The 57095-nt window shown below is 59.4% G+C and carries 53 protein-coding genes and 4 tRNA genes (1 of these 57 running past the window's edge); 32 read left to right on the forward strand and 25 right to left on the reverse strand.

All coding sequences use genetic code 11. The annotated features are described in order from the left end of the window. Positions 1-137: 137 nt before the first annotated feature. The 6 genes from msrQ to BK667_RS02140 all read right to left on the reverse strand — a co-directional run bounded on the left by msrQ (position 138) and on the right by BK667_RS02140 (position 6120). Complete coding sequence (msrQ, locus tag BK667_RS02115) at positions 138-758, reverse strand: protein-methionine-sulfoxide reductase heme-binding subunit MsrQ (protein ID WP_123596675.1); 621 nt, start codon at positions 756-758, stop codon at positions 138-140. Beyond that, positions 758-1771, reverse strand: a complete 1014-nt coding sequence (msrP, locus tag BK667_RS02120; protein WP_123514650.1) for a protein-methionine-sulfoxide reductase catalytic subunit MsrP — start codon at positions 1769-1771, stop codon at positions 758-760. The genes msrQ and msrP overlap by 1 nt, the downstream gene beginning before the upstream one ends. Positions 1772-1834: 63 nt before the next feature. Then, a complete protein-coding gene (gene pssA / locus BK667_RS02125; RefSeq protein WP_054055323.1) occupies positions 1835-2692 on the reverse strand; it encodes a CDP-diacylglycerol--serine O-phosphatidyltransferase in 858 nt (285 codons plus the stop codon). 144 nt (positions 2693-2836) lie between these two features. Beyond that, the gene (ilvC, locus tag BK667_RS02130) at positions 2837-3853 is read right to left on the reverse strand and encodes a ketol-acid reductoisomerase (protein WP_123404988.1); all 1017 of its coding nucleotides are present in this window, start codon (positions 3851-3853) and stop codon (positions 2837-2839) included. 48 nt (positions 3854-3901) lie between these two features. Beyond that, entirely contained in the window at positions 3902-4393 is a 492-nt protein-coding gene (ilvN, locus tag BK667_RS02135) for an acetolactate synthase small subunit (protein WP_003176102.1), read from the reverse strand. 2 nt (positions 4394-4395) lie between these two features. After that, complete coding sequence (locus BK667_RS02140; RefSeq protein WP_123596819.1) at positions 4396-6120, reverse strand: acetolactate synthase 3 large subunit; 1725 nt, start codon at positions 6118-6120, stop codon at positions 4396-4398. Between the two features lie 401 nt (positions 6121-6521). Here BK667_RS02140 and BK667_RS02145 point away from each other — a divergent pair, with 401 nt between their 5' ends. Further along, positions 6522-6944, forward strand: a complete 423-nt coding sequence (locus BK667_RS02145; RefSeq protein ID WP_123596676.1) for a DUF4124 domain-containing protein — start codon at positions 6522-6524, stop codon at positions 6942-6944. Positions 6945-7052: 108 nt separating this feature from the next. Here the strand turns inward: BK667_RS02145 and BK667_RS02150 are convergent, their stop codons facing one another. Genes BK667_RS02150 through mrcB form a run of 3 tightly spaced genes read right to left on the reverse strand, consistent with a single transcriptional unit; the run spans position 7053 to position 10466 of the window. Then, complete coding sequence (locus tag BK667_RS02150; RefSeq protein ID WP_123596677.1) at positions 7053-7388, reverse strand: YqcC family protein; 336 nt, start codon at positions 7386-7388, stop codon at positions 7053-7055. Then, positions 7388-8125, reverse strand: a complete 738-nt coding sequence (locus BK667_RS02155; RefSeq protein WP_123514643.1) for a tetratricopeptide repeat protein — start codon at positions 8123-8125, stop codon at positions 7388-7390. Before BK667_RS02155 ends, BK667_RS02150 begins: the two co-directional genes overlap by 1 nt. Positions 8126-8141: 16 nt before the next feature. Next, positions 8142-10466 (reverse strand): penicillin-binding protein 1B, encoded by a 2325-nt coding sequence (mrcB, locus tag BK667_RS02160; protein WP_123596678.1) that lies wholly within the window; start codon positions 10464-10466, stop codon positions 8142-8144. Between the two features lie 118 nt (positions 10467-10584). Between mrcB and BK667_RS02165 the strand changes: the two genes are divergently transcribed. The 4 genes from BK667_RS02165 (at position 10585) to BK667_RS02180 (ending at position 13952) form a co-directional block, all read left to right on the forward strand. Continuing rightward, positions 10585-12141, forward strand: a complete 1557-nt coding sequence (locus BK667_RS02165; protein WP_123514639.1) for a bifunctional aminoglycoside phosphotransferase/ATP-binding protein — start codon at positions 10585-10587, stop codon at positions 12139-12141. Between the two features lie 91 nt (positions 12142-12232). Then, positions 12233-12577: a pentapeptide repeat-containing protein gene (locus tag BK667_RS02170; RefSeq protein WP_123514637.1), complete on the forward strand. Its 345-nt coding sequence runs from the start codon at positions 12233-12235 to the stop codon at positions 12575-12577. 286 nt (positions 12578-12863) lie between these two features. Continuing rightward, on the forward strand, positions 12864-13136 hold the full coding sequence (locus BK667_RS02175) for a TfoX/Sxy family protein (protein ID WP_007971093.1): 273 nt from the start codon (positions 12864-12866) through the stop codon (positions 13134-13136). Between the two features lie 15 nt (positions 13137-13151). Further along, positions 13152-13952, forward strand: a complete 801-nt coding sequence (locus tag BK667_RS02180; protein WP_123514635.1) for a Crp/Fnr family transcriptional regulator — start codon at positions 13152-13154, stop codon at positions 13950-13952. Positions 13953-14178: 226 nt separating this feature from the next. On the opposite strand, the gene BK667_RS02185 is transcribed toward BK667_RS02180, so the two are convergent. The 4 genes from BK667_RS02185 to BK667_RS02200 are packed head-to-tail and all read right to left on the reverse strand — an operon-like array spanning position 14179 to position 17725. Further along, the gene (locus BK667_RS02185; RefSeq protein WP_123596679.1) at positions 14179-15030 is read right to left on the reverse strand and encodes a ChaN family lipoprotein; all 852 of its coding nucleotides are present in this window, start codon (positions 15028-15030) and stop codon (positions 14179-14181) included. Between the two features lie 21 nt (positions 15031-15051). Then, positions 15052-15819 (reverse strand): heme ABC transporter ATP-binding protein, encoded by a 768-nt coding sequence (locus BK667_RS02190; protein WP_123596680.1) that lies wholly within the window; start codon positions 15817-15819, stop codon positions 15052-15054. Then, a complete protein-coding gene (locus BK667_RS02195; RefSeq protein WP_123514628.1) occupies positions 15819-16856 on the reverse strand; it encodes a FecCD family ABC transporter permease in 1038 nt (345 codons plus the stop codon). Before BK667_RS02195 ends, BK667_RS02190 begins: the two co-directional genes overlap by 1 nt. Beyond that, positions 16853-17725, reverse strand: coding sequence for a heme/hemin ABC transporter substrate-binding protein (locus tag BK667_RS02200; RefSeq protein WP_123596681.1), 873 nt, complete (start codon positions 17723-17725; stop codon positions 16853-16855). Before BK667_RS02200 ends, BK667_RS02195 begins: the two co-directional genes overlap by 4 nt. 163 nt (positions 17726-17888) lie before the next feature. Here BK667_RS02200 and BK667_RS02205 point away from each other — a divergent pair, with 163 nt between their 5' ends. Next, a complete protein-coding gene (locus BK667_RS02205; protein WP_123596682.1) occupies positions 17889-18206 on the forward strand; it encodes a Rieske (2Fe-2S) protein in 318 nt (105 codons plus the stop codon). Here the strand turns inward: BK667_RS02205 and sfsA are convergent. Next, the gene (gene sfsA, locus BK667_RS02210) at positions 18203-18916 is read right to left on the reverse strand and encodes a DNA/RNA nuclease SfsA (protein ID WP_123596683.1); all 714 of its coding nucleotides are present in this window, start codon (positions 18914-18916) and stop codon (positions 18203-18205) included. The two genes, BK667_RS02205 and sfsA, sit on opposite strands and share 4 nt — an antisense overlap. Further along, positions 18916-20088 (reverse strand): pyridoxal phosphate-dependent aminotransferase, encoded by a 1173-nt coding sequence (locus BK667_RS02215; protein WP_123596684.1) that lies wholly within the window; start codon positions 20086-20088, stop codon positions 18916-18918. The genes sfsA and BK667_RS02215 overlap by 1 nt, the downstream gene beginning before the upstream one ends. 332 nt (positions 20089-20420) lie before the next feature. Between BK667_RS02215 and dksA the strand changes: the two genes are divergently transcribed. From dksA to BK667_RS02305, 16 genes are all read left to right on the forward strand, one after another. Then, complete coding sequence (gene dksA, locus BK667_RS02220) at positions 20421-20861, forward strand: RNA polymerase-binding protein DksA (protein WP_007902025.1); 441 nt, start codon at positions 20421-20423, stop codon at positions 20859-20861. A 201-nt stretch (positions 20862-21062) separates the two neighbouring features. Then, entirely contained in the window at positions 21063-21950 is an 888-nt protein-coding gene (gene gluQRS / locus BK667_RS02225) for a tRNA glutamyl-Q(34) synthetase GluQRS (protein WP_123596685.1), read from the forward strand. 75 nt (positions 21951-22025) lie between these two features. Next, positions 22026-22202 (forward strand): hypothetical protein, encoded by a 177-nt coding sequence (locus tag BK667_RS02230; RefSeq protein ID WP_003176118.1) that lies wholly within the window; start codon positions 22026-22028, stop codon positions 22200-22202. Beyond that, positions 22186-25140 carry a sensor histidine kinase gene (locus tag BK667_RS02235; RefSeq protein ID WP_185058163.1) on the forward strand — a complete coding sequence of 985 codons (2955 nt, stop codon included), beginning with the start codon at positions 22186-22188 and terminating at the stop codon, positions 25138-25140. Before BK667_RS02230 ends, BK667_RS02235 begins: the two co-directional genes overlap by 17 nt. A gap of 22 nt (positions 25141-25162) precedes the next feature. After that, complete coding sequence (locus tag BK667_RS02240) at positions 25163-26599, forward strand: sigma-54-dependent transcriptional regulator (protein WP_123596686.1); 1437 nt, start codon at positions 25163-25165, stop codon at positions 26597-26599. Between the two features lie 739 nt (positions 26600-27338). Next, positions 27339-28739, forward strand: coding sequence for a polynucleotide adenylyltransferase PcnB (locus tag BK667_RS02245; protein ID WP_123596687.1), 1401 nt, complete (start codon positions 27339-27341; stop codon positions 28737-28739). Between the two features lie 3 nt (positions 28740-28742). After that, positions 28743-29228 (forward strand): 2-amino-4-hydroxy-6-hydroxymethyldihydropteridine diphosphokinase, encoded by a 486-nt coding sequence (gene folK / locus BK667_RS02250; protein ID WP_123596688.1) that lies wholly within the window; start codon positions 28743-28745, stop codon positions 29226-29228. Between the two features lie 378 nt (positions 29229-29606). Beyond that, complete coding sequence (gene panB, locus BK667_RS02260) at positions 29607-30407, forward strand: 3-methyl-2-oxobutanoate hydroxymethyltransferase (RefSeq protein ID WP_123514608.1); 801 nt, start codon at positions 29607-29609, stop codon at positions 30405-30407. Beyond that, positions 30404-31261 carry a pantoate--beta-alanine ligase gene (panC, locus tag BK667_RS02265; RefSeq protein WP_123596689.1) on the forward strand — a complete coding sequence of 286 codons (858 nt, stop codon included), beginning with the start codon at positions 30404-30406 and terminating at the stop codon, positions 31259-31261. The genes panB and panC overlap by 4 nt, the downstream gene beginning before the upstream one ends. Before the next feature lie 194 nt (positions 31262-31455). Further along, complete coding sequence (gene panD, locus BK667_RS02270) at positions 31456-31836, forward strand: aspartate 1-decarboxylase (protein WP_123596690.1); 381 nt, start codon at positions 31456-31458, stop codon at positions 31834-31836. Between the two features lie 229 nt (positions 31837-32065). Further along, positions 32066-33730, forward strand: coding sequence for a glucose-6-phosphate isomerase (gene pgi, locus BK667_RS02275; protein WP_123596691.1), 1665 nt, complete (start codon positions 32066-32068; stop codon positions 33728-33730). A gap of 327 nt (positions 33731-34057) precedes the next feature. Then, entirely contained in the window at positions 34058-35995 is a 1938-nt protein-coding gene (gene acs / locus BK667_RS02285; RefSeq protein WP_123596693.1) for an acetate--CoA ligase, read from the forward strand. Between the two features lie 65 nt (positions 35996-36060). Continuing rightward, positions 36061-36933 (forward strand): oxygenase MpaB family protein, encoded by an 873-nt coding sequence (locus tag BK667_RS02290; protein ID WP_123596694.1) that lies wholly within the window; start codon positions 36061-36063, stop codon positions 36931-36933. Positions 36934-37018: 85 nt separating this feature from the next. Beyond that, a complete protein-coding gene (locus BK667_RS02295; RefSeq protein ID WP_123596695.1) occupies positions 37019-38035 on the forward strand; it encodes a class I SAM-dependent rRNA methyltransferase in 1017 nt (338 codons plus the stop codon). A gap of 116 nt (positions 38036-38151) precedes the next feature. Continuing rightward, positions 38152-41094, forward strand: a complete 2943-nt coding sequence (locus tag BK667_RS02300; protein WP_123596696.1) for a DUF748 domain-containing protein — start codon at positions 38152-38154, stop codon at positions 41092-41094. Beyond that, positions 41094-41390 (forward strand): DUF2845 domain-containing protein, encoded by a 297-nt coding sequence (locus BK667_RS02305; RefSeq protein ID WP_123596697.1) that lies wholly within the window; start codon positions 41094-41096, stop codon positions 41388-41390. Before BK667_RS02300 ends, BK667_RS02305 begins: the two co-directional genes overlap by 1 nt. 265 nt (positions 41391-41655) lie before the next feature. Here BK667_RS02305 and BK667_RS02310 read toward each other — a convergent pair whose 3' ends face one another. After that, on the reverse strand, positions 41656-42006 hold the full coding sequence (locus BK667_RS02310) for a BON domain-containing protein (protein WP_123596698.1): 351 nt from the start codon (positions 42004-42006) through the stop codon (positions 41656-41658). A gap of 307 nt (positions 42007-42313) precedes the next feature. Beyond that, positions 42314-42730, reverse strand: coding sequence for a pilin (locus BK667_RS02315; RefSeq protein ID WP_123514586.1), 417 nt, complete (start codon positions 42728-42730; stop codon positions 42314-42316). 225 nt (positions 42731-42955) lie between these two features. Here BK667_RS02315 and pilB point away from each other — a divergent pair, with 225 nt between their 5' ends. From pilB to yacG, 5 genes are read left to right on the forward strand one after another with little or no spacing between them, the layout of a single operon-like run. Next, positions 42956-44656 carry a type IV-A pilus assembly ATPase PilB gene (pilB, locus tag BK667_RS02320; RefSeq protein ID WP_123596699.1) on the forward strand — a complete coding sequence of 567 codons (1701 nt, stop codon included), beginning with the start codon at positions 42956-42958 and terminating at the stop codon, positions 44654-44656. Between the two features lie 2 nt (positions 44657-44658). Then, positions 44659-45876, forward strand: coding sequence for a type II secretion system F family protein (locus BK667_RS02325; protein WP_123514582.1), 1218 nt, complete (start codon positions 44659-44661; stop codon positions 45874-45876). A 1-nt stretch (position 45877) separates the two neighbouring features. Continuing rightward, positions 45878-46750, forward strand: coding sequence for a prepilin peptidase (locus tag BK667_RS02330; RefSeq protein WP_123596700.1), 873 nt, complete (start codon positions 45878-45880; stop codon positions 46748-46750). Beyond that, complete coding sequence (coaE, locus tag BK667_RS02335; protein ID WP_123514578.1) at positions 46747-47370, forward strand: dephospho-CoA kinase; 624 nt, start codon at positions 46747-46749, stop codon at positions 47368-47370. The genes BK667_RS02330 and coaE overlap by 4 nt, the downstream gene beginning before the upstream one ends. Beyond that, positions 47367-47567: a DNA gyrase inhibitor YacG gene (gene yacG / locus BK667_RS02340; RefSeq protein ID WP_123404924.1), complete on the forward strand. Its 201-nt coding sequence runs from the start codon at positions 47367-47369 to the stop codon at positions 47565-47567. The genes coaE and yacG overlap by 4 nt, the downstream gene beginning before the upstream one ends. A 9-nt stretch (positions 47568-47576) precedes the next feature. Here yacG and BK667_RS02345 read toward each other — a convergent pair whose 3' ends face one another. Both BK667_RS02345 and BK667_RS02350 read right to left on the reverse strand, forming a co-directional pair. After that, positions 47577-47792 (reverse strand): hypothetical protein, encoded by a 216-nt coding sequence (locus tag BK667_RS02345; protein ID WP_123514576.1) that lies wholly within the window; start codon positions 47790-47792, stop codon positions 47577-47579. A 63-nt stretch (positions 47793-47855) separates the two neighbouring features. Continuing rightward, positions 47856-48545 carry an energy-coupling factor ABC transporter permease gene (locus BK667_RS02350; RefSeq protein WP_123514574.1) on the reverse strand — a complete coding sequence of 230 codons (690 nt, stop codon included), beginning with the start codon at positions 48543-48545 and terminating at the stop codon, positions 47856-47858. A 134-nt stretch (positions 48546-48679) separates the two neighbouring features. On the opposite strand from BK667_RS02350, the gene BK667_RS02355 reads away from it, so the two are divergent. From BK667_RS02355 to BK667_RS02375, 5 genes are all read left to right on the forward strand, one after another. Continuing rightward, complete coding sequence (locus BK667_RS02355) at positions 48680-49306, forward strand: DUF1780 domain-containing protein (protein ID WP_008154887.1); 627 nt, start codon at positions 48680-48682, stop codon at positions 49304-49306. Further along, positions 49303-49830 (forward strand): MOSC domain-containing protein, encoded by a 528-nt coding sequence (locus BK667_RS02360; protein WP_123514572.1) that lies wholly within the window; start codon positions 49303-49305, stop codon positions 49828-49830. The genes BK667_RS02355 and BK667_RS02360 overlap by 4 nt, the downstream gene beginning before the upstream one ends. Positions 49831-49884: 54 nt before the next feature. Continuing rightward, the gene (locus BK667_RS02365; RefSeq protein ID WP_054051322.1) at positions 49885-50058 is read left to right on the forward strand and encodes a DUF3094 family protein; all 174 of its coding nucleotides are present in this window, start codon (positions 49885-49887) and stop codon (positions 50056-50058) included. Positions 50059-50118: 60 nt separating this feature from the next. After that, positions 50119-51417, forward strand: a complete 1299-nt coding sequence (locus BK667_RS02370) for an NAD(P)/FAD-dependent oxidoreductase (RefSeq protein WP_123514570.1) — start codon at positions 50119-50121, stop codon at positions 51415-51417. A 311-nt stretch (positions 51418-51728) separates the two neighbouring features. After that, positions 51729-52127, forward strand: coding sequence for an HvfA family oxazolone/thioamide-modified RiPP metallophore (locus BK667_RS02375; RefSeq protein ID WP_123514568.1), 399 nt, complete (start codon positions 51729-51731; stop codon positions 52125-52127). 63 nt (positions 52128-52190) lie between these two features. Here the strand turns inward: BK667_RS02375 and BK667_RS02380 are convergent, their stop codons facing one another. From BK667_RS02380 to clpB, 6 genes are all read right to left on the reverse strand, one after another. Further along, complete coding sequence (locus BK667_RS02380) at positions 52191-53816, reverse strand: methyl-accepting chemotaxis protein (protein WP_123596701.1); 1626 nt, start codon at positions 53814-53816, stop codon at positions 52191-52193. 154 nt (positions 53817-53970) lie between these two features. Beyond that, positions 53971-54047, reverse strand: a tRNA-Pro gene (locus BK667_RS02385). A gap of 99 nt (positions 54048-54146) precedes the next feature. Continuing rightward, positions 54147-54222 (reverse strand) — tRNA-Lys (locus tag BK667_RS02390). Between the two features lie 5 nt (positions 54223-54227). Beyond that, a tRNA-Pro gene (locus tag BK667_RS02395) sits at positions 54228-54304 on the reverse strand. Positions 54305-54313: 9 nt separating this feature from the next. Continuing rightward, positions 54314-54389 (reverse strand) — tRNA-Asn (locus BK667_RS02400). A 298-nt stretch (positions 54390-54687) separates the two neighbouring features. Next, positions 54688-57095: the 3' portion of an ATP-dependent chaperone ClpB gene (clpB, locus tag BK667_RS02405; protein ID WP_123404908.1), read on the reverse strand. Its footprint extends 157 nt past the window's final position; only the last 2408 of its 2565 coding nucleotides appear in the window; the start codon falls outside the window, past its right edge — the gene reads right to left on this strand; the stop codon is at positions 54688-54690.

A 57095-nucleotide genomic window follows, 5' to 3' on the forward strand; every position in this document is an offset into this window, starting at 1 on the left:
CCTTTTGCGCTTCGATGACCTGAAGCAACTCACTGCCGAAACCTGCGTAACTCCTTGTTTACCAAGGAGTTTTCCGTTTCGACTGCGCCGGAAGTGGGGCGAATTATAGACTTCCAGAATCTGCCGTCAACCCTTAATTACGCCTTTCTTGCAGAAGCTGTCTTTTTAGCCGTCAAACGTGGAATTCGGCGCGCTACAGGCGGTAGACGCAGCACTAATAGCAACGCACCAATAGAAGCATAAACAGCCCACTCCTTAAGATCCGCGCGAACGATCCACAACATATGCAGCAAACCCAGCCCGAGAACGCCATAGACCAGTCGATGCAGTTTCTTCCAACGAGAACCTAAACGCCGCTGACTGTAGCGATTAGATGTCACGGCCAACACCAGCAGACAGAGAAACCCCAGCGTCCCGACAATAATGTAAGGCCGCTTACGCAACTCGACACCCAGCTGCGACCAATCAAAACCAAGAATGAACGCCGCATACCCACTCAAATGCAGGACGACATAGGCAAAGCACCACAACCCCAACTGCCGCCGGACAGCAATCCACCCCGCCCACCCGGTCAGCTTCTGCAAGGGCGTCATACTTAATGTAATCAACAGAAGGATCAGCGTGCCCAGCCCCAAACGATCAACCAGGACTTTGCCCGGATCAGGCCCGAGCACATCCGCCCAAGCTTGATACAACCAAAGAAGCGGCCAGACCGCGATAGCTATAAAGACAAAAACCCGCCAAACCGCAAAACGCATCAGTAGTTCTTCCGCAAATCGAGCCCTGTATATAGAGAGGCCACTTCATCCGAGTACCCGTTGAACATCTGCGTGTCCCGCACATTGGGCTTAAACAGACCACTCGGCAAACGTCGCTCCCGCGCCTGGGTCCAACGGGGGTGATCGACCGTAGGATTCACGTTCGCATAGAAACCGTACTCATCCGACGCAATGCTCTGCCAAGTCGTCTTCGGTTGCTCGCTGACCAGGCTGATGCGCACAATGGATTTGACGCTCTTGAAGCCGTACTTCCACGGCACCACCAAACGCAGTGGCGCACCGTTCTGATTCGGCAGCTCACGCCCATACATACCCACAGCAAGAATCGCCAACGGGTTCATCGCCTCATCCAGACGCAGCCCTTCTACATAAGGCCAGTCGATCAAGGCAAAACCGGAGCGCTGTCCGGGCATGACCTTGGGATCTTCCAGGGTTTCGAAACGAATGTACTTGGCCTTGGACGTTGGCTCGACTTCCTTGAGCAATGCCGAGATAGGAAAACCGATCCAGGGAATCACCATCGACCACGCCTCCACACAGCGAAGGCGATAGATCCGCTCCTCCAGCTGGAAAGGTTTCATGAAGTCTTCCAGCGCGTACCTACCCGGCTTGCCCACCTCCCCATCCACCACCACACTCCATGGCTCGGTCTTCAGCGCGCCGGCATTCGCCGCCGGATCACCTTTATCCGTACCGAACTCATAGAAGTTGTTGTAGTGGGTCGCATCCTTGAACGGGGTGATCGCCTCATCCTTGACATTCACCGCCCCCCACTTGGTAGAAGGCAGCTTGTCGACAAACCAGGACGGCGCCTTGCCAGGCTCGACATCGGCATAACGCGCCGCCTCATCAGCACTGGCCCAACGGGGAAGGCTGCTCACGGCCAAGCCGGCCACGGCAGCACCGAGCACATTGCGACGAGATAGATAGAAGGATTCAGGCGTAACGTCCGACTCATGGCAGTCGGACGCTTTGGGGACTTTGATCAGCATGGCTACTCCGCAGCATTGGAGGACAGATGCACCAACAGACTGCGGAGTATGAGGGAAATTACATCACTCGGCGTTTTTGTGCCGACGAAGACGTAACAGATATTGAACCGGACCAGACGCCGCATACCCGAGGAACACCAGCAGCAAAATGCGCGGCGGATCACTGAAGACCACGGCAAACACCAACACCACGGCAAGGATCGCCACGAAAGGCACGCGCCCTTTCAAGTCCAGCTCCTTGAAGCTGTTGTACTTGATGTTGCTGACCATCAGCATGCCGGCAGCCGCAACCATCAAGGCCACCAGGAACGACATCTTGGAACCCTGGATGCCGTAGTCACTGAATGCCCAGACAATCCCCGCCACCACACCGGCGGCAGCCGGACTGGCCAGACCAATAAAGTAGCGCTTGTCCGCGGTACCGACCTGAGTGTTGAACCGAGCCAGACGCAACGCCGCGCCCGCCACATAGATGAAGGCAACCATCCAGCCAACCTTGCCCATGTCACCCAAGGCCCAGCCGAAGGCCAGCAACGCCGGCGCAACACCGAAGGCGACCATGTCCGATAGCGAGTCGTACTCGGCACCGAAGGCGCTCTGGGTATTGGTCATGCGCGCAACCCGGCCATCCAGACCGTCGAGCACCATGGCGACGAAAATCGCGATGGCGGCGAATGCGAAATACTTGCTCGCATTCACCGAGTCACCGGCGCTCAACGCAGCCTGGGCACTCATCGAATTGATGATGGAATAGAACCCTGCGAACAGGTTCGCGGTGGTGAAAAGATTCGGCAGAAGATAGATACCACGATGCCGGACTTTACGACCTTCAGCGTCATGCCCTTCCTCGATGTGCTCATCGATGGGCAACAGACTTTCGGCGTCAGGAGCCTGGTTTGGCTCTTCGGGACGTTCGCTCATGGACATTACCTTGCAACAGGGTGGAAGTTTTCGACAGGTGTCTGGGACGACGGTTCGGCCGCAAACGATGCAGCTTTATACCAGAACCGGCGATCCAAACGAAAAAACGCGGCCTAGGCCGCGTTTTCCGTACAAGTGTGCGACTTAGTTTTTGGCTTTGTCGACGATCTTGTTGGCACCGATCCACGGCATCATGGAGCGCAGTTGCTCGCCGATGATTTCGATACCGTGAGCGGCGTTGTTACGACGCTTGGCGGTCATCGAAGGATAGCCGGTCGCGCCTTCGCTGATGAACATCTTGGCGTATTCGCCGTCCTGAATACGTTTCAGGGCGTTGCGCATGGCCTGACGGGACTCGGCGTTGATCACTTCCGGACCGGTCACGTACTCGCCGTATTCAGCATTGTTGGAGATCGAGTAGTTCATGTTGGCGATACCGCCTTCGTACATGAGGTCAACGATCAGTTTCAGTTCGTGCAGGCATTCGAAGTAGGCCATTTCCGGCGCGTAGCCAGCTTCAACCAGGGTTTCGAAACCGGCTTTGACCAATTCAACGGTACCGCCGCACAGTACGGCTTGTTCGCCGAACAGGTCGGTTTCGGTCTCGTCCTTGAAAGTGGTTTCGATGATGCCGGTACGACCGCCACCAACGCCAGCAGCGTAGGACAGTGCAACGTTTTTGGCGTTGCCCGACGCATCCTGGTAGATCGCGATCAGGTCAGGGATACCGCCGCCTTTGACGAACTCGGAACGCACGGTGTGGCCCGGTGCTTTCGGCGCGATCATGATCACGTCGAGGTCGGAACGCGGAACAACCTGGTTGTAGTGAATCGCGAAGCCGTGGGAGAAGGCCAGGGTGGCGCCTTTCTTGATGTTCGGCTCGATTTCGTTCTTGTACAAAGCAGACTGGAACTCGTCCGGGGTCAGGATCATGACCAGGTCGGCAGCCGCAACAGCGGAAGCAACGTCAGTCACTTTCAGGCCGTGGGCTTCAGCCTTGGCAACAGTGGCCGAACCTTTACGCAGACCGACAGTAACGTCAACGCCGGAATCTTTCAGGTTGCACGCTTGAGCGTGGCCCTGGGAACCGTAACCGATGATGGCAACTTTCTTGCCCTGGATGATCGACAGGTCGCAGTCTTTTTCGTAATAAACTTTCATGAAATTCCCCTATATATCCAGGCCGTTCAGGCCATTCGCTAATTTGGTTTAGATGCTGAGTACTTTGTCGCCGCGAGCAATACCGGTTACGCCGCTACGGACGGTTTCCAGGATCGACGCGGTGCCGATGGACTGAATGAAGCTGTCGAGCTTGTCGCTGGTACCGGTCAATTGAACGGTATACACGCTGGCGCTGACATCCACGATCTGCCCACGGTAAATATCGGTAGTGCGCTTGATCTCGGCACGCTGGGCGCCGGTGGCCTTGACCTTGACCAGCATCAGTTCGCGCTCGATGTGAGCACTCTCCGACAGGTCGACCAATTTGACCACTTCGATCAACTTGTTCAGGTTCTTGGTGATCTGCTCGATCACTTCGTCATGACCAACGGTGGTCAACGTCAGGCGCGACAGGGTCGGGTCTTCGGTCGGGGCCACGGTCAGGCTTTCGATGTTGTAGTTGCGCTGCGAGAACAGGCCGACTACACGAGACAGAGCGCCGGGTTCGTTTTCCAGAAGCAAGGAAATAATGTGCCGCATGATTAAGTACGCTCCGTCTTGCTCAGCCACATATCGCGCATGGAGCCGTCTTTGATCTGCATCGGATAGACGTGCTCGCTGGTGTCGACCGAAACATCGATGATCACCAGACGATCCTTCATGGCGAACGCCTCTTCCATCTTCGTCTTCAAATCTTTCGATTCGGTGATGCGCACGCCGACGTGACCATAGGCCTCCGCCAACTTGACGAAATCAGGCAACGATTCCATGTAGGAATGCGAGTGACGGCTGCCGTAGCTCATGTCTTGCCACTGGCGAACCATCCCCAGAACACCGTTGTTCAGGATGACGATTTTGACCGGCAAGCCATATTGCAGACAGGTGGACAGTTCCTGGATGTTCATCTGGATGCTGCCTTCGCCTGTCACGCAGACGACGTCGGCATCCGGGAAGCTCAACTTGATGCCCATGGCCGCCGGGAAACCGAAGCCCATGGTGCCCAGGCCACCGGAGTTGATCCAGCGGTTCGGCTTGTTGAACCTGTAGTACTGCGCCGCGAACATCTGGTGCTGACCCACGTCGGAGGCAACATAGGCATCGCCTTTGGTCACTTCGCACAGGGTCTCGATCACGGTCTGCGGCTTGATGACGCTGCCGTCGCCCTTGTCATACGGGAACAGACCACGATCGCCACGCCACTCATCCACTTGCTTCCACCAACTGGCCACGGACTCTTTGTTCGGGGTCTCGCCGATTTCCTTGAGGATCGCGACCATTTCGGTCAGGACGCTCTCGACCGGACCGACGATAGGCACGTCGGCCTTGATGGTCTTGGAAATCGAAGCCGGGTCGATGTCGATGTGAATGATCTTGGCATTCGGGCAGAACTTCGCCGGGCCGTTGATCACGCGGTCATCGAAACGCGCACCGACTGCCAGGATCACGTCGGCATGGTGCATCGCCAGGTTGGCGGTGTAGCTGCCGTGCATGCCAAGCATGCCGATGAACTGACGGTCGGTGCCAGGGTAGGCACCCAGGCCCATCAGGGTATTGGTCACTGGCAGGTTGAGCATCTTCGCCAATTCGGTCAGCGGCGCGGAGCCACCACCGAGGATCACGCCACCGCCTGCGTACATCACCGGACGCTTGGCCGCCAGGAGCATTTCTGCTGCCTTGCGAATTTGCCCGGAGTGACCGCGAACGGCCGGGCTGTAGGAACGCAGCTTGGCTTTTTTCGGGAAGATGTATTCGAACTTCTCGGCCGGGTTGGTCATGTCTTTCGGGATATCGACCACGACCGGACCAGGACGACCGGATTGCGCCAGGTAGAACGCTTTCTTCATGACTTCCGGGATTTCCGAAGCGTGCTTGATCATGAAGCTGTGCTTCACGATCGGCCGGGAGATACCGATCATGTCGGTTTCCTGGAACGCGTCGGTGCCTACCATGGTGCTAGGCACCTGGCCGGAAATGACCACCATTGGAATGGAGTCCATATAGGCGGTGGCGATACCGGTGATGGCGTTTGTTGCGCCAGGACCGGAAGTCACCAGTACCACGCCGGCTTTACCGGTGGCACGGGCATAGCCGTCAGCCATATGGGTAGCCGCTTGTTCGTGACGAACCAGAATGTGGGTCACTTCCGGTTCTTTGAACAGGGCATCGTAGACATGAAGAAGAGCACCACCCGGGTACCCGTAGATATATTTGACGCCTTCGTCACGCAAAAAGCGGACGAGCATCTCACCGCCAGATAAAAGCTCCACGTTGTTCACCTCTAAAACGCCAGAATACCGTCCACACAAAAAAGGACGGGTCTTAATAGGTTTACTTCTCGGCAGAGCATGAGCGACGGTGGTCGCCGACTACGTCAGCACTGACTGAGCAAGTATTGGGATCGTCCCAAGTGTTGCGGGCCTTTCCCACCCAGCGCGAGGTAACGCGTTGCGGGTGTAACAGGTCGGCGCGGGTATGCGCCTCATGATCTGCCGAGTGGGCCTGCTTCTGGCAGTCCCTCTACAGCGGACTTTGGATTCTTCTGTTTCGTCCCCTCCAAGTCAAGTCGTCTATGTGCTTTATTATGAGTAAGCACATGAGAACGCAAGAAAAAACCCGTAAACCCCATGTGTGTTAGCTTGAATTGCGCAACTTATGACAAGGAAATGGCATGCGTACGTTCTTCTTCACCGCCAGTCTGCTGATCAGCCTGAGCCCTTGGTGCATGGCCGGTCAGATCTACAAGTGGGTTGACGCCCAAGGCGTGACCCACTTTGATGCCCAGCCGCCCCAAGGCCAGCAATCCACCACGGTGGTCACGCCCGCCTCCCCCGTTGGCAAACCGCCCGCACCTGAACGCAGCAATGTGCTCGGCGATCAGCAGACCATCGACAAGACTGTGAAAAAACAGGTCGCCGAGCAGCAAGCCCAGCTCAAGGCGTTCTGTGAGCAGGCGCGGACAAACCTCGCTCAACTGCAGAACAATCCGCGATTACGGGAAGAGATTGACGGTGAGATGCGCCGCCTGACCGACCAGACACGTCAGGAGCGCATGACCGAAGCCCAGAAACAGATTGCGGATAATTGCCAATAAACACCTGTAGGAGCAAAGCTTGCTCGCGATAGCGGTACAACCTTCAGCACATCTGGCGAATGTTGTACCGCTATCGCGAGCAAGCTTTGCTCCTACAAGAATTGGGTGTTAGCGGGAGGCGGTGATCAGCAGGTCAAACTCTTTGAGCAGGACCTGCAGATAGCGATCCTTGCCCTGCACATTGCGGGCAGCGAAGACCATCTCGGCCATCTCCTGGATGCCCGATGCATTGGGCAACGGCAGATCCTGCTCCAGAATTACCTTCATCCGCGGCAGGAAGATCCATTGCAACCATTGCTCGAAGTCCAGGGTGTCGACCGAAAACGGCTCGACACTGGACAGTGCTTCAGCACTCGGTGCGACTTCATCCCACCAGCCTTGAACCCGCAGCTCACGCTCGATCAGCAGCAACTGCTCGGCAATCTTTGGGAAACGTGCATCCATCACAGCGAAACCTTGGCCTTCTGACGAGCCTGTGCAGCGCCAGCGGAATCGCCTTGTTTCTCACGTGCCTGAGCGATCAATTCCCACAAGTTGGCTTGAAGATCCGGACGGCCATTGGCGAACGTCAGGCCACGACGAGCGAACTGCTCGGCCTGGGGTGCATCGCCTTGGGCCATGCGTACCTGCGCCAGGCGATAAAGCACTTGCGGCTCACGTGGAGCAACCCGCTGGGCTCGCTCCAGACTGGAGGACGCGCCGTTGAGGTCGCCACCGGCCTGTTGCTGTTGAGCGGTAGTCAGCAGCGCCAATACCGGACCGTCCAGTTGTTCGTCGGCGGACAACCCGCCACCGGTACTGGCCGACGGAATCCCGCTCGGCGTCGATGGCATGCTGTAACTGCCTTGATTGATCGGCGCGGACTGAACCGGCGAGGTATCAATCGGACCTGGCGTGATCGGGCCCGGCGTGATCGGCGAAGTGCTGATCGGTGCAGAGGACACGGCGCCACCACCCGGCACCATCACCACCACACCCGTATCACCTTGCGGGATCGCCTGGGTCTGACCTTGCACAGGACGTTTCACGGTCGTCTGACGGAAACCGCCATTCGCCTGAATCCGCTCACTGTTCGACACAGCGCTACCGGAATCCACAACCGGGATCGAACCGCGCTGTACGCTGGAGCAACCGCTGAGCAAAGCCACGGCGGTAACCGCTGGAATCAACCACTTGTTCACTTGAAACCCTCTTTGCTTAATTCATCCAGCCCTTGACCCAATCCATCACCGTTTCGCCGGAAGCAGGGCTTTCGCCACCGCAAGCGGCGCCGGGAGGCGGTTCGCTGCCGCGAATATACGGCATCTGCACCGCACCTGGGCAGTTGGCATCAGAGCCCTGCCCGGTACGCGAATCAACCCAGGCCTGAACAATGTTATCCGGCTGCGGCATGTCCAGCGGCAGCGGATCGGCCTTGCGCATAAAACTGGTCCAGACCTGCAATGCGCCAGTGGCACCGGTGAACGGCGTCTTGCCGTTATCGTCGCGCCCCAGCCAAACCACTGCCAGCAAATCCTGGCTGAAACCGGCGAACCAGCTGTCACGGGAATCGTTACTGGTACCGGTCTTGCCCGCCAATGTCAGGGTTTTGGGCAGCACGTTATAAACCGAACTGCCGGTGCCTTCACGCATCACCCGCTGCATGGCGCTCTGGATCAGGAAAATCGACGCCGGATCGAAGCGTTGCTGAATCTGGAACGGATAACGCTTGAGCGGCTCGCCTTCGGCAGTCAACACGCTGCGAATCCCGCGCATCGGCGTATTAAAACCGCCGTTGGCCAGGGTCTGGTACATGGTCGCCACTTCCATCGGCGTCAAGCCACCCGCGCCCAACAGCATCGATGGGAACGCCGGGAATTCGCGAGTCACACCCAGCCGCGCCAGGGTCTTGAGGACATTCGGCACGCCCAGTTCCAGGCCCAGACGCGCAGTCGACAGGTTGTAGGAATGCGCCAGCCCCTGATAAAGGAAAACGGTTCCATGGGAGCGGCGATCATAGTTCTGCGGTTTCCAGACCTGACCGTCCGCGCCCTTCACCGAGAAGGATTCGTCCGACAGCCAACTGGTCAAACTGTATTGGCTCGGTTTCTCAAGGGCAGTCAGATACACCGCCGGTTTGATCAACGAACCGATCGGGCGTACCGCATCCAGTGCGCGGTTGAAACCGGCAAAACTCGCCTGACGGCTACCGATCATGGCCTGGACTTCACCGGTTTCCGGGTTGGTCACCACCATGGCTGCTTCGACGTCATCCGAACCTTTACGCCCGGCCAGGCGTTTAAAGGTGTCGTTAACCGACGCTTCGGCTTTCATCTGCAGAATCGGGTCGAAACTGGTGAAAATCCGCAGGCCTTCTTCGGTCAAGTCTTCGTCGCGATAGTCTTCGCGCAGCTGGCGCTTGACCAGATCGATAAAGCCCGGGAACGAGCTGTCGGCCAGTTTGCCGCGAGTGGTCACGCCCAGTGACATGGCCTTCGCCGCAGCAACTTGCTCGGCTGTGGCAACGCCTTGTTGCTCAAGTACGTCGAGCACCAGGTTGCGCCGTTCCAGTGCGCGCTCAGGATTGCGACGCGGGTTGTAATAGGACGGCCCCTTGACCATGCCCACCAGCAAGGCGACTTGATGCAGTTTCAGTTCGGACAATGGCTGGCCGAAGAAGAACTGACTGGCCAGGCCGAAACCGTGCACCGCGCGCTGACCATCCTGACCGACGAACACTTCGTTGAGGTAAGCCTCAAGAATTTCCCGTTTGTCGTAATGCAGCTCAAGCAACATCGCCATCATGGCTTCGGTGAGTTTGCGGGTCAGGCTGCGTTCGCTGGTCAGGTAGAAGTTCTTGACCAATTGTTGCGTCAGCGTACTGCCGCCCTGAGTCATCTTGCCGCCCGAGGTGTTGACGTAGACGGCCCGGGCAATCGACTTCGGCGATACGCCCCAGTGGTGATAGAAATCCCGGTCTTCCACGGCGACCAGGGTTTCCAGCAGATACGGCGGGACCTGATCGATTTTGATCAGGATGCGATCTTCAAGGTTTTTCGGGTAAATGCCGCCGATCAGCAGCGGCTCCAGCCGCACCACGGAAAGCTTCGAACCGTTGGTCGCCGAAAGTTCGGCAACATAATCGCCAGAGAACCGAACCCGTACAGGCTGGGCTTTTTCCAAGCCTTCATAGAACTGGAAGCCACGGGTATTCAGGTCGACGGTATTGCCGCTGACCGCCGCCGCGCCGGGGCCGTTGCTCACGGCTTCGCGTCGGTAGCCCAAGGCGTCGAGCTCGGTGAGGAAGTCGTCCTTGCTCAACTTCTGGCCGGTGAACAGCTCCAGCGGGCGTGCGTACACTTTGGCCGGGATGGTCCAGCGCTTGCCGGAGAACTTCTCCTGGACGATGGCGTCCAGGTAAACCGCAAACCCCGCGAGCACGACGAGGCCGACCAGGCTGAGTTTAATGGCCCAGCTCAGCCAGGGGCTAAGGCCCTTGGAAGGTGGTTTTTTTTTGCTGCGAGGGGATCGAGTACGAGTCATGGCGGCGGATTATACGCACTTTATTCATACTCAACAGGAGCCCGCCGAGGTTTGCGTCAGGCGGACTTGCGGCCATAATGGCGACCTTGAATTTTCCCCCGACTCTGAAGGATCGCCTGTGAGCCAGTCCCTGATCGCCGCCCTGCAAAACCCGGCCCTCTACCCGCATCCCGTCGATGGGTTCCAGGTCATCGAGACCCATATCTCCTGGGTCATTCTCACGGGTCCCTTTGCTTATAAATTGAAGAAGCCGATGAATTTCGGCTTCCTGGACTTCACCAGCCTCGACGCTCGCGAACATTTCTGCGCTGAAGAGCTGCGTCTGAACCAGCGCCTGACCAACGATTTGTATCTTGAAGTGTTGCCGATCACCGGCAGCGCCGAAGCTCCACAACTGGGCGGCGATGGCCCGGTCGTCGAATTTGCGCTGAAGATGCGCCAGTTCCCGCAAAGCCAGTTGCTCAGCACGTTGCAGGCCAACGGTGAATTGACCACCGCGCATATCGACGAAATGGCCGAGCAAATCGCGCACTTCCACCTTACCGCGCCAAAGGTCCCGGCCGAACACGACGCCGGCACCCCGGACAGCGTGATGGCACCGGTGCGCCAGAACTTCGACCAGATCCGCCCGTTCCTCAGCGACAAAGCCGATCTGCTGCAACTGGACGCCTTGCAAGCCTGGGCCGAAAGCAGCTTCGAACGCCTCAAGCCGCTGATTGCCCAGCGCAAGACCGACGGTTTCATCCGCGAATGCCACGGTGACATCCACCTCGGCAACGCCACCGTGATCGACGGCAAGGTCGTGATCTTCGACTGCATCGAATTCAACGAGCCGTTCCGCTTCACCGACGTCTACGCTGACACCGGTTTCCTGGCGATGGACTTGGAAGACCGTGGCCTGAAAAGCATGGCGCGTCGTTTCATCAGCCAATACCTGGAACTGACCGGCGATTACCAGGGCCTTGAACTGCTGAACTTCTATAAAGCCTACCGCGCCCTGGTTCGCGCCAAGGTTGCCCTGTTCAGCATGCCGGCAGAGGCCGATCCGGTGCAGCGCGCCACCACCCTGCGCCAGTACCGCAACTATGCGAACCTGGCCGAAAGCTACAGCACCATCCCTTCGCGTTTCCTGGCCATCACCCACGGTGTTTCCGCTGTCGGCAAGAGCCGCGTGGCCATGCGCCTGGTGGAAGCCCTGGGCGCGGTTCGCCTGCGTTCCGATGTAGAGCGCAAGCGTCTGTTCGGCGAACAAACCGTACCGAACGACCCGCAGGCCGGCATCTACAGTGCTGACGCCAGCGCCGCGACCTACACCCGTCTGCATGAGATCGCCGCCGTGATCCTGCGTGCCGGTTTCCCGGTCGTGATCGATGCTACCTACCTCAAGCGCGACCAGCGTGACGGCGCGGCAAAAATTGCCGAAGCCACAGGTGCACCGTTCCTGATTCTGGACTGCAACGCGCCACAAGCTGTGATCGAGAGCTGGCTGGCCCTGCGTCAGGCAGAGAAAACAGATCCGTCCGACGCCAACCTGGCCGTTATCGCCGCCCAGCAAGCCAGCCGTGAAGCCCTGACGCCGGCCGAGATTCTCTGCAGCAAGCGCGTTCAGACCAACGAAAGCGGGACCCTCGACACCGTCGTGGCGCAAATTCGCCAACGCATGCCGGGCCTGTAAGAAACTATTTCAGTCGTGGGGCCTTCGCCGGCTTCACGACTGTCAAATAGTGGCACTATACTGGCGTCATAAAACCAACAGGTGATGTGACATGAGCCAGCCCAAACTTCTCGACACCCCGCTTTATGCCTTGCTGCACAAAGACGACATCACAGGTTTTAACAAGGAACGTCCCAAGGATGGCCCGATCGACATGGTCGGTGGCGACTTCCGAGGTCTCGACCTGCGTGAGTTGAATGCCGACGGCGTGGACTTTACCGACGCGTATTTCCGTTCCGCCGACTTGCGCGGTATCGACTTTCGCAGTGCGTCCCTGGAAGGCGCGAGCCTGGCCCACGCACAAATCTCCGGTGCCTACTTCCCACCAGAGCTGAGTGCCGATGAGATCCTGATGTCGATGAATTTCGGCACACGCCTGCGTTATCGCACCCGCTGAACCCTCCCTACACGACACGATCCCTGTGGGAGCGAGCCTGCTCGCGAAGGCGGTGTGACAGGCGCCATCAGTGATGAATGACACACCGTCTTCGCGAGCAGGCTCGCTCCCACAAGGGATTGCGTTGCCTCTCCCTACTGCATCCGCAGACATTTCCCACTCTCCGAACATCCGCTTCTTAGAAGCTTTTGCGTCGAAACCGACCAAACAATCACGCTTTTCCTACTGATGGCTACACTCCTCAAAGGCTCGCCCACGCACCGATCGGCCGTCGCAAGGAGGCTTGATGAATGATGAACTGCAACACCTGAAGAATCTTGGCAAGACGTCGGCACAGTGGCTGCATGCCGTGGGCATTCACAGTGCCTCGGACTTGCGTCGCCTGGGGGCGGTGGACGCTTATCGGGCCGTGCGTACGCGCGGGTTCCGGGCGTCCAAGGTGTTGCTGTATGCGATCGAAGGCGCGCTGATGGATGTGCACTGGAATGACATCCCCGCCGAACGCAAGGAAGCCTTGAACAAACAACTGGAAGCCATTTCTTCACGCCACAAGAATTAAACAGGCGCCATCGCCATGTACCTGCTTGGGGAACAACCGGCTTACGCCGACGCACTGATTAATCGACTGCAAAACATGCCCGCCCGGTTACTGGAGGGGTTATCACCCTGCGGGCCGGCCCTGGAGCTTCCTGCCGTTGAAGACCTCGCGACGGTGCTGCCCGGCGATCAGCTGTTTCTTCTCGACAGTGGCTTGCTGCATGGCTGCGTCGATGAGCGCGCCTTGTTCTATTTGCACGAAGGTGACCTGGTCGGTCTGCGCCAGGACGCAGAGCTGCCCCACTGCCGCTTGCGCAGCGACAGCCCGCTGTCCTTGATTCCTTACCTGCGAGCCGAGGTGTTCCAGCATATTTATGCTGATCCGCAGCGTTCGGAGTTGTTCCTGCAGTACCTGGGCGGCCAGGCCTCACTGTTGTCCGACGCCGTCGCGCGCCTGAAACAACCCGAGTTTCGCAGCACCCACGGCTTTCAGCGCGTGGCCAGAGGCGAAGTACTGATTCAACAAGGCGATGAGGCGGACCATGTGTTCGTCATCATCGAAGGCCACGCCGAAGCGTTTGTCGACGGATATAAAGTCGGCGATGTGCCCAAGGATGAGATTTTCGGTGCCATGGCGGTGTTCACCGGCGAGAAGCGCAATGCCAGTGTTATCACCAGCGAACCGAGTACGGTGATTCTGATTCCCAAGGACCAGTTTCTGAGCCTGACGCAAAGCAATCCGAAAATCGCTCACAGCCTGATCGAAAGCATGGCGCGGCGCATCGGCCTGCTGAACAAGCAGATCACCCAACTGAGCAGCGCTAAAATTCCAGGCTGAAGCCCAATGAATTCGGGGTGTTCAGACGAACTTGAAACTAATCGGAAAACAGCGGTTGACTTGGTAATGAGAATCGCTATGATTATCACAACTGGTCGCGAGACTGGTCGATATTCTGAAAAGCCCTTGGTTCGGACTCTCAGATTATCTCCTCATCAGGCTAATCACGGTTATTTGACCCGGCTCTTGCCGGGTCTTTTTTTGCCTGTAAAAAAGTTGCCTGAGCTTACTTGTCCATCTGCTTACGCATCTCTGCGCAATAGTCCTGCGCCGGCGTGGCAGGCGTGTACCAGACGTAATCGGCCATGGCCGACGTGACCTCACTGCCCTGCTCCGCCAGCATCAATACAATTGGCGCATCGGGCTCACCCAGATCCAGCACATGCAGCGGCACACCGACATCCTTGCGCGCATGGTAGGCACCGGCCAACAGCATTGACGGCGTCGGCGCCGCAATCAACTGCTGCGCCATGCGCCGATCACGTTGCTGTTGCACCGCCAGCATGGCGGGCATTTGCGATTGGGGCAGCAAACCGCAATGAGATCCGCTGATTTGCTCCAGTAACTCTTTCTTGACCGACGGGGCATTGGAACGTGAACCGCTCACTGCCGGTGATTGAACGTAGAAGGCCCGAACTTCGGCGTTGTCCAGATTCGCCGCCAGCAGCGGATAAGGCTGACTCAAGGCAAAACGCACAATCGGCCCGTACAAATCCCAGTCCCAGCCCGACTGCCAGGCCAATGCGCCGGGTAGATCGACGGGGGGAGTCGAGGCATGGCGCACATCATCGACGCGCAATTGTTGATCCGGCGTGAGCATTTCCAGCAACAGGCTGCCTTGCGATCGCCGCTGCCCCAGCGCCTGGAGCAACCACAATTGCAGTTGATGGTGATCGCGGTTGTCATGCTGCTCGCCGATGATGATCCGATCTGGCTTGGCCAACCGTGCGACCAGTTCTTGCGCCGTCAGTGACTGACCGCTGTGCAAGTCGCGAATCTGGCCGGTGATCGGTGGTGGCGCTGAAACATGCTGACAAGCACTCAGTAACAACGCAGCCAACAGCAAAATCCCACGCATGTTCTCACCTCCATGAACAACTCAGCGGGCGATGATCAGCGGATGCCCACGCTCCGGGTGCGGTTGCACCAACACTTCCAGGCCGAACACCGCTTTGAGCGGCTCCGGGCGCAACACCTGCTCCGGTGTATCCAGCGCCACCGGACGCCCGCCTTCGAGCAGCAAGATGCGGTCACAATAACGCGCCGCCAGGTTCAGATCATGCAGGATCACCAACACCGCCGCACCGCGATCAGCGAACTCGCGCACCGCTTGCAGCGTGGTGTGTTGATGCAGCGGATCCAGCATCGAAGTCGGCTCATCCAGCAATAAAGTCTGCCCCGCCTCCCCAGGCCAGAGCTGAGCCAATACCCGCGCCAGATGCACCCGCTGACGCTCACCGCCAGACAGGGCCAAATAACTGCGACCACTCAGATGCCCGGCATCGGCGGCACCCAATGCGGCGGCGATGATTTCATCATCGCGCACCCGGCCGCTCTGCCAGGGCAAGCGCCCCATACCAACCACTTCCTCGACACGAAAGCCGAAGTCCAGGGTCGACACTTGCGGTAACACCGCCAGCCGTTGGGCGCGCTGGACGCCGGTGCAATGCCGCAGCTCCTGCTGATCGAGCCAGACGCGTCCCTCATCAGGGTGCAGTTCTGCGCTCAAGGCACCGAGCAACGTACTCTTGCCGGCACCGTTCGGGCCTAGCACACCGAGGACTTCGCCCGGTTTGAGTTCGAGGGTGATGTCCGTCAGCACGGTTTTGCTGCCCCGGCGGATCAACAGGTTTTCCGTACGCAGCATCAGGCGGGCCTCCTGAGCAGCAAAAACAGAAAGAACGGCGCACCAATAAACGCCGTGACGATGCCGATCGGCAACTCGGCCGGCGCCAGGGCCAGGCGCGCCACCAGATCGGCAAACAGCAACAGACTCGCCCCCGCCAGCACCGAGGCCGGCAACAGCACTTTGTGATCCGGCCCGGCCAGCAGCCGCACCAGATGCGGCACCACCAGCCCGACAAAACCAATCATGCCCGCCGCTGCCACTGCCGCGCCGACTCCCAGCGCAGTGCAGAACACCAGCTCACGCTTGAGTCCTTCGACGTCAATGCCCAAGTGACCGGCCTCGGACTCACCGAGCAACAACGCATTCAGCGCCTTGGCCCGGCGCGGCAACCACAGCGCCACACCGGCCGTCACCAGCAGCAACGGCCAGAGCCGCGAATAACTGGCGCCGTTGAGGCTGCCCAGGTTCCAGAACGTCAGCGTACGCAACGTCGCATCGTCCGCCAGATAGGTGAACAAACCCACCGCCGAACCGGCCAGCGCCGTCAACGCGATCCCCGCCAGCAGCATGGTTGCGACATTGGTTTGCCCGTTACGCCGGCCCAGTCGATACACCAGCGCCGTCACCCCGAGCCCGCCCAGAAAGGCGCACAACGATAAAAGATAAGGCCCGAAGGACTCGGGCAAGCCACCGAATGCCGAGCCGCCGACAATCGCAATCGCCGCGCCCAACGCCGCGCCGCTGGAAACACCCACCAGCCCCGGATCAGCCAAAGGATTGCGAAACAAGCCCTGCATCGCCACGCCGGACAGCGCCAGCACCCCGCCGACCGCCAACCCCAACAAGGTGCGCGGCAGGCGAATCTGCCCCAGAATCAGCTCGGCCTGCTCAAGTCCATCGGGCGCAATCGGCACACCGATCAGGCGCAACGCCGCCCGCAAGGTGTCGAGCAGCGGCAAACTCACCGGGCCCAGGGCCAGCGACAACCAGATCGCCAGTAAACACAGCAGGCTCAAGCCAATAAACAGTGCGCGAGGTTTAACCAGCGTGGTCATTGGCCGCTCGCGCCGGGATAGAAACCGTCAGACAGCTTTTTCAGCGCCTCGGGCAATCGTGGCCCCAACCCGCCCACCAGCAACGTCGGGTCGAGCTCCATCACTCGCCCATTCTTGGCTGCGCGGATCGAGGACAGGATCGGATTTTCCTTGAACAACGCCGCACGGGCCGCGTCGCCGGTCAGCGCACGATCGGCAAACACCAGCACTTCGGGATTCAGACTGGCCAGGGACTCATTGGAAAACGGCTTATAGCCGGTATGCGTCGCCAGATTGTGGCCACCAGCCCGTTGCAGCAGCCAATCGGCGGCGGTGTCCTTGCCGGCGATCATTGGCTTGCCGCCCATATGGCCGAGCAACAACAGCACGCCCGGCGCTTTCTGTTTGAGCTGCGCCTGGGTGACCCGGACCTTCTGCTGATCCAGTTGCTGTTGATAGGCCTGCAAGGCTTGGGAGGCCTGATCTTCAGCGCCGAGCAGTTTGCCCAGGTGCTCCAGATTACTTCGCAGCGCAGGCAAATCCGGCTGAGCAGAGAACAACTCAACTTGAACGCCCGCCGTGCGAATCTGCGAAAGCACCGGCGGCGGCCCCATTTCTTCGGTGCCGACCAGAATCTGCGGGCGTAAGCTCAAGATGCCTTCCGCCGACAACTGCCGCTGATAACCGATGCTCGGCAACGTCTTGAGGGATTCCGGATGCTGGCTGGTGGTATCGACGCCGACCAGTTTTGATTCACCGCCCAACGCGCTCACCCATTCCGTCAGGGCGCCACCAGCGCTGACCCAACGTTGCGGCAGCTCGGCCGCTGTCGCCTGATGGCTGACGAGTAGTCCGACACACAGGGCAAGAACGCGGGGACTCAGGCGCATAAACAGCTTCCTTAAACGGTTTTCCCGGGCATCCGGCGGACAGGCCAAGTATCCTCGGCAGACCGCACGCGCCCCATGGGCGGGCGGCCATTTGATAATTGTTTGCATTTGCACGTCAAGCCCGGACATATCTCGTCACGAGCCGCGCCCCTTGAGGATAGACATGAAGTTTCTTTGCCCAGGCCCAGAGTTGGCCGATGCCAGCAGCCGCGGTTTCGACATCGATGGCCAGAGGCTCTTCGCCGTGCGCCGGGGCGGACAGGTTTACGTCTATCTCAACCGCTGTCCGCACCGTGGCGTCGGCCTCGAATGGAAACCCGACCAGTTTCTCGACCCCAGCAATAGCCTGATCCAGTGCGCCACCCACGGCGCACTGTTTCTGATCGAAGACGGCGAATGCGTTGCCGGCCCGTGCGCCGGGCAATCCCTGACCGCTGTGCCCAGCCGCGAAGACGCGCATGGGATCTGGGTCAGCCTTTAGCCGTTGAGCAACACGTCCAGGCGCCGATCAACCACCATCTCTTCGTGGCTCAGGCGCACGCCATAGGCCAACACCTCGACCCCACACGACACTGCCTCGCGCAACGCAGCGGCGTAGGCCGAATCGATTTCTTCGGCAGGACGCACGGCCTCGATGCCGCTGAGATTGACGCAATACAACTGCACCGCGCGAATCCCGTCCCGAGCCAAGTGGGCCAATTCCCGCAAATGCTTGGCCCCGCGCTGGGTCACCGCGTCGGGAAACGCCGCCACGGACGTGCCGTCGAAACCCAATGTGACACTTTTGACTTCCACGTACGCCAGCCCGCTCGGGTAATCGAGGCGGAAATCGATACGGCTGCTTTCCTGACCGTAAGCCACTTCGCGTTTCAGCTCCGTAAAGCCGTTCAGTTCGGTGATCACGCCTGCACGCAGCGCTTCTTCGATCAAGCCGTTGGCCCGTCCGGTGTTCACACAGAACAGCCGCCCTTGGGGGGTTTCGCCGATTTCCCAGGTGCCGGGCAACTTGCGCTTGGGATCGTTGGAGCGACTGAACCAGACCTGCCCGCCCTCGACCTGGCAATTGAGCATCGAGCCGGTGTTGGGGCAGTGAATGGTCAACAACTCGCCGCTAACGGTTTCGATATCGGCGAGAAAACGCTTGTAGCGGCGGATCAAACGACCTTCTTCGAGGGGAGGATGAAAACGCATCAGCCTTGCCAGCTCTTCAAGCCGTGAGCGATGCGCTCCACCGCTTCCTGCAAGCGCGGCAGGCTTTGGGTGTAGGCAAACCGCACATGATGCCCGGCCTGATAACGCCCGAAGTCCAGGCCCGGGGTGATTGCCACATGCTCGGTTTCGAGGAAATGTCGGCAGAACGCGAAGGCATCGCCGCCGAACTGGCTGATATCGGCGTACAAGTAGAACGCGCCTTCCGGTTCCACGGCGATGCCGAAACCGAGTTCACGCAGGGCTGGCAGCAGGAAATCGCGACGACGACCGAATTCGGCGCGGCGCTCTTCCAGAATGCTGATGGTCGCCGGCTCGAAGCAGGCCAACGCAGCGTGCTGGGCCATGCTCGGCGCGCTGATGTAGAGGTTCTGGGCGAGTTTTTCCAGTTCGCCGACCGCCGCTTCTGGCGCCACCAGCCAACCGAGGCGCCAACCGGTCATGCCGAAATACTTGGAAAAACTATTTAGGACGAAAGCACTGTCATCGACTTCCAGCACACTGGCCGCGTCGGTGCCGTAGGTCAGGCCGTGGTAGATCTCGTCCACCACGAGATGGCCGTGGCGCTGCTTGATCGCTGTCGAGAGTCCGGCCAGCTCATCGCGGGTCAGGATGGTCCCGGTCGGATTGGCCGGCGAGGCCACCAGGGCGCCGACGCTGTCGTGATCCCAGTGGCGCGCCACCAGGTCCGGGGTCAGTTGATAGCGAACGTCCGGACCGACAGGCACCAACTGCGCCGCGCCTTCCACCAACCGCAGGAAATGCCGGTTGCACGGGTAGCCCGGGTCCGCCAGCAGCCAGTGTTTGCCCGGATCGACCAACAAGGCGCTGGCCAGCAGCAACGCGCCGGAACCGCCCGGGGTTACCAGAATTCGCTGTGGATCGATATTCAGCCCGTACCGCTGCTGATAAAAGCCGGAAATGGCCTCGCGCAGTTCGGGGATACCCCGGGCGGCGGTGTAACGGGTTTTGCCCGCGGTCAACGCAGCCTGGCCGGCCTGAATGATCGGCTCGGCGGTGGTGAAGTCGGGTTCGCCGATTTCCAGGTGAATCACATCGTGGCCAGCGGCCTGCAATTCATTGGCTCGCGCCAGCAGCGCCATGACATGGAACGGTTCGATCGCACGACTGCGCGCACTGTAGGGCTGAGCCATTAGCCTTCCTTCAACGGGGAAAAGAATCGATTCTACCTATCCACTGGAACGAGGGAGAACCTAAAGCGGTCAGAGCCGTATAACCGGGGCTGCAAACGACTCGAGCGAGTGTCTCAGGTTTGACTAAAATCAATATTTGATCAGGTCTCCAGCACCACCAGACAAGGCTTTGCAATCATTTGCAAGCACCGTGAGCCACTACTGCGACATCCGGGAGTAGCGCGGTCCGTTTTGATCTGGTAAGTTCGCCCGCTTGCAGCCGCAGGGCCGGCAGGTGTCGGTGATGGAGCAATCCTGCGCAATGGATTACAAGAGTAGAGGCGGTCCATTTCATGCCCACCCAAGCAAAGCAGCAAAACCAGTCGATCAGCGGCTTCGAACCCTACAAAGAAGTTAAGGGCGAGGAGTACATGGGGAAGCCCATGCGCGCTCACTTCACCAAGATCCTGAATAAGTGGAAACAGGACTTGATGCAGGAAGTCGACCGCACGGTTGATCACATGAAAGACGAAGCGGCCAACTTCCCTGATCCGGCAGATCGTGCCAGCCAGGAAGAAGAATTCAGCCTTGAATTGCGCGCCCGCGACCGTGAGCGCAAGTTGATCAAGAAGATCGACAAAACACTGCAATTGATCGAAGACGAAGAATATGGCTGGTGCGAGTCCTGCGGCGTCGAGATCGGCGTCAAGCGACTGGAAGCCCGCCCTACCGCCGACATGTGCGTTGACTGCAAGACCCTGGCGGAAATCAAGGAAAAGCAAGTCGGCAAGTAATCTCGACTTGAACCAAGAACGGAGCGTGCGAACGCTCCGTTTTTGTTTCTGCAATTCGCCACAACAGCACACCTGTGGGAGCGAGCCTGCTCGCGAATACGGTCGGACATTCAACATTTTTGTTGGCTGACACACCGCTTTCGCGAGCAGGCTCGCTCCCACAATGGCTCGCGTACGACCAGACGACGTAACATCGCCCTCATGACTACCACCCCTTACATCGGCCGCTTCGCCCCCACGCCCAGCGGCCACTTGCACTTCGGCTCGCTGGTCGCTGCCCTGGCCTCGTACCTCGACGCCCGCTCGGTGGGCGGTCGCTGGCTGATGCGCATGGAAGACCTCGACCCGCCACGGGAAGAACCCGGCGCCCAGGCCGCGATCCTCCGTGCCTTGGAAAGCTATGGCTTCGAATGGGACGGCGAACTGGTCCGCCAAAGCGATCGGCACGACGCCTACGCCGAAGTGCTCAATCGCCTGTTCAATCATGGCCTGGCTTACGCTTGCACCTGTTCGCGCAAGCAACTGGAGCCGTATCACGGCATTTATCCGGGCCTGTGCCGCAATGCCGGGCATGGCACCGACGACGCCGCCATCCGCCTGCGCGTGCCGGAGCTGGAATATCACTTCATCGACCGGGTGCAAGGCGAATTCCGCCAGCACCTGGGCCGGGAAGTCGGGGATTTCGTGATTCGCCGCCGCGACGGGCTCTACGCCTATCAACTGGCCGTGGTGCTCGACGACGCTTGGCAAGGCATCACCGATATCGTGCGCGGCGCCGACCTGCTCGACTCCACGCCGCGCCAGCTCTACCTGCAAGAACTGCTCGGCCTGCCGCAACCGCGTTACCTGCACGTGCCGCTGATCACCCAGCCGGACGGTAACAAACTCGGCAAATCCTACCGCTCGCCACCATTGGCCGACGATCAGGCCACGCCGCTGTTACTGCGGGCACTGCGGGCGCTGGGGCAAAATCCGGGCAGCGAATTGGCTTACGCCACGCCACGGGAAGTGCTGAATTGGGGCATTGCCCACTGGGATGCCGCCCGGATCCCGCGCACACTGGCCCTGCCTGAAGCGCAACTGCAGTGATGGCACTTGCAGTAGCGCCGCCATCCGTTACCATCGCCGCACGTTTTCGGGCACGCGCATAAAAGAGAGGCCGGGATGTACATCTATCGCTTGGTCCTGCTTTTGGTAGTGGGGATTTATCTGTTCTCCCCGGCCATCATGGATTGGTGGATCGACGCCACTGGCGCCTGGTATCGCCCTTATCTGCTCTGGCTGATTCTGATCGTCGTGACTTTCATCCTGCAGAGCCAAAAAGATGCCGATGAGCTTTAGCCTGACCCAGATGATCCTGATCAGCGCCGCGTACCTGGCGGTGCTGTTCGGCGTTGCCTGGATCAGCGAACGGGGCATGATCCCCCGGGCGATCATTCGCCACCCGCTGACCTACACCCTGTCGCTGGGGGTTTACGCCAGTGCGTGGGCGTTTTATGGCACGGTCGGCCTGGCCTATCAGTACGGCTACGGCTTTCTCTCCAGCTATTTAGGCGTCTCAGGTGCATTTCTGCTCGCGCCGGTGTTGCTGTACCCGATCCTGAAAATCACCCGCACCTATCAACTGTCGTCGCTGGCGGATTTGTTCGCTTTCCGCTTCCGCAGCACCTGGGCCGGCGCACTGACCACAATCTTCATGCTGATCGGCGTCTTGCCGCTGCTGGCATTGCAGATTCAAGCGGTGGCCGATTCCATCGGCATCCTCACCCGCGAACCGGTGCAGCACCGCGTGGCCCTGAGCTTCTGCGCACTGATTACCCTGTTCACGATTTTCTTCGGCTCGCGTCATATTGCGACGCGGGAGAAACACGAAGGCCTGGTGTTCGCGATTGCCTTCGAATCGGTGATCAAGCTGATCGCCATCGGCGGCGTTGGCCTGTATGCGTTGTACGGCGTGTTCGACGGTCCGCAACAGCTGGAATTGTGGCTGCTGCAAAACCAGACCGCCCTCGCCGCGTTGCACACGCCTTTGCAGGAAGGCCCGTGGCGTACGCTGCTGCTGGTGTTTTTCGCTTCGGCGATCGTGATGCCGCACATGTATCACATGACCTTTACCGAAAACCTCAACCCGCGCTCGCTGGTCAGTGCGAGCTGGGGCTTGCCGCTGTTCCTGCTGTTGATGAGCCTGGCGGTGCCGCTGATTCTCTGGGCCGGGCTGAAACTGGGCGCCACAACGAACCCGGAATATTTCACCCTCGGCATCGGCATTGCCGCCAACAACAAGGCATTGGCGCTACTGGCCTACGTCGGCGGCTTGTCGGCGGCCAGCGGTTTGATCATCGTCACCACCCTGGCGTTGTCCGGGATGGCGCTTAACCATCTGGTGCTGCCGCTGTATCAGCCACCGGCCGAAGGCAACATCTACCGCTGGCTGAAGTGGACCCGCCGGGCGCTGATCGTCGCGATCATCATGGCCGGTTACGGTTTCTACTTGTTGCTGGGCGCCGAGCAAGACCTGGCCAACCTCGGCATCGTCGCTTTCGTCGCCACGTTGCAATTCTTGCCCGGCGTGCTGTCGGTCCTGTATTGGCCGACCGCTAACCGTCGCGGTTTCATCGCCGGTTTGCTCGCAGGGATCCTGGTGTGGATGGTGACCATGCTGATGCCGCTGGTGGGCAATCTGCAGGGTTTCTACATTCCGCTGCTGAACATGATCTACGTGCTCGACGACACCAGTTGGCACATGGCGGCGATAGCCTCGCTGGCCGCCAACGTGCTGATGTTCACCCTGATCTCGCTGTTCACCAACGCCAGCCCCGAAGAAGCCAGCGCTGCCGAAGCTTGCGCCGTGGACAACGTTCGTCGCCCGCAACGCCGGGAACTGCACGCTGCCTCGCCCCAGGAATTCGCCACGCAACTGGCCAAACCATTGGGCGCCAAGGCTGCGCAAAAAGAAGTCGAGCAAGCCCTGCGCGATCTCTATCTGCCCTTCGACGAGCGCCGGCCTTACGCCTTGCGTCGTTTGCGTGACCGCATTGAGGCCAACCTTTCCGGCCTGATGGGCCCGAGCGTCGCCCAGGACATGGTCGAAACCTTCCTGCCTTATAAGGCCGGCGGCGAAAACTATGTGACCGAAGACATCCACTTCATCGAAAGCCGTCTCGAGGATTACCACTCGCGCCTCACCGGCCTGGCCGCTGAACTCGATGCCCTGCGCCGCTACCACCGCCAGACGTTGCAGGAACTGCCGATGGGTGTCTGCTCCCTGGCCAAGGATCAAGAGATCCTGATGTGGAACAAAGCCATGGAAGAGCTGACCGGGATTGCCGCGCAGCGTGTGGTCGGCTCGCGCCTGAGCACCATTGGCGATCCGTGGAAAGAATTGTTGCAAGGTTTTATCAACCTGCCCGACGAGCATTTGCACAAACAGCACTTGGCCCTCGATGGCCAGACCCGCTGGCTGAATCTGCACAAAGCCGCAATCGATGAACCGCTGGCGCCGGGCAACAGTGGCCTGGTGCTGCTGGTGGAAGACCTGACCGAAACCCAAATGCTCGAAGACAAACTGGTGCACTCCGAGCGATTGGCGAGCATCGGCCGACTGGCGGCGGGGGTGGCCCATGAAATCGGCAACCCGATCACCGGCATCGCCTGCCTGGCGCAGAACCTGCGCGAAGAGCGCGAGGAAGACGCCGAGCTGACGGAAATCAGCGGGCAGATTCTGGAGCAGACCAAACGCGTGTCGCGCATCGTCCAGTCGTTGATGAGCTTCGCCCACGCCGGCAGCCATCAGCACAGCGATGAGCCCGTCTGTCTGGCCGAAGTCGCCCAGGATGCCATCGGTTTGCTAGCCCTGAACCGGCGCAATTTCGAAGTACAGTTCTACAACCTGTGCGACCCCGATCACTGGGTCGAAGGCGATCCCCAGCGGCTCGCCCAGGTATTGATCAACCTGCTCTCCAACGCCCGCGACGCCTCACCGCCCCACAGTGCGGTGCGGGTCAAAAGCGAAGCCGGCGAACACACGGTCGATCTGATCGTGGAAGACGAAGGCAGCGGAATTCCGAAGAACATCATGGATAGATTGTTCGAACCCTTCTTCACCACCAAGGATCCTGGCGAAGGCACCGGTCTGGGCCTTGCACTGGTCTATTCCATCGTTGAAGAGCATTATGGACAAATCACCATCGACAGCCCGGCTGATGTACAAAGCCAACGCGGCACCCGTATCCGGGTGACCTTACCGCGTCATGTCGAAGCGACGTCCGCTGTGAACTGAGACCGTCGAGAGTATCGAATCAATGCCGCACATTTTGATCGTCGAAGACGAAACAATTATCCGCTCCGCCTTGCGCCGCCTGCTGGAACGTAATCAGTACCAGGTCAGCGAAGCCGGATCCGTGCAGGAAGCACAAGAGCGTTTCAGCATTCCCACGTTTGACCTGATCGTCAGTGACCTGCGCCTGCCTGGCGCACCGGGTACTGAATTGATCAAGCTTGGCCAGGGCACTCCGGTGCTGATCATGACCAGTTACGCCAGCCTGCGTTCGGCCGTCGATTCCATGAAGATGGGCGCGGTGGATTACATCGCCAAGCCTTTCGATCACGATGAGATGCTTCAGGCCGTCGCACGGATCCTGCGCGATCGCCAATCGGCCCCCACCGCCGGTGAACCGGTGGTCGGCAAAGCCGCCAATGGCGCAGCGAAGCCGGGCGTCGATAACAGCAACGGCGAGATCGGCATCATCGGCTCCTGTCCGCCGATGCAGGATCTGTACAGCAAGATCCGCAAAGTCGCGCCCACCGATTCCAACGTCCTGATCCAGGGCGAGTCCGGTACCGGTAAAGAACTGGTGGCCCGCGCCCTGCACAACCTCTCCAAACGCGCCAAGGCACCGATGATTTCGGTGAACTGTGCGGCCATTCCGGAAAGCCTGATCGAGTCCGAACTGTTCGGCCACGAAAAAGGCGCGTTCACTGGCGCCAGCGCCGGACGTGCCGGGCTGGTGGAAGCGGCGGACGGCGGCACCCTGTTCCTCGATGAAATCGGCGAACTGCCACTCGAAGCCCAGGCCCGCTTGCTGCGCGTGTTGCAGGAAGGTGAGATTCGCCGGGTCGGCTCGGTGCAGTCGCAGAAAGTCGATGTACGCCTGATCGCCGCGACCCACCGGGACCTCAAGAGCCTGGCGAAGATCGGCCAGTTCCGTGAAGACCTTTATTACCGCCTGCACGTGATTGCCTTGAAACTGCCCGCCCTGCGCGAGCGCGGTGCCGACGTCAACGAAATCGCAGAGGCCTTCCTGAAGCGGCAGAGCGCGCGGGTCAACCGCACCGATCTGAAGTTTGCCCCGGATGCCGAGCAGGCGATTCGTCACTACACCTGGCCGGGCAACGTTCGTGAGCTGGAAAATGCGGTCGAACGCGCGGTAATCCTGTGCGAGAGCCCGGAAATTTCCGCCGAGTTGCTGGGCATCGACATCGAGCTGAGCGATCTGGACGATGACGATTTCATCGGCCTGCCCCCCCAACAGGGCAATGCCGCCGGTAACAATAGCCATGAGCCGACTGAAGACCTGTCGCTGGAAGACTACTTCCAGCACTTCGTCCTTGAGCATCAGGACCACATGACCGAAACCGAACTGGCCCGCAAACTCGGGGTCAGCCGCAAATGCTTGTGGGAACGTCGTCAACGCCTGGGCATTCCACGGCGCAAAACCGGGGTGGCCAGCGAAAGCTGAACGTCACCTGTCCGGTGTGCGGGTAACAAGTGACTTTGTGAAAAAACTGTTACCCCAGTCTTTTCACGTAACAGAAGCCGGGGCTTACGGTAACGAAGCCCCGGTTTTTTTGGGCCTCGAAAAACCTCGGCAAGCGGCTTAACCCCTTGTTTTGCTGGGCTTCACAAAAGTTGGCACGCACCCTGCTATATGTTTAGTACAAGAACAATAACAAGCAATGCACAAGACAATAAAAATAAGACGAATCGACTCACGCACAATAAAAACAAGACGGCGAGAGGCGCAGCTAACTGATTCTTTTGGAGAGGCGTTGTATTTGGGGCTTGCCCCACGACCAGGCCGAGAACAACAAAAACTGTCCTAAGACAGAGCCTGAACTGGTTGGATCGCAAGATCACTGCAACACAGCGACCAAAGCAATCCGTTTGCTCTTGGCTCCCGATTGGGAGGGTCATGAAGGAAAATCTTCATGACGAGGGCACTTAATAAAAACAAAAAGCCCGAAACCAATAATAAAAATAGAGCATGCAACTACTTCTTGGGGAGCTTCGGCTCCCCTTGTAGTTTCTGCGATTTGATAAAAAACACCCCGCGCATCCTTCGCTTGCAGCTTAAAGCTTGCGGCTTACAGCTCATCTTTGCTGTGTCCTACACCATCCCCCGACTAAATGCTAGAATCCCGGCCCATCATGCGGTCATTCTTCGTTATGGCCGAACATTCCTTCAAACAGTGCATCCCATGCTGAAGAAGTTGTTCCAGTCATTCCGTTCGCCCAAGCGTCATACGCAACACATCCGCAGCACGCCTGAAGTGCTTAACAGCGGCCAACATTCGCTGCAGAAGGCGCAATTCAGCCGTTACGCGGTGAATATCGTTGAACGCCTGCAGAACGCCGGTTACCAGGCTTACCTGGTCGGCGGTTGCGTGCGTGACATGTTGCTCGGCATCACGCCGAAAGATTTCGACGTCGCCACCAGTGCCACCCCTGAACAGGTACGGGCCGAATTCCGCAACGCGCGGATCATCGGCCGTCGTTTCAAACTGGTGCACATCCACTTCGGTCGCGAAATCATTGAAGTCGCGACCTTCCGCGCCAACCACCCGCAAAACGATGAAGAGGAAGACAGCAACCAGTCTTCCCGCAACGAGAGCGGGCGCATCCTGCGCGATAACGTCTACGGCACCCTGGAAGAAGACGCGCAACGCCGCGACTTCACCATCAACGCCCTGTATTACGATCCGGTCAGCGAGCGCATCCTCGACTACGCCAACGGCGTACACGACATCCGCAATCACCTGATCCGCCTGATCGGCGATCCGAAGCAACGCTACCAGGAAGACCCGGTACGGATGCTGCGGGCCGTGCGTTTCGCCGCCAAGCTGAATTTCGGTATCGAAAAACACAGCGCTGCGCCGATCCGCGACCTGGCGCCGATGCTGCGCGAGATTCCGTCGGCTCGCCTGTTCGAAGAAGTGCTCAAGCTGTTCCTCTCCGGCCACGCCGCGGACACCTTCGAGATGCTGGTCGACCTGCAGTTGTTCGATCCACTGTTCCCGGCCAGTGCCGAGGCGCTGGAATACAACCCGACGTACACCCACACGCTGATCAGTGAAGCGCTGATCAACACCGATCTGCGGATCAAGCAGAACAAACCGGTGACCCCGGCGTTCCTGTTTGCCGCCCTGTTGTGGCCTGCCCTGCCGGGCCGTGTACTGCGCCTGCAAGAACGTGGCATGCCGCCGATTCCGGCGATGCAGGAAGCGGCTCACGAACTGATTGCCGAGCAGTGCCAGCGCATTGCGATTCCGAAACGCTTCACCATGCCGATCCGCGAGATCTGGGACATGCAGGAGCGTCTGCCCCGCCGCAGCGGCAAGCGCGCCGACCTGTTGCTGGACAACCCGCGGTTCCGCGCCGGTTACGACTTCCTGCTGTTGCGCGAAAGCGCCGGCGAGCAGACCGATGGCCTGGGCGAATGGTGGACGGATTATCAGGACGCCAACGACAGCGAACGTCGGGACATGATCCGTGACCTGAGCGGCAAGGATGACGGCGCCGGTGCACCGCGCAAGCGTCGACGCAGCGGTGGCGCCAAGCGCAAACGCACGGCCGGCGCCCCGAGCACCACGGACGAGTAAGTCATGGAACGCATCTACATCGGCATGGGCAGCAATCTGGCTGACCCCGCCGAACAGTTGCGCAGCGCCGTCGAGGCGCTGGCGCGGTTACCCCGGACCGAACTGGTCGGGGTGTCGGCGTTTTACCAAAGCGACTCGTTGCTGCCTGGCCAACCGCGCTACACCAACGCCGTCGCCGCCCTCGACAGCCGCCTCGCGCCGCTGGACCTGCTCGATGCGCTGCAAGCCATCGAAAACGGCCAGGGCCGCGAGCGCCTTGAACGCTGGGGGCCGCGCACGCTCGATCTCGACATCGTGCTGTTTGGTGATCGCTTGATCGACGAACCTCGCCTCAAAGTCCCTCACTACCATATGCAAGAACGCGCTTTCGTCCTGTATCCACTGGCCGAACTGGCGCCGGCGGATCTGCGTTTGGCCGATGGCCGAATCCTCAGCGAATTGCTCGCGGCATGCCCGTTCATCGGCCTCGAACGCCTCCCTCCAAACTGACAAATATCCCCTGTGGGAGCGGGCTTGCTCGCGAATGCGGTGTGCCAGTCAACATCTTTGCTGGATGACACACCGCATTCGCGAGCAAGCCCGCTCCCACACTGGTTTTGGGTAGAACATTAGATTTTCATTGAGCCCACGCCTGCTGAATCGCATCAGTTACCCCGGTAACACCCCCACCGTAACAACGCGGTAACACACGCAATTGACTTCCCGAGTCCTCCTCACGACTATAGGCGTCCCGCTGCCGCCAACGCGGCGCTAAAGGGCGCAATCCAGGCCTTATAAGCACGACAAAAGACCGTGCGCCTGAGTAAATGAAGAATCACGCGCGTTACTCGCAGTAGTTTCCATAGCGCCTGAACGAGGATTTTTTACATGCCAGCCATCACCCTGACCACGCTCCAGAGCCTCAAGCAGAAAGGTGAAAAAATCACCATGCTGACCTGCTATGACGCGACCTTCGCCCACGCCTGCAACGAGGCCGGTGTCGAAGTGCTGCTGGTGGGCGACTCCCTCGGCATGGTTTTGCAAGGTCACGACAGCACCCTGCCCGTTACCACCGCTGAGATGGCCTACCACGTGGCCGCTGTTAAACGCGGCAATGCCGACGCCCTGATCCTCGCCGACCTGCCCTTCATGGCCTACGCCACCACCGAACAAGCGATGACCAACAGCGCCCTGCTGATGCAGGCCGGTGCGCACATGGTCAAGGTTGAAGGCGCCTTGTGGCTGGCGGACTCGATCCGCCTGCTGGCGGAACGTGGCGTACCGGTGTGCGCGCACATGGGCCTGACCCCACAATCGGTCAATATCCTGGGCGGTTACAAAGTCCAGGGTCGCGGCGAGAACCAGGCGCGACAGATGCGTGCCGACGCCATCGCCCTGGAACAGGCCGGTGCTGCCATGTTGCTGCTCGAATGCGTACCGAGCGAATTGGCTGAAGAAATCACCCAAGCCGTGGGTATTCCGGTGATTGGCATTGGCGCCGGCAGCGGCACCGACGGCCAGGTATTGGTGCTGCACGACATGCTCGGCCTGTCGATCACGGGCCGCGTGCCGAAGTTCGTGAAGAACTTCATGGCCGGGCAAGTCAGCATTCAAGCGGCCCTCGGCGCCTACGTCACTGAAGTCAAAGCGGCGACTTTCCCAGGTATCGAACACGGATTCTCTGCATGAACACCGTCAAAACCGTCCGCGAACTGCGGGCTGCCGTCGCCCGTGCCCGTGGCGAAGGCAAGCGTATTGCCTTCGTCCCGACCATGGGCAACCTGCACAGCGGTCATATCGCGCTGATTGCCAAAGCCTCCCAACGCGCAGATTTCGTGGTCGCGAGCATCTTCGTCAACCCGCTGCAATTCGGCGCGGGCGAAGACCTCGACAAGTACCCGCGCACATTGGCAGCGGATCAGGAAAAACTCCTCCAGGGCGGCTGCCACCTGCTGTTCGCCCCGACCGTCGAAGAAATGTACCCCGACGGCATGGCCGGCCAGACCCGCGTCAGCGTTCCGCAACTGTCCGAAGGCTTGTGCGGCGCCAGCCGTCCGGGGCATTTCGAAGGTGTGGCGACGGTCGTCAGCAAGCTGTTCAACATGGTCCAGCCGGACCTGGCGATTTTCGGCCAGAAAGACTTCCAGCAACTGGCGGTGATTCGCGCGCTGGTGCATGACCTGAACATGCCGATCCAGATCATCGGCGAGCCGACCGTACGGGCCGCCGATGGCCTGGCACTGTCGTCGCGCAACGGCTTTCTCAGCGAAGAACAGCGGGCAACCGCGCCAGTGGTCTATCGCACGTTGTCGTCGATTGCCGATGCGATTAAACAGGGTGATCGCGATTATCCGGCGCTGATCGACGGGCAGATTAAACAGCTCGAAGCGGCGGGTTTGCGCGCCGATTACCTGGAAATCCGCCATGCCGTGACCTTGCGTCCGGCGACCGCGCAAGATCGGGATCTGGTGATTCTGGTGGCGGCGTTCCTCGGGACAACGCGGTTGATCGACAACCTGCACCTGAACCTCGACGCGTCCTGATACCGCAGAACACCTGTAGGAGCGAAGCTTGCTCGCGAAGGCGTCATATCCGTCGATGAAGATGTCGAACGTGATGGCCTCTTCGCGGGCAAGCCTCGCTCCTACACGTTCCTGCGCGGCTTAGCGTTGTATTGCTGCCCCTCCAGCCTTCGGGCAAACTGCCCGCCGTTCGATTCCGACCTGGGGAAACACTCATGCACGCCATCATGCTCAAGGCCAAGCTGCACCGCGCCGAAGTCACCCACGCAGTACTCGATTACGAAGGTTCTTGCGCCATCGACGGCGAATGGCTGGATTTGTCCGGCATCCGTGAGTACGAACAGATCCAGATCTACAACATCGACAATGGCGAGCGCTTCACCACCTACGCCATTCGGGGCGAAGACGGTTCGGGCATCATCTCCGTCAACGGCGCCGCGGCGCACAAGGCCAAGGTCGGTGACCGGGTGATCATTTGCGCCTACGCCCACTACAGCGAAGCCGAGCTGCTGAACTTCAAACCGCGCATGCTCTATATGGCGCCGGGCAATGAGCTGAGCCACACCAGCAATGCCATTCCGGTTCAGGTCGCCTGACAGCGCGCCCTTCCGTTTGTCGGGGCGTTTGCGGTTTTAATGTTAAAAAAGTACAGAAAACGAGTCATACAAAGCCGAGACAGATCCACACGCGAGGTTTACTGTTACCGCCCTGCGCTATTTTTAATCGTGTCTACGCAGATTGACCGGACTGGCCCACCCAGTGGTCGGGACATTCCGGGATCTTCAGTGTCTTAAAGGCAGTCCAAGTAAAAGGAAAACCGCAGCGATGGCGTACTACCGCACTCCTCATGACGTTACCGCTCTGCCCGCCTGGCAAGCGTTGAAAGACCACCGCCAAGCCATGCAGGATTTCAGCATGCGCGAAGCGTTCAATGCCGACCCGCAGCGCTTTACTCAATTCACCCTCAGCAGCTGCGGTCTGTTTCTCGATTATTCGAAGAACCTGATCAACGCCGAGACCCGCAACCTGCTGGTGGGGCTGGCCAACGAAGTCGACCTCAAAGGCGCGATCCAAGCGCTGTTCGACGGCGAAATCGTCAACTCTTCCGAAGGTCGTCCGGCACTGCACACCGCATTGCGCCGCCCGGTAGGCGACAAGTTGTCGGTCAACGGCGTCAACGTGATGCCGGAAGTGCACAAAGTGCTGAACCAGATCACCGATCTCGTGGGCCGTATCCACGATGGTCTGTGGCGCGGTTACACCGAGAAGCCGATCACCGACGTGGTGAACATCGGCATCGGTGGTTCGTTCCTCGGCCCTGAGCTGGTGTCCGAAGCGCTGCTGTCCTACGCCCAGAAAGGCGTGCGTTGCCATTACCTGGCGAACATCGACGGCAGTGAATTCCACGAACTGACCATGAAGCTGCGCGCCGAGACCACGCTGTTCATTGTCTCGTCGAAATCCTTCAACACCCTCGAAACCCTGAAGAACGCCCAGGCCGCGCGCGCCTGGTACCTGGCTCAGGGTGGTTCGGAAGCCGAGCTGTATCGCCACTTCATCGCGGTATCGAGCAACAACGCCGCAGCGGTAGCCTTCGGTATCCGTGAAGAGAACATCTTCCCGATGTGGGACTGGGTCGGCGGGCGTTACTCGCTGTGGTCGGCCATCGGTCTGCCGATTGCCCTGGCCATCGGCATGTCGAACTTCAAGGAACTGCTGTCCGGTGCCTACACCATGGACCAGCATTTCCAGAGCGCGCCATTCGAACAGAACATGCCGGTGCTGCTGGCGTTGCTCGGTGTCTGGTACGGCAATTTCTGGGGCGCGCAAAGCCACGCGATCCTGCCGTACGACCACTACCTGCGCAACATCACCAAGCACTTGCAACAGCTGGATATGGAATCCAACGGCAAGAGTGTGCGCCAGGACGGCACGCCGGTGTCCACGGATACCGGCCCGGTGATCTGGGGCGGCGTTGGCTGCAACGGTCAGCATGCTTACCACCAGCTGCTGCACCAGGGCACCCAACTGATCCCGGCCGACTTCATCGTGCCGATCGTCAGCTTCAACCCGGTGTCCGACCACCATCAGTGGCTGTACGCCAACTGCCTGTCCCAAAGCCAGGCACTGATGCTCGGCAAGACCCTCGCCGAAGCTGAAACCGAGCTGCGCGACAAAGGCTTGAGCGAAGAAGAAGTACAGAAAATCGCACCGCACAAGGTGATCCCGGGCAACCGTCCGAGCAACACCCTGGTGGTCGAACGCATCAGCCCGCGTCGTCTTGGCGCACTGGTGGCGATGTACGAACACAAAGTCTTCGTGCAAAGCGTGGTCTGGGGCATCAACGCCTTCGACCAGTGGGGCGTGGAGCTGGGCAAAGAGTTGGGCAAAGGCGTCTACAACCGGCTGGTCGGCAGCGAAGAAACCCCGGCTGACGATGCTTCGACCCAAGGCCTGATCAACTACTTCCGCGGTCGTCACCGCGGCTGATCTAACGCCACCTGCTACACCCTGTGGGAGCGAGCCTGCTCGCGAATGCGGTTTGTCATTCAACATTGATGTTGACTGAACCACCGCTTTCGCGAGCAAGCTTTGCTCCTACAGAGCGCGTCACCGCGGTTGATCTGACGCCACCTGCTACACCCTGTGGGAGCGAGCCTGCTCGCGAATGCGGTTTGTCATTCAACATTGATGTTGACTGAACCACCGCTTTCGCGAGCAGGCTCGCTCCCACATTGGTTTGTGTCTGACTTGAACCCTTTTGTCACTCGGCGCATCTTTATTACTTGTTTACCAAAACAAGAATAAGGAACCGTCATGTTCGATATCAGCACGTTCCCCAAAGCCGATGCCGTGCGCCGGGCAGCCAATTTGAGTCAGGACGACTACCAGCGCCTCTACCGACAATCCATCGAACACCCCAGCACCTTCTGGGCCGAACAGGCCACGCGGTTCCTCGACTGGAGCACACCGTGGCAAACCGTCCAGCGCTATAACCTGAAAACCGGCGAAGCCAGCTGGTTTGCCGGTGGCAAGCTGAACGTCAGTTACAACTGCATCGACCGTCACCTGGAAAAACGCGGCGATCAGATCGCAATCATCTGGGAAGGCGATGACCCCGCCGAATCCGCCCAGATCACCTACAAAAAACTCCATCACAACGTCTGTCGCCTGGCCAACGTCTTGAAAAGTCGTGGCGTGAAGAAAGGCGATCGGGTGTGCATCTACATGCCGATGATTCCTGAAGCGGCCTACGCCATGCTGGCCTGCACGCGGATTGGCGCGGTGCATTCGGTGGTGTTTGGCGGTTTCTCCCCGGACTCTGTGCGCGACCGCATCCTCGACGCCGACTGCCACACCGTGATCACCGCCGATGAAGGCGTGCGCGGAGGCAAGTTCGTGCCACTCAAGGAGAAAGTCGACAAGGCGTTGGAGAACTGCCCGAAGGTCAGCACGGTGATTGTGGTCGAGCGCACTCAGGGTGAAGTGAACTGGGTCGAAGGCCGGGACATCTGGTATCACCAGGCCCTGCGCGATGTCAGCGACGAATGCCCACCGGAGCCAATGGACGCCGAAGACCCGCTGTTTATCCTCTACACCTCCGGCAGCACCGGCAAACCCAAAGGCGTGTTGCACACCACCGGCGGCTACTTGCTGCAAGCGGCGATGACCTTCAAATACGTGCTCGATTATTGCGACGACGAAGTGTTCTGGTGCACCGCCGACGTCGGCTGGGTCACCGGCCACAGCTACATCGTCTACGGCCCGCTGGCCAACGGTGCGACCACGCTGATCTTCGAAGGCGTGCCGAGTTACCCCACCAGTTCGCGCTTCTGGCAGGTCATCGACAAACACCACGTCAACATTTTCTACACCGCGCCGACCGCCCTGCGCTCGCTGATGCGTGAAGGCGCCGAGCCATTGAAGGAAACCTCTCGCGCGAGCCTCAGATTACTCGGCAGCGTCGGTGAGCCGATCAACCCGGAAGCGTGGGATTGGTACTTCAACGTCGTGGGCGAGCAGCGGTGCCCGATTGTCGATACCTGGTGGCAGACCGAAACCGGCGGCATCATGCTCAGCCCTTTGGTCAGCGCCCAGCGCATCAAACCGGGCTGCGCCACCCAGCCGATGTTCGGCGTGCAACCGGTGTTGCTCGATGAAACAGGCAAGGAAATCAAAGGCGCCGGCAGCGGCGTGCTCGCCATTAAATCAAGCTGGCCGGCGCAGATCCGCAGCGTCTATGGCGATCCGCAACGCATGGTCGAAACCTACTTCAAGCCCTACCCCGGCTACTACTTCACCGGCGACGGCGCACGACGCGACGAGGACGGCGACTACTGGATCACCGGGCGCATCGACGATGTGATCAACGTCTCCGGACACCGCATCGGCACCGCCGAAGTGGAAAGCGCCCTGGTCCTGCACGACAGCATCGCCGAGGCTGCGGTGGTCGGTTACCCCCACGACGTCAAGGGCCAGGGCATTTACGCCTTCGTCACGCCCATGAACGGCTCCGAACCCAATGATGAACTGAAGAAAGAACTGCTGGCCCACGTCAGCAAGGAAATCGGCAGCTTCGCCAAGCCGGACCTGATTCAATGGGCGCCGGCCTTGCCGAAAACCCGCTCGGGCAAGATCATGCGGCGGATTCTGCGCAAGATTGCCTGCAACGAACTGGACAGCCTTGGGGATACCTCGACCCTGGCCGATCCGAGCGTGGTCCAGGACTTGGTCGATAAGCGCCTGAACCAATAAACACTTGTGTCAAAAGCTTGCGCGGCCGCTAATGGCCGCGCCTTCTTTTTCGCTACTGAGCCGCCATGGAATTCATCCGTACCCGCATCGAAACCCAGCTCATGAGCCTGACCGGTCTGTCCCTGGGCAACCTCGACCTGGAGAACCCCAAGGGCGATCCCGGCCTGTTCGGTCCCGAGTCGGTGAGTTGGCAAGTCCATGGCGATTTCAGCAGCATGCTGATCGGCGGGATCAGCGCGCTGATGCTGCAAGCCCTGCATCCACTGGCCCTGGCCGGGGTCTGGGATCATTCGAATTTTCGCGAAGACATGCTCGGCCGTTTGCGCCGCACCAGTCAGTTCATTTCCGGCACCACGTTCGGTTCGCGCAAGGACGCCGACTGGCTGATCGAGAAAGTGCGCACCATTCACCTGCAAGTGGTCGGCACCGCGCCGGATGGTCGGCCATACGCCGCCAGCGATCCCGATTTGCTGACCTGGGTGCACGTGGCCGAGGTCAGCAACTTCCTCGCCGCGCATCTGCGTTATCGCAATCCGCACCTGTCCCTGGCGGATCAGGACCGTTACTACGCAGAAATCGCGGTGATCGCGGAGCGTCTGGGCGCCCGCGACGTGCCCCATAGCCGCAAGGAAATGGCCGAGTACCTTGAGCGAATCCGTCCACAACTGCTGTGCGACGAACGCAGTCGCGAGGTGTTGCGCCTGCTGCTGAAGGCGCCCGCCCCCAGCCGTCTGGCCAAACCGTTTGGCGGCTTAATGATGCAGGCCGGGATCGACCTGCTGCCGGACTGGGCCAGTGACCTGCTCGGCGTCAGCCAGACCCCGTTGCAACGCCAACTGATCCGCGCCAGCGTCCGACGCAGTGCGCCGATGCTGCGCTGGGCGATGAGGAATGGCTCGGTGCAGCGGGCGCAGCGACGGATGGGGTTATTGGAATAGAGCTGCAAGCTTCAAGCTTGCGGCTTGCAGCTCAGTAACTGCTAAACTCCCGCGCCAATTTCCCTCCTCCTGCAAGGCGCCCAGCATGTCTTCCTTGAATCAGGCGCTGCGCGCCGCCCTCGATCATCGCCAGGACCTGCTTGCCGAACTGCATCAGCAGGGCACCGATTGCTATCGTCTGTTCCATGGCAGCCAGGAAGGCGCCGGCGGCCTGACCATCGACCGTTATGGCCCGCAACTGCTGGTGCAGAGTTTTCACCAGGCGCTGGAGCGCGACGCGCTGCTGCAACTGCACGACATCATCAATCAATACTTGGGCCTCGACACCCTGCTGGTCTACAACGACCGCTCCCAGGGCAATTCGCGCATCGACCGCGAAGACACCGTCTACCGTGCCGACGAAGCCGCGCTGCAAGACCTGATCGGCCACGAATGGGGCCTCAACTACCGGGTTCGCGGCCGTCACGCCGGGCAAGACCCGCTGCTGTTCCTTGACCTGCGCAACACCCGTGGCTGGGTCAAGGATCACAGCCAGAACAAAAGTGTGCTGAACCTGTTCGCCTACACCTGCGGCGTCGGCCTGAGTGCGGCGGCCGGTGGTGCGAGCGAAGTCTGCAACCTCGATTTCGCCGAAGGTAACCTGGCGGTTGGTCGCGAAAACGGCCTGCTCAACCCGCAGGTGCCGGCCATGGAATTCATTCAGTCCGACTACTTCCCGGCGATTCGCCAATTGGCCGGCTTGCCGATCAGTCAGCGCCGCGGGCAAAAACTGCCGAGCTACCAGCGCCTGGAACCGCGTCAGTACGATCTGGTGCTGCTCGATCCACCCGCCTGGGCCAAGAGCGCATTCGGCACCGTCGACCTGCTGCGCGACTATCAGAGCCTGCTCAAACCCGCCTTGCTGACCACCGCCGACAATGGCGTGCTGATCTGCTGCAACAACCTGGCGAAAGTCAGCATGGACGACTGGCGCGAGCAAGTGTTGCGCTGTGCGGAGAAGGCCGGGCGGCCGGTGCGCGAGTGGTCGGTGATGACCCCGGGCGCTGATTTTCCGTCGCTGGATCAACAGCCACCGCTGAAAACCCTGATCCTGCAGCTTTAAGTCTCTGGGAAATTTCCTACGCTTATTTCTGAACAATCCTGAACAGGGCAAGTACTTCGGAACCGAAAACGCGTGCCATACTCCAAGGCACTCCGATCAGACAAATGAAGCCGCACATGCCCAAAGGATTGATTCGCGCTATCGGCGCCCTGTTGACTGCTCTGGCTCTCTACAGCCTGCTGGGGTTTCTGATTTTGCCGGGCATCGCCTTGCGGATCGCCAACCAGCAGTTGGCCAACTACGCCACGACACCCGCGCACATCCAGCGGATCGAACTCAACCCCTTCAGCCTTGAGGTCACCCTGTGGGGCCTGATCATTGGTGAGCCAGGCAAGGAACAGGTCGGCTTCGAACGGCTTTACGCCAACCTGCAGATCGACAGTCTCTGGACCAAGGCGCTGCATTTGTCCGATATCGAACTGGACAAGCCCAAGACTGAAATCCTCTTTGGCAAGGACGGCAAACTCAACCTGCTCGGCCTGTTCAAAATCCCCACCAGCGAACCGACTCCGGCCGACCCGAATGCCAAACCGTTCCCGCTGCGAGTCGAGCGAATCAAACTGGCCGGCGGCTATGTGCACTTCCAGGATGCGCGGCCCAGCGAGCCCATCGAATTCCTCTACGACAAACTCGATTTCGAGCTGAAGAACCTCAGCACCCTGCCCGATGACAACGCCGACATGACCCTGGTCGCGGCCGGTCCGGCAGGCGGGCAGATCGACTGGACCGGCAATTTCAGCCTGATCCCGATCGCCTCCGAAGGTAAATTGAAAGTCACCGACGGCCAGATGAAAGTCTGGTGGCCGTACGTCCGTGACGCGCTGCCGTTGGCCCTGGAAAACGGCGTATTGAACCTGAGTACTGACTACAAACTCAACCTGGCCAAGGAAACCGAACTGCTGCTGAGCAACGTCGCGGTCAGCGTCGCGCCATTCGCCCTCAATGCACCGGACGGTCGGCCGCTGGTAAAACTCGAACGCCTGGACGTCAGTGACACCACCGTCGATCTGGCCAAGCAGCAAGTGGTAGTCGGCAAGATTCGCAGCAATAAACTCGAAACCTGGGCCGCGCTGGAAGCAGACGGGCAACTCGACTGGCAGAAACTGTTTGCCAGCCAACCGTCCAAAGCAGCCGTCAAAGCCAAAGCCGAACCGGTCACAACCCCAGCAGCAGCCGACTCACCAAAACCTGAACCCGCGCCACCCAGCAAACCCTGGCAAGTGCTGCTCAAAGACGTGCAACTGCGCAATTACCAGGTGCACCTGGCCGACCGCAAGGCGCAACCGGCCGTGGCGCTGGAAGTGGGCCCGCTGAACCTGGACCTGCAGAATTTCGACAGCCTCAATGGCTCGCCCTTCAACCTCAAGCTCGACACGGGTATCGGCAAGCAGGGCAAAATCACCGCCGATGGCCAGGTCAATCTGGCGCCGGTCAGTGCCAAGTTGAAAGTGCAGACCAAGGACATCGACCTGCGCGTCGCCCAGTCCTACATCACCCCGTTTATTCGCCTGGAACTGCGCAGCGGCATGCTCGGCAGTGATCTGGCGGTGGACCTGAAAAGCACCGAACCGCTGGCCTTCACGGTGACCGGTCGCGCTCAGGTCGATCAACTGCACACCCTCGACACCCTGAAGACCCGCGACTTTCTCAAGTGGCAGCAATTGGTGCTCGAAGGCCTGAACTATCAGCACGGCGACAGCCTGTCGATCGACAAGGTCAACCTGTTCCAGCCTTATGCGCGCTTCATGATCAACGATGACCGCAGCACCAACATCGATGACCTGCTGGTCCCGCAACCGCCCGACACCGGCGCCAAGACCGCCGCAGCCAAACCGGCGGCCGGCAAGGACAAACCGCTGGCCATCCACGTGGGCGGCATTGCCATCAATGACGGTTCGGCCAACTTCGCCGACTTCAGCCTGACGCCGAACTTTGCCACCGCCGTTCAAGAGCTCAATGGTGCGATCGGCACCATCGACAGCCGTCAGGCGAAACCGGCCAGTGTCGACATCAAGGGCAAGGTCGATCGCTATGCGCCGGTGACCATCAAGGGCGCGGTCAACCCGTTCGACCCGATGGCCAGCCTCGACATCGCTACCAGTTTCAAACGAGTGGAACTGACGACGCTGACGCCCTACTCCGGCAAGTTTGCCGGCTACCGTATCCGCAAGGGCCGGCTCAATCTCGACTTGCATTACCTGATCACCAAAGGCCAGCTCAAAGCCGAAAACAAAGTGGTGGTCGAACAACTGCAACTGGGCGAAAAAGTCGACAGCCCGGACGCCACGAGCCTGCCGCTGAAACTGGCAATCGCCCTGCTTAAAGACGTCGATGGCAAGATTTCCATCGAATTGCCGGTGACGGGCGACCTGAACAATCCGCAGTTCAGCGTCATGCCGATTGTCTGGCAGACCCTGCGCAACCTGATCGTCAAAGCGGCCGCCGCACCATTCAAAATGATTGGCGGGTTGATCAGCGGCGGCGGTTCGGAAGATCTGGGCACCGTGTCATTTGCAGCGGGTTCGAGTGACCTGACCAAGGACGCTGAAGCGTCGCTGATCAAACTCTCCAGCGCGCTCAAGGAACGTCCGTCCCTGCGCCTGGAAATCGAAGGCACCGCCGCGCAAAGCAGCGATGGCCCGTTGATCGCCGAGCAACGTCTGGAGCGCGAATACCAGTACAACTACTACAAAATGCTCCAGCGCCGTGGCGACAAAGTCCCGGCCCAGGCGTCCTTGCTGCAAGTGCCTGATGGAGAGAAAGGCCCGCTGCTGGAAGGCATTTACCGCACCCGTCTCAAGACTCAGCCGCCCGCCGAATGGAAGGATCTGGGCAAGGAAGAACGCACCGCCAAAATGCGTGCGGACGTGATCAAGTTCTGGAGTTCCAGCGACGTGCTGTTGCGTCAACTGGGCCAGGAACGGGCCAGTAGCATCAAGGACTTCCTGGTGGACAAGGCGCAGATGGCCGACGACCGCGTGTACTTTGTCGACGCCAATCTTGGCGAAGCGGAAAGTGACGGTCGGGTGATTACACCGTTGCACCTGGATGCCGAATGATGGGCGCGCGCTGGCTGTTCAGCCTGGCCCTGGCATTCGCGGCCGGCCAGGTCTCGGCAGCCGATACCCTGCGCTGCGGCAGTCAGTTGATCAGCGTAGGCGACAGGTCCAGCGAAGTGCTGCAGAAGTGCGGACAACCCGTGGCCCGGGATTCGCTGGGCTACAAGCGCAGCGCCAACCGGCGGGAAGAATTCCAGGTCGAAGAATGGACCTACGGGCCCAACAACGGGATGTACCAGTACCTGCGGTTTGAAGGGAACCGGTTGAAGCAGATCACCAGCAAGCGCGGTAACTGACTACCGTCCAATGTGGGAGCGAGCTTGCTCGCGATAGCGGTCTAACACTCAATGAAGATGTTGAATGTTATGACCTCATCGCGAGCAAGCTCGCTCCCACATGTGCTTTTGTGGCGCCCACAATAGAACAGGCCCCCGACACGAATGTCGGAGGCCTGTAATGGCCACATCCTTGTGGCCTTCGCATGAACTCTCCAGAGGCGGCAGACGTATTGCACGGCTCGTCTGCCACGCCTTCTCCCGGTTCAAGCGGAGAAGTCTTGCCTTACTCGGCTTTCAGGCCGTCAGCGGAGACCGCTTTGACGCCTTTGATTTTCTTGGTGATCGCAACAGCGGTGGTCTTCTGAGCTTCAGTGATCGCTACAGTCGACGACAGCGATACAACACCTTTGTTGGTTTCTACTTTGATGTCAGTGCCTGGGATGCCTTTTTCGGTCACCAGGTCGCTTTTCACTTTGGTAGTGATCCAGGTATCGGAAGTGGTTTCTTTAGCCTTGGTCATTTCACCAGCCGCCAGAGTCATCGGGGCTTGGGTGGTGGCAGTGGTCTGTGCAAATGCTGCACCGGCCATGGTCAGGGTCAGCGCGGTAGCAGTAGCGATAGCGAACTTCTTCATACGAGTAACTCCTGTTTTTCTATAAAGTCTGCTGCATGTCTTCTCAGCAGGGTTACTGGGTATATTGCGAACGCTGTGCCAACTTTGAGACAACAAAAAACCCCTTATAAAACAATAACTTAATAAGTTGTGAAAACTTCGGAATCATGCAAAATGCATGACCTTGACGTTATCGACATGCAAGTTGCGGGTTTTGACGTAGGCCTAAGGCCATGAATTGTCGGGAGTTTCGCCGTACAGCGTCACGTCGGTAACAGGCAAAAAAATACCCGCCCTCTCGGGCGGGTATTCGTTGAAAACCTATCAATCAAACGCCAGGGCAACCGGTACCCGAGAACTCTTTCAAAGCGTTGGTCGTACAAGCCCAAGTGCCAGCTTGAACGCGAGTCAGCGTAATGACTTTGCCCTGTACAAGCGAAGGGGCATTTAGCAGGGTGCAGGTAATGGTCCCGGCGCCGCTGGCGGTAGTCCCCGTTACTGCCAGTGTGCAGTTAGGCGTTGTAGTTCCCCCTGGCGCAACGAGGGCCGTTGTCGGGTCCGCCGTACCTGTATTCATAACGTCTTCGTAAGCCACTTTGAGCGCCGAAGCTTCCGCGATCCCGGCGGTAACCTTAGCCTTCGCCTGGTATTTGCTATAAGCAGGCAACGCAAACGTCGCCAGAATCCCGATGATCGCCACCACGATCAGCAGTTCGATAAGCGTAAAACCCTTCTGAGTATTCATAGACAAGCTCCATGCATGAGTCGAAATCTCATGATCTGATGAAGCCTCAGCATACTCCGTGCCAGGCCTTCGCAGCCCTGTCTGCGGGGCGCCCAATGTCAAAAGCGCCCTTTCCTACCCCCTGCAACCGCACTATCTGACACTTTTTGTCACCTCAACCCCACTGGTTTGGCTCCTGCCGTTGACTAGGCTATAAGTCATGAACTGTCTGCGTCCGGTATCCCCATGAATGACATCGCCCTTAGCGGTCTGGCCAAGCAATTGGTGCTGGCCGAACTGCTCACTGACAAAAGCGCGCAACAGGCGTATCAGCAAGCCCAACGCAATCACATCTCCCTGGTCAGCTACCTGGTACAGAACAAACTGGTGAGAAGCCGGCAAGTGGCGGAGATTGCCTCGGAACATTTCGGCATGGCCCTGCTGGACCTCAATTGTCTGGACAAGGAAACCCAGCCCAAGGGCCTGGTCAGCGAGAAGCTGATACGCCAGCACCACGCCCTGCCCCTCTGGCGACGCGGCAATAAACTGTTCGTGGGGATTTCCGACCCGACCAATCATCAAGCGATTAACGACATCCAGTTCAGCACCGGCCTGAGCACCGAAGCGATCCTGGTGGAGGACGACAAACTCAGCGACGCCATCGAGAAATTCTTCGACAGCCATGCCACCGGTCTGGAAGAAATGGCCGACGTTGACCTTGATGGCCTGGACATCGAGTCGCCCGACGACAAAAACCACGATTCCATCGCCGGGCAGGACGCCGATGACGCGCCCGTGGTGCGCTTCGTTCACAAGATGTTGCTCGACGCGATCAAAAGCGGCTCGTCCGACTTGCACTTCGAGCCCTACGAAAAAACCTACCGGGTACGGATGCGTACCGACGGCATTCTGCGTGAAGTCGCCAAGCCGCCGATCCAGCTGGCCAACCGGATCGCCGCCAGGCTCAAAGTCATGGCCAGTCTCGACATCTCCGAACGGCGTCGGCCGCAAGACGGGCGGATCAAGATGCGTCTGTCCAAAACCAAGTCCATCGACTTCCGGGTCAACACCCTGCCGACCCTGTGGGGCGAAAAAGTGGTGATCCGGATCCTCGACCCGTCCAGCGCGCAGATGGGCATTGATGCCCTCGGCTATGAGCCCGACCAGAAAGCCCTGTTCATGGCCGCGCTCAAGCAGCCACAAGGGATGATTCTGGTCACCGGCCCCACCGGCTCGGGTAAAACCGTGTCGCTCTACACCGGGCTGAATATCCTCAACACCGTGGACATCAATATTTCCACCGCCGAAGACCCGGTGGAGATCAACATGGAAGGCATCAACCAGGTCAACGTCAATCCCAAGCAGGGCCTGGATTTTGCCCAGGCGTTGCGCTCGTTCCTGCGTCAGGACCCGGACGTGATCATGGTCGGCGAGATCCGCGACCTCGAAACCGCGGAAATCGCGATCAAGGCCGCCCAGACCGGTCACCTGGTGCTGTCGACCCTGCACACCAACAGTGCCGCGGAAACCCTGACCCGCCTGCACAACATGGGCATCCCGGGTTTCAACATCGCCACCTCGGTCAGCCTGATCATCGCCCAGCGCCTGGCGCGCAAACTGTGCAGCCATTGCAAGACGCCGATCGAGATTCCCCGGGAGGCGCTGCTCAAGGAAGGCTTCCCCGAGGAACGCATCGGCTCATTTACGATCTATGAGCCCGTCGGTTGCGATCTCTGCAACAACGGTTACAAAGGGCGAATCGGGGTTTATGAAGTGGTGAAAAACACGCCAGACCTGCAACGGCTGATCATGGCCGAAGGCAACTCCCTGGAAATCGAGATCCAGATGCGCAAGGACGGCTTCAACGATCTGCGTACTTCAGGTTTGATCAAGGCCATGCAAGGCATTACCAGCCTTGAAGAAATCAACCGGGTCACCAAGGACTGAACATGGCGGTCAAGGCAGCAAAAATCAGCGTGTACGCCTGGGAAGGCACGGACAAGAAAGGCACCAGAATGACCGGCGAGTTGAGCGGTCAGAACCCGGCGCTGATCAAGGCACAACTGCGCAAGCAAGGGATCAATCCGGGCAAGGTACGCAAGAAATCCGTGTCGATTTTCAACATGGGCAAACGTATCAAGGCCCAGGACATCTCCCTGTTCACCCGGCAGATGGCGACCATGATGAAGGCCGGCGTGCCACTGCTGCAGTCGTTCGACATCATCGGCGAAGGCTTCGAGAACCCGGCCATGCGCAAACTGGTGGACGAGGTGAAACAGGAAGTCGCCGCGGGCAATAGTTTCGCCGCGTCCCTGCGCAAGAAACCGCAATATTTCGACGAGTTGTACTGCAACCTGGTAGACGCCGGTGAACAGGCCGGCGCCCTGGATACGCTACTGGATCGGGTGGCCACTTATAAGGAAAAAAGCGAACAGCTCAAGGCCAAGATCAAGAAAGCCATGACGTACCCGATGGCCGTGGTGTTCGTCGCGATCATCGTGACCGGGATTCTGCTGGTCAAGGTTGTGCCGCAGTTCAAGTCCGTGTTCTCCGGGTTTGGTGCCGAACTGCCGTCCTTCACCCTGATGGTCATCGCGCTGTCGGAGTTCATGCAGGAGTGGTGGTGGATGATGCTCGGCGCACTGATTGCAGCGGTCTTCGGTTTTCGTCGAGCCCTGAAAAAGTCGCAGGGTTTTCGCGATCGGATGGACACCTGGCTGTTGAAACTGCCGCTGGTGGGCGCGCTGATGTACAAGTCCGCCGTGGCCCGTTATGCCCGCACGCTGTCGACCACGTTCGCCGCCGGGGTACCGCTGGTGGATGCCCTGGAATCGGTCGCCGGCGCCACCGGCAACATCGTGTTCAAGCGTGCGGTGCTGCGCATCCGGCAGGACGTGTCGACCGGCATGCAGCTGAATTTCGCCATGCGCACCTCCGGTGTGTTCCCGAACATGGCGATCCAGATGGCCGCGATTGGCGAGGAGTCCGGCGCCCTCGACGACATGCTCGACAAAGTCGCCAGTTTTTATGAGGACGAGGTGGACAACATGGTCGACAACCTCACCAGCCTGATGGAGCCATTCATCATGGTGGTGCTGGGCGTTGTTGTCGGCGGCCTGGTGGTTGCCATGTACCTGCCCATCTTCCAACTCGGCTCAGCGATCTGACATGCCCTTGAATGAATACCTGACCCTTTATCCACTGGCCTTCGTGATCACGGCGCTGGTGCTCGGCCTGGTGATCGGCAGCTTTCTCAACGTGGTGATCTGGCGCCTGCCGAAGATGCTCGAACGGGAATGGCGAATGCAGGCCCACGATATGCTGGGCCTGCCGACCGAAACGCCGCTGCCAACCTACAACCTGATGTTGCCGCACTCCCATTGCCCACACTGCGCCCACAAGATCCGCGCCTGGGAAAACATTCCCGTGCTCAGTTACCTGTTTCTGCGTGGTCGCTGCTCGAACTGCGCAGCACCGATCAGCAAGCGCTACCCACTGACCGAACTGGCCTGCGGTCTGCTCTCGGCATTCATTGCCTGGCATTTCGGTTTCGGCTGGCCTGCCTGCCTGATGCTGGTGCTGACCTGGGGCCTGTTGGCGATGAGCCTGATCGACGCCGAACATCAACTGCTGCCGGACGTATTGGTGCTGCCGCTGTTGTGGCTGGGATTGATCGTCAACAGCTTCGAGCTGCTCGTGCCGTTGCATGATGCCTTGTGGGGCGCAGTGGCCGGCTACATGGCGCTGTGGTCGGTGTTCTGGCTGTTCAAGCTGATCACCGGCAAGGACGGCATCGGTCATGGCGATTTCAAGCTACTGGCGATGCTGGGGGCCTGGGGCGGTTGGCAAGTCCTGCCGCTGACGATCCTGTTGTCGTCGCTGGTAGGGGCGATTCTCGGGGTGATTTTGCTGCGCTTGCGCAACGCTAAAACCTCGACGCCGATCCCCTTCGGCCCCTATCTGGCAATTGCCGGCTGGATTGCATTGCTCTGGGGTGGTCAAATAACCGGCTTCTATTGGCAGTTTGTCGGTTTGAAATGAATACCCCTGTGGAAAAACCCTGGATTCTCGGCCTGACCGGCGGCATCGGCAGCGGCAAAAGTGCCGCAGCCCAGCACTTCATTGACCTCGGCGTGCACGTGGTGGATGCCGATCACGCGGCGCGCTGGGTGGTGGAACCGGGACGCCCGGCGCTGGCCAGGATCGCCGAGCATTTCGGCCCCGGCGTGCTGCAAGCCGACGGGCAACTGGATCGCGCCGCGTTGCGCAAACTGATCTTCGAAGTCCCGGAGGAACGCCGCTGGCTCGAAGCCTTGCTGCATCCGCTGATCGCCAAGGAAATCGTCGAGCATCTGGCCAAGGCACAATCGCCTTACGCGATTCTGGTATCGCCGCTGCTGATCGAGTCCGGGCAGTACGCCATGACCCAACGGGTACTGGTGATCGACGCCCCGGAACACCTGCAGATCGAACGCACCCTGCAGCGTGACCAGACCAGCGAACAACAGGTCCAGGCGATCCTCAAGGCCCAGTCCAGTCGCCAAAATCGCGTGGACCATGCCGACGATGTGGTGGTCAACGACCGCGACCTCGCCTGGCTGCACAGCGAGGTCGAGCGCTTGCATCACTTTTACTTAACTTTGCGTGGAGGCCAGTCATGAGCCAGACCCCAACCGTCAATTGCCCAACCTGCGGCGCCCCTGTGGAATGGAGCGCCACCAGCACCTTCCGGCCTTTCTGTTCGGATCGTTGCAAACTGATCGACCTGGGTGCCTGGGCGTCGGAAGAACACAAGATCCCGGTCAGCCCGGACGCCGAGGACGACCTGTTCAGCGAAGACTTCGAACCGCGTCACTGATCCCAACGATCAGGGCCGCATAAAGCCGTAGTCCTGACCGTCATCGAGGTTCTCGGCGAGAAACTGCAACTCATCCGCCAGATCCTCGACACTGCGCACCGCCTTGCTCTGCTGCACCACCGCACTGAGCAAGGCGCGCAGGCTCAACCCCGGATCAAACCCCACTTCCTGCGCCACATCCAGACTTCGACGCAACTCCTGCCTTGCCCACTCGTAGACACTCATTTCGATGCTCCTGAAGGTTTTGCCGAGCATGAGTTCGCGAGCACCTAACCGATTTGATGTGGATCAAGACTTGGGATCGTCGTCTTTCCAGGGCGCCGAAAGGTAACGGGTGCGGTTGAACGTCTCCAGCCATTCGGGACTGAACACCACCAGCGCACTGATGATCATGCCGTTGATAAACGCCTCGGGGAAAATCAGCAGCCACAAATAGCCGACAAAATCTTCCAGCCAGTACGGCATCGCGAAACGTTCATCGAACCACAGCAACGTCAGCGCCAGCAGCAGGCACAGCAATGCCGACAGCGCCGCCGCAAAGAACCCGGAAACGAAGATATACACAAAGGGATTACGCGGTTGAGCACGCTCGACGAGGATCGCGCAGCATTCGGTGACCAATACCGGCAGCAGGATAATCAACGCGCCGTTCACCCCGACAGCGGCCAGATCCTGGCGCCCGAGCAGCACCAACCCCAGCTGCGCCACCAGCCCACCGATAATTGCCAACGGCCAGTCCAGCAGTAACGTGACGGCGGTCATGCCAATGAAGTGATACGACACGCCCGTATCGAAATCCCGTCGCACCAGCCACAACATAAACAGCGCGAACACCGTGCCGAACAGCAAATGCTGGCGGCGACTGTCGGTGAACAACTCGACCCAGGGTGCACGGCAGATCGCCCAGATCAGCGCGGGTACGTAAATCAGCCAACCGACCGCCAGACTCTGCGGTGACAGCAACTCGGCGCCGATCATGACGCCATCCCCTTGAACACCACGACACACTCCTTGTTGGATTACGGCTCCTTGCCAGCATACACCGGCGCAAAAGTCGCTCCAGTGGATGCAAAGCTTTCTGCTTGTCGCATTTGAACGCTAAGCTTGGGCCTATGGATGACTCAGATTATTTACGCCTGCTGACCATCGCGGCCGAGCAAGCCAACGCGTTCCTGTCCAATGCCCGCAAATGGGAGCGTGAGCGTTGGGTCTGCCAGCGCCTGCTGCAAGGCCTGAACATTCCCTATCGCGCCGACGAGTTCGCCCCCGCCGGGGAGCCGCCGGACGTGCTGTTTCGCGATGCCAGTTTCGAGGTGTTCTTCGTCCTCGACGAGGGCCGGCGTCTCAACGACGAATGGCGCGACGAATTGCAACGACGGCGCAGCGCGTTTTCCCTCAGTTCGCTGGTGCGTCGCGAGGCCAAGCCCCGACGCATTCCGGCCAATGAATTCCTGCTGCGACTGGCGCCGACCCTGCGCAAAAAAGCCCACAACTACAAAGAACGCGGCATGGATTTGGGAGAACTGGACATCATCGCCTTCGCCAGTCTCAAGCGCGAAGTGTTAGACCTCAACAGCCATTTCCCGCCACCCACCGAATACTTGCGCCAGGGTTGGCGCTCGTTATCACTGGTCGGGCCGACCTTCGCCCGGGTGCTGTTCGCCCACCCGGACGCGCCGGATTTCCTGCGCAGCAACCTCGGTCGCAGCATCGTCTTCGACGTCGGGATCAGCCTGTGAGTCCGTTGCAGGAATTGATGGCCGAAGTCCCGCAAATTGGCCGTGTACGCTGGATTGGCGTGCGCCCCGCGTCCCATGTGCCGATGATTGAACTGGACGTCGTGGAAGCGCGACTCGAAGCCGGTTTGACTGGCGACAAGGCCCGCCCCGGCGTACGCAATATGCGGCAGGTGACGCTGATTCAGTGGGAGCATCTGGCGGTGATCAGTTCGCTGATGGGCCGCCCGGACGATAAGCCGGTGTTACCGGGTGAATTGCGCCGCAACCTGGTGATCAGCGGCATCAACCTGTTCAGCCTCAAGGGCCGGCGCTTCAAGATCGGCCAGGCGGTTTTCGAAACCACGGGCTGGTGCCAACCTTGCGCACGCCTGCAAAACAACCTCGGCCCCGGGACTTTTCAGGCCGTGCGCGGACATGGCGGAATCACCGCCCGAGTGTTACAAAGTGGAATCATTCGACTGGACGATACGGTGAGCGTCGAGCCGATCCCCGACAGCGGCTATGCTCCGTTCAACGTTCGTTAAATCAGCCTGTAGCTTCTACACATTCAGCAACGTCTACCCCTGACGAGGCCCAATATGACCAGCCGCCTGAACCCCGACGACCAGAAGCATGTCGAAGAGTACCTGCACTTGTCCCAACACCGAGTCGAGCGCCGGCCTTTCCGGCCGTGGATGCTCCTGGTGCTGGTGCTGGCAGTGACCATTGGTTTGGGCTTGCTCAGCCGCCTTATCGGTTACCTGACGCTATGAGCTGCCTTGCGCTCGCTCGGGTAATCGCACCGATTTCTTTTAGCCTTGCGAGATATCCCTATGACTCATCGTATTGTCATCGTTGGCGGCGGCGCCGGCGGTCTGGAGTTGGCTACCCGTCTGGGTAAGACTCTGGGCAAACGTGGCACGGCCAGTGTGATGTTGGTCGACGCGAACCTGACCCACATCTGGAAACCGCTGTTGCACGAAGTGGCGGCCGGGTCGCTGAACTCCTCCGAAGACGAACTCAACTATGTTGCCCAGGCGAAATGGAACCACTTCGAGTTCCAGCTGGGGCGCATGAGCGGGCTCGACCGTGCAGCGAAAAAAATCCAGTTGGCGGCGACCTACGACGAAGCCGGCATTGAATTGGTCCCCGCGCGCGAAGTGGGTTACGACTCGCTGGTGATCGCGGTCGGCAGCACCACCAACGATTTCGGCACCCAGGGCGCGGCGCAGCATTGCCTGTTCCTCGACACCCGCAAACAAGCCGAGCGTTTCCACCAGCAACTGCTCAACCACTACCTGCGCGCCCATGCCGGGCAAACCGATGTGGTTGAGCAAATCAGCGTGGCCATCGTCGGTGCTGGCGCCACCGGTGTCGAATTGGCAGCGGAACTGCACAACGCTGCCCATGAACTGGCGGCCTATGGCCTGGACCGGATCAAACCGGAAAACATGCACATCACCCTGATCGAAGCCGGGCCACGGGTGCTGCCAGCCCTGCCGGAACGCATCGGCGGGCCTGTGCATAAAACCCTGGAGAAACTCGGGGTCAACGTGATGACCAATGCAGCGGTCAGTGAAGTCACAGCCGAAAGCCTGATTACCGCCGATGGCAAAGTGATCAATGCCAGCCTGAAAGTCTGGGCCGCCGGGATTCGTGCACCGGGTTTCCTCAAGGACATCGATGGCCTGGAAACCAACCGCATCAATCAGCTGCAAGTGCTGCCGACCCTGCAAACCACCCGCGACGAAAATATCTTCGCCTTCGGTGACTGCGCCGCCTGCCCGCAACCGGGCACCGACCGCAACGTACCGCCGCGCGCCCAGGCTGCGCATCAACAAGCATCGTTGCTGGCCAAATCCTTGAAGCTGCGGATCGAAGGCAAGGCGTTGCCGGAATACAAGTACACCGACTACGGCTCACTGATCTCGCTGTCGCGTTTTTCGGCTGTGGGTAACTTGATGGGCAACCTCACCGGCAGCGTGATGCTGGAAGGTTGGCTGGCGCGGATGTTTTATGTGTCGCTGTACCGGATGCACCAGATGGCGTTGTACGGCGCGTTTCGCACGGCGATGTTGATGCTGGGGAGCAAGATTGGGCGTGGGACTGAACCGCGTCTGAAGCTGCATTAAGATTTTCGGCGGCTGTCAGGGCCTCTTCGCGGGCAAGCCTCGCTCCTACAGGTTGGTGATATCTGTAGGAGCGAGGCTTGCCCGCGAATGGAGCCCCTCGGTCTCATCCATAAACACTTATGTGTCTCACTGTATCCCGCCCCGCGATTTCGCCCCTTCGCTTACAAACTCCCCCCTTGCACGACACAGAAGCGATACACCCGCCCCGTTAAATGGCCACACCCGAGCAAGGCACCGCCTGCTTCGGTCAACGCCGCACTACGCGGCATCCTTTATCGAGCGGTTGTGTCGTGCAACCCAGGAGATTTCAAATGTCCCGTACCACTAAAAACACTATCGGTCTGCTCGGCGCTGTTTTGGCTGGCGGCATGATGTTGACCGGTTCCGTATTCGCCGCCCAACCACTGACTCAGGGTTACCTGCTGGCCTCGGCCGAGCAAGTGGTGAAAACCCCCGAAGGCAAGTGTGGCGAAGGCAAATGCGGCGATGCGTCGATGGCCAAGACCGACACCGATGGCGACGGCAAAGTCTCCCGCGCCGAGTTCCAGGCTGTCGCGCCGAAGTCCAACTTCGACAAGATCGACACCAACCATGACGGTTTCATCGACGAGCAAGAGGCTTACAACAACGTGAAAGCCAACTTCGAAGCCAACGGCAAGAAAATGCCAAAAGGTCTGTTCGAACACCTGAAAGACCAAGACGGCGCCTAAGCCTCAGCACAAACAAGCCGCGCATTCCCGAGAGGAAGCGCGGCTTTTTTGTGCCTGACTGATTTACACCCGGAAGCGCTGCACCATGCCTTGCAGGGCATTGGCCAGTTTGGACAGTTCGTGGCTGGAGGCGCTGGTCTGATCGGCACCCGCGGCGGAACGCACTGACAGGTCGCGGATGTTCACCAGGTTGCGATCGACTTCCCGGGCCACTTGCGCCTGTTCTTCGGCGGCGCTGGCGATCACCAGGTTTCGCTCGTGAATCTCATGCACCGATGCGGTGATGGTCTGCAACGCCTCGCCGGCGCGCTCGGCCAGGATCAGTGTGCTGGCGGCACGGGAGGCGCTGGCCTGCATGGAGTCCAGCGCCAGGGTCGAACCGCTGCGCATGCCCTGGACCATTTGTTCGATTTCCTGGGTCGATTGCTGGGTGCGATGGGCCAGCGCCCGTACTTCATCGGCTACCACCGCAAACCCGCGACCGCTCTCCCCCGCCCGCGCCGCTTCAATCGCCGCGTTGAGTGCCAACAGATTGGTTTGCTCAGCAATGGCGCGAATCACGTCCAGCACCTTGCCGATGTCCTGGGATTGATTGGCCAGGGACTGCACCAACTCCCCGGTGTGCTGCACATCGTTGGCGAGGGCGCTGATGGCACTGGCGGTTTCGCTGACTCGCTCTTGGCCCAAGTGCGCAGATTCACTGGACTGGCGCGTGGCGTCGGACGTCGACACCGCATTACGTGCGACTTCTTCCACAGCGGTGGTCATCTCGTTGACTGCCGTCGCGGCCTGTTCGATCTCATTGTTCTGCTGTTGCAGACCCTGGGTGCTGTCGAGGGTCACAGCATTCAATTCATCGGCCGCCGTGGCCAGTTGGGTGGCCGAGCCGCTGATGCCTTGCAGGGTTTCGCGCAAGTTCTGCTGCATGGTCGCCAGCGCCTTGAGCAAACGGCTGACTTCATCACTGCCGTGGGTTTCGATGGGGTTGGTGAGATCGCCCCGGGCCACGTTTTCTGCTGCATTCACCGCTTCATTCAGTGGACGCACGATGCTGCGGGTCAGCAACATCGCCAGGCCGACGGTGGCCAGTGCCGCCAGGGCGATAAACAGGCTGACGATGGTGCGCGAGGTTTCGTAATGCGCGGCGGACTTCTGGCTTTCGGCGGCGACTTGCTTGGTGAACAGATCCGCCAGGTCAGTCAGTTGTTTGCCGGAACCATCGACCACGGTTTTCATGTCCACCAGCAGCAGTTTGGTCAGCTCATCGCGACGGCCTTGTTCCGCCAGGGTGAACGATTGGGCGATACCCGAGCGGTAAGCGGCGAACGTACCCTTGAACTGGTCATACAACTGCTTGCCTTCTGCGGTGTTGACCAATTTGTCATAGGCAGCAATCTTGTCGCTCAGCTCCTTGTCCCGGGTGTCCATCTGGCTGCGGTACTGGGCGATGTTCTTCGGGTCCTGGTCCAGAGCCATGCGCAGGGAGATGGTGCGGATGCGCAGCATGATCTCGCGAATCTCATCGCCGCCACGGATGCTCGGCAACCATTGGCTTTCAACCGCCACCTCACTGTCACGAATGCTCGACATCTGCCCCAGTGCGAACACCCCGAGCAACGCCACCAGCACTGCGATCAGGGCAAAACCCAGTGCAGCACGGGGAGCAATATTCAGCTGACGAAGAAACATAACGAGCGCCTTTTCTTTTTATGGCTGGAGATGGACGCGCTGTGCGCGCTCCGTTGGCTCGTTATCGGCAAGTTGTATGATGACTTGAAGCCGAACTGCACTTTTTCGAAGACAAAAAAAATCCCCGTATCTTTCGATACGAGGATTTTTAATATGGTCGGGGTAAGGGGATTCGAACTCCTGACATCCTGCTCCCAAAGCAGGCGCGCTACCGGACTGCGCTATACCCCGGTAAAAAAAAGGCGACCTATACAAGTCGCCTTCTTCTTCGATCAGCGCTTTTGGCCTCTGATCTTAAGATCTGATCCCAGTGTTAACTGGTTTCAAAAATGGTGGGTCGTGTGGGATTCGAACCTACGACCAATTGGTTAAAAGCCAACTGCTCTACCAACTGAGCTAACGACCCAAAAATGGTCGGGGTAAGGGGATTCGAACTCCTGACATCCTGCTCCCAAAGCAGGCGCGCTACCGGACTGCGCTATACCCCGGTTTGAAATTGGCTCCGTGACCAGGACTCGAACCTGGGACCCAATGATTAACAGTCATTTGCTCTACCGACTGAGCTATCACGGAACTACATATTTCAATTTACAACGGTGAAGCTTGCTGCATCTCTTCGACCCGTTCGCATCGCTGCGTTCGTGTGTCTGAGGCGCGCTATTCTACAATCTTAAGCACCTCTGTCAACCCCCTAAATTGCATTCAAGTTAATGATTTGCAACTTATTTCAGATTTCTGCTTGGGGAGCAGAAACCCTTCCGGGTGACTTACTGCGGGGCGCACTTTACAAGCCTTTTCCTTTCAGTTCAACAGCCTGGCGAAAAAAAGGCCTCGCAATGCGAGGCCTTGTTTATTTCACTGGCATTACGACTCAGTCAAAAACGATTTCGTCGTTTTCCACTTTGCCAACAGCGGTCTCGCCCGGCATGAAACGACCGGACAGAATCAGTTGCGCCAGCGGGTTTTCGATCCAGCGCTGAATCGCTCGTTTGAGCGGCCGTGCGCCGTAGACCGGGTCGTAACCGACAGCGATCAACTTATCCATCGCCTCAGGGCTGAGCTCCAGTTTCAGTTCGCGCTCGGTCAGGCGACTGCGCAGACGACCCAACTGGATCTCGGTGATGCCGGCAATCTGATCCCGGGCCAACGGCTCGAAAATCACCACTTCGTCAACCCGGTTGATGAACTCCGGCCGGAAGTGCGTAGAAATCGCATCCATCACCGCCGCGCGTTGCGCCTCACGATCACCGACCAGTTCCTGGATCTGTACCGAGCCGAGGTTAGAGGTCATGACGATCACGGTGTTCTTGAAATCCACCGTACGGCCATGACTGTCGGTCAATCGGCCATCTTCCAGCACTTGCAGCAAGATGTTGAACACGTCCGGATGGGCCTTCTCGACCTCGTCCAGGAGGATCACCGAGTAAGGCTTGCGACGCACTGCCTCAGTCAGGTAACCGCCCTCTTCATAGCCCACGTAGCCTGGTGGCGCGCCGATCAACCGGGCCACGGAATGTTTTTCCATGAACTCGGACATATCGATGCGGATCATCGCCTCTTCCGTATCAAAGAGGAATTCGGCCAGCGCCTTGCACAGCTCTGTTTTACCGACGCCGGTCGGGCCGAGGAACATGAACGAGCCGCTCGGGCGATTCGGGTCGGACAACCCGGCACGGGAACGTCGCACCGCGTTGGAAACCGCAATCACAGCCTCGTTCTGGCCGATCACACGTTGGTGCAACAGGCTTTCCATCTTCATCAGCTTGTCGCGCTCGCCTTCGAGCATTTTCGACACGGGAATGCCGGTCCACTTCGACACGACTTCCGCGATCTCTTCTTCAGTCACCTTGCTGCGCAGCAACTGATTTTCGCTCTTGCCGTGCTGGTCGACCATTTGCAGGCTGCGCTCCAGATCCGGGATGATCCCGTATTGCAGCTCGGCCATGCGGTTCAGGTCGCCTTTGCGACGTGCGGCTTCCAGTTCCTGACGGGACTGTTCGATTTTCTGCTGGATCTGCGCCGAGCCCTGGACTTCGGCTTTCTCCGCGTTCCAGATTTCTTCGAGGTCCGAGTACTCACGCTCGTGGCGGACAATTTCTTCCTGGAGTTTTTCCAGGCGTTTCTTCGCCGCGTCGTCGCTTTCTTTTTTGAGCGCCTGGGATTCCACTTTCAGTTGAATCAGACGACGCTCCAAGCGGTCCAGCACTTCCGGCTTGGAATCAATCTCCATGCGGATGCGGCTGGCGGCTTCGTCGATCAGGTCGATGGCCTTGTCCGGCAACTGACGATCGGTGATGTAGCGATGACTGAGCTTGGCCGCGGCGATGATCGCGCCATCGGTGATCGCGACCTTGTGGTGAACCTCATAACGCTCTTTGAGGCCACGCAGGATGGCGATGGTGTCTTCTTCGCTCGGCTCTTCCACCAGTACTTTCTGGAAACGTCGCTCGAGCGCTGCGTCCTTCTCTATATATTGGCGGTACTCGTTGAGCGTGGTTGCGCCGACGCAGTGCAGCTCGCCACGGGCCAGGGCCGGCTTGAGCATGTTGCCCGCATCCATCGAGCCTTCGCCTTTACCGGCGCCGACCATGGTGTGCAGCTCGTCGATGAACAGAATGATCTGCCCTTCTTGCTTCGACAGCTCGTTAAGCAGGGATTTGAGGCGTTCTTCAAACTCGCCACGGTACTTGGCACCGGCAATCAGCGAGCCCATGTCCAGGGACAACAGGCGCTTGCCCTTGAGGCCATCCGGCACTTCGCCGTTGATGATGCGCTGGGCCAGGCCTTCGGCGATGGCGGTTTTACCCACGCCAGGCTCACCGATCAGCACCGGGTTGTTCTTGGTGCGGCGTTGCAGGACCTGAATGGTGCGGCGAATTTCGTCGTCACGGCCGATCACCGGATCCAGCTTGCCTTCTTCGGCACGCTTGGTCAGGTCGACGGTGTACTTATCCAACGCCTGACGCGACTCCTCGTGGTTGGCGTCGTTGACCGCTTCGCCACCACGCAGGTTGTTGATCGCGTTTTCCAGGGCTTTCTTGCTCACACCCTGGCCGAGCAGCAGCTTGCCGAGCTTGCTGTTGTCGTCCATGGCGGCGAGCAACACCAATTCGCTGGAGATAAACTGATCGCCCTTCTGCTGGGCCAGACGATCGGCCTGGTTGAGCAGACGCGCCAAATCCTGCGACATGTTCACGTCGCCGGTCGGGTTCTGGATTTTCGGCAGTTGATCGAGCTCTTTGGTCAGCTCTTTGCGCAGGCTGTTGACGTCAAAGCCTA

This window comes from Pseudomonas frederiksbergensis, assembly GCF_003732705.1.
In the GTDB taxonomy this organism is placed as follows: Bacteria; Pseudomonadota; Gammaproteobacteria; order Pseudomonadales; family Pseudomonadaceae; genus Aquipseudomonas; species Aquipseudomonas frederiksbergensis_F.

What these genes read in the sequence shown, in the direction of transcription:
- BK667_RS02235 (WP_185058163.1), top strand. Translation starts at nt 22,186, where the DNA reads ATGCCGATGAGCTTTAGCCTGACCCAGATGATCCTGATCAGCGCCGCG.
- mrcB (WP_123596678.1), bottom strand. Translation starts at nt 10,466, where the DNA reads ATGACTCGTACTCGATCCCCTCGCAGCAAAAAAAAACCACCTTCCAAG.
- BK667_RS02150 (WP_123596677.1), bottom strand. Translation starts at nt 7,388, where the DNA reads ATGGATGCACGTTTCCCAAAGATTGCCGAGCAGTTGCTGCTGATCGAG.
- BK667_RS02180 (WP_123514635.1), top strand. Translation starts at nt 13,152, where the DNA reads ATGTACCTGCTTGGGGAACAACCGGCTTACGCCGACGCACTGATTAAT.
- BK667_RS02310 (WP_123596698.1), bottom strand. Translation starts at nt 42,006, where the DNA reads ATGAAGAAGTTCGCTATCGCTACTGCTACCGCGCTGACCCTGACCATG.
- pssA (WP_054055323.1), bottom strand. Translation starts at nt 2,692, where the DNA reads ATGAGCGAACGTCCCGAAGAGCCAAACCAGGCTCCTGACGCCGAAAGT.
- sfsA (WP_123596683.1), bottom strand. Translation starts at nt 18,916, where the DNA reads ATGCGTTTTCATCCTCCCCTCGAAGAAGGTCGTTTGATCCGCCGCTAC.
- dksA (WP_007902025.1), top strand. Translation starts at nt 20,421, where the DNA reads ATGCCCACCCAAGCAAAGCAGCAAAACCAGTCGATCAGCGGCTTCGAA.
- BK667_RS02145 (WP_123596676.1), top strand. Translation starts at nt 6,522, where the DNA reads ATGCGTACGTTCTTCTTCACCGCCAGTCTGCTGATCAGCCTGAGCCCT.
- BK667_RS02200 (WP_123596681.1), bottom strand. Translation starts at nt 17,725, where the DNA reads ATGCGCCTGAGTCCCCGCGTTCTTGCCCTGTGTGTCGGACTACTCGTC.
- BK667_RS02215 (WP_123596684.1), bottom strand. Translation starts at nt 20,088, where the DNA reads ATGGCTCAGCCCTACAGTGCGCGCAGTCGTGCGATCGAACCGTTCCAT.
- gluQRS (WP_123596685.1), top strand. Translation starts at nt 21,063, where the DNA reads ATGACTACCACCCCTTACATCGGCCGCTTCGCCCCCACGCCCAGCGGC.
- yacG (WP_123404924.1), top strand. Translation starts at nt 47,367, where the DNA reads ATGAGCCAGACCCCAACCGTCAATTGCCCAACCTGCGGCGCCCCTGTG.
- BK667_RS02230 (WP_003176118.1), top strand. Translation starts at nt 22,026, where the DNA reads ATGTACATCTATCGCTTGGTCCTGCTTTTGGTAGTGGGGATTTATCTG.
- ilvC (WP_123404988.1), bottom strand. Translation starts at nt 3,853, where the DNA reads ATGAAAGTTTATTACGAAAAAGACTGCGACCTGTCGATCATCCAGGGC.
- BK667_RS02205 (WP_123596682.1), top strand. Translation starts at nt 17,889, where the DNA reads ATGAAGTTTCTTTGCCCAGGCCCAGAGTTGGCCGATGCCAGCAGCCGC.
- BK667_RS02245 (WP_123596687.1), top strand. Translation starts at nt 27,339, where the DNA reads ATGCTGAAGAAGTTGTTCCAGTCATTCCGTTCGCCCAAGCGTCATACG.
- coaE (WP_123514578.1), top strand. Translation starts at nt 46,747, where the DNA reads ATGAATACCCCTGTGGAAAAACCCTGGATTCTCGGCCTGACCGGCGGC.
- BK667_RS02325 (WP_123514582.1), top strand. Translation starts at nt 44,659, where the DNA reads ATGGCGGTCAAGGCAGCAAAAATCAGCGTGTACGCCTGGGAAGGCACG.
- BK667_RS02370 (WP_123514570.1), top strand. Translation starts at nt 50,119, where the DNA reads ATGACTCATCGTATTGTCATCGTTGGCGGCGGCGCCGGCGGTCTGGAG.
- msrQ (WP_123596675.1), bottom strand. Translation starts at nt 758, where the DNA reads ATGCGTTTTGCGGTTTGGCGGGTTTTTGTCTTTATAGCTATCGCGGTC.
- pilB (WP_123596699.1), top strand. Translation starts at nt 42,956, where the DNA reads ATGAATGACATCGCCCTTAGCGGTCTGGCCAAGCAATTGGTGCTGGCC.
- panB (WP_123514608.1), top strand. Translation starts at nt 29,607, where the DNA reads ATGCCAGCCATCACCCTGACCACGCTCCAGAGCCTCAAGCAGAAAGGT.
- msrP (WP_123514650.1), bottom strand. Translation starts at nt 1,771, where the DNA reads ATGCTGATCAAAGTCCCCAAAGCGTCCGACTGCCATGAGTCGGACGTT.
- BK667_RS02375 (WP_123514568.1), top strand. Translation starts at nt 51,729, where the DNA reads ATGTCCCGTACCACTAAAAACACTATCGGTCTGCTCGGCGCTGTTTTG.
- ilvN (WP_003176102.1), bottom strand. Translation starts at nt 4,393, where the DNA reads ATGCGGCACATTATTTCCTTGCTTCTGGAAAACGAACCCGGCGCTCTG.
- BK667_RS02185 (WP_123596679.1), bottom strand. Translation starts at nt 15,030, where the DNA reads ATGCGTGGGATTTTGCTGTTGGCTGCGTTGTTACTGAGTGCTTGTCAG.
- BK667_RS02365 (WP_054051322.1), top strand. Translation starts at nt 49,885, where the DNA reads ATGACCAGCCGCCTGAACCCCGACGACCAGAAGCATGTCGAAGAGTAC.
- BK667_RS02240 (WP_123596686.1), top strand. Translation starts at nt 25,163, where the DNA reads ATGCCGCACATTTTGATCGTCGAAGACGAAACAATTATCCGCTCCGCC.
- BK667_RS02380 (WP_123596701.1), bottom strand. Translation starts at nt 53,816, where the DNA reads ATGTTTCTTCGTCAGCTGAATATTGCTCCCCGTGCTGCACTGGGTTTT.
- BK667_RS02305 (WP_123596697.1), top strand. Translation starts at nt 41,094, where the DNA reads ATGGGCGCGCGCTGGCTGTTCAGCCTGGCCCTGGCATTCGCGGCCGGC.
- BK667_RS02345 (WP_123514576.1), bottom strand. Translation starts at nt 47,792, where the DNA reads ATGAGTGTCTACGAGTGGGCAAGGCAGGAGTTGCGTCGAAGTCTGGAT.
- BK667_RS02355 (WP_008154887.1), top strand. Translation starts at nt 48,680, where the DNA reads ATGGATGACTCAGATTATTTACGCCTGCTGACCATCGCGGCCGAGCAA.
- BK667_RS02290 (WP_123596694.1), top strand. Translation starts at nt 36,061, where the DNA reads ATGGAATTCATCCGTACCCGCATCGAAACCCAGCTCATGAGCCTGACC.
- pgi (WP_123596691.1), top strand. Translation starts at nt 32,066, where the DNA reads ATGGCGTACTACCGCACTCCTCATGACGTTACCGCTCTGCCCGCCTGG.
- BK667_RS02170 (WP_123514637.1), top strand. Translation starts at nt 12,233, where the DNA reads ATGAGCCAGCCCAAACTTCTCGACACCCCGCTTTATGCCTTGCTGCAC.
- panD (WP_123596690.1), top strand. Translation starts at nt 31,456, where the DNA reads ATGCACGCCATCATGCTCAAGGCCAAGCTGCACCGCGCCGAAGTCACC.
- acs (WP_123596693.1), top strand. Translation starts at nt 34,058, where the DNA reads ATGTTCGATATCAGCACGTTCCCCAAAGCCGATGCCGTGCGCCGGGCA.
- BK667_RS02300 (WP_123596696.1), top strand. Translation starts at nt 38,152, where the DNA reads ATGCCCAAAGGATTGATTCGCGCTATCGGCGCCCTGTTGACTGCTCTG.
- folK (WP_123596688.1), top strand. Translation starts at nt 28,743, where the DNA reads ATGGAACGCATCTACATCGGCATGGGCAGCAATCTGGCTGACCCCGCC.
- BK667_RS02315 (WP_123514586.1), bottom strand. Translation starts at nt 42,730, where the DNA reads ATGAATACTCAGAAGGGTTTTACGCTTATCGAACTGCTGATCGTGGTG.
- BK667_RS02350 (WP_123514574.1), bottom strand. Translation starts at nt 48,545, where the DNA reads ATGATCGGCGCCGAGTTGCTGTCACCGCAGAGTCTGGCGGTCGGTTGG.
- BK667_RS02330 (WP_123596700.1), top strand. Translation starts at nt 45,878, where the DNA reads ATGCCCTTGAATGAATACCTGACCCTTTATCCACTGGCCTTCGTGATC.
- BK667_RS02195 (WP_123514628.1), bottom strand. Translation starts at nt 16,856, where the DNA reads ATGACCACGCTGGTTAAACCTCGCGCACTGTTTATTGGCTTGAGCCTG.
- BK667_RS02295 (WP_123596695.1), top strand. Translation starts at nt 37,019, where the DNA reads ATGTCTTCCTTGAATCAGGCGCTGCGCGCCGCCCTCGATCATCGCCAG.
- panC (WP_123596689.1), top strand. Translation starts at nt 30,404, where the DNA reads ATGAACACCGTCAAAACCGTCCGCGAACTGCGGGCTGCCGTCGCCCGT.
- BK667_RS02190 (WP_123596680.1), bottom strand. Translation starts at nt 15,819, where the DNA reads ATGCTGCGTACGGAAAACCTGTTGATCCGCCGGGGCAGCAAAACCGTG.
- BK667_RS02175 (WP_007971093.1), top strand. Translation starts at nt 12,864, where the DNA reads ATGAATGATGAACTGCAACACCTGAAGAATCTTGGCAAGACGTCGGCA.